The organism is Ruegeria spongiae, assembly GCF_023502395.1.
In the GTDB taxonomy this organism is placed as follows: Bacteria; Pseudomonadota; Alphaproteobacteria; order Rhodobacterales; family Rhodobacteraceae; genus Ruegeria_C; species Ruegeria_C spongiae.
Genome location: NZ_JAMFMB010000027.1, coordinates 1 through 55,382, shown reverse-complemented (window position 1 = coordinate 55,382; position 55,382 = coordinate 1). Strand labels below are relative to the sequence as shown.

At 62.5% G+C, this 55,382-nt stretch carries 54 protein-coding genes and 2 tRNA genes (1 of these 56 running past the window's edge); 21 read left to right on the top strand and 35 right to left on the bottom strand.

Annotation, left to right across the window (positions count from 1 at the left end):
- The 4 genes from M3P21_RS17890 to cobS all read left to right on the top strand — a co-directional run.
- Positions 1 to 527: the 3' portion of a DnaJ domain-containing protein gene (locus tag M3P21_RS17890; RefSeq protein WP_249712159.1), read on the top strand. It extends 97 nt beyond the left edge of the window; only the last 527 of its 624 coding nucleotides appear in the window; its start codon lies beyond the left edge, outside the window; the stop codon is at positions 525 to 527.
- 212 nt (positions 528 to 739) lie between these two features.
- A complete protein-coding gene (locus M3P21_RS17885; RefSeq protein WP_249712157.1) occupies positions 740 to 937 on the top strand; it encodes a hypothetical protein in 198 nt (65 codons plus the stop codon).
- A gap of 12 nt (positions 938 to 949) precedes the next feature.
- Positions 950 to 2,446, top strand: a complete 1,497-nt coding sequence (locus M3P21_RS17880) for a hypothetical protein (RefSeq protein WP_249712155.1) — start codon at positions 950 to 952, stop codon at positions 2,444 to 2,446.
- Positions 2,447 to 2,597: 151 nt separating this feature from the next.
- Entirely contained in the window at positions 2,598 to 3,584 is a 987-nt protein-coding gene (cobS, locus tag M3P21_RS17875) for a cobaltochelatase subunit CobS (RefSeq protein ID WP_249712153.1), read from the top strand.
- A gap of 395 nt (positions 3,585 to 3,979) precedes the next feature.
- On the opposite strand, the gene M3P21_RS17870 is transcribed toward cobS, so the two are convergent.
- Entirely contained in the window at positions 3,980 to 4,753 is a 774-nt protein-coding gene (locus M3P21_RS17870; RefSeq protein WP_249712150.1) for a DUF2272 domain-containing protein, read from the bottom strand.
- A gap of 147 nt (positions 4,754 to 4,900) precedes the next feature.
- Here M3P21_RS17870 and cobT point away from each other — a divergent pair, with 147 nt between their 5' ends.
- On the top strand, positions 4,901 to 6,778 hold the full coding sequence (gene cobT / locus M3P21_RS17865; RefSeq protein ID WP_249712148.1) for a cobaltochelatase subunit CobT: 1,878 nt from the start codon (positions 4,901 to 4,903) through the stop codon (positions 6,776 to 6,778).
- Positions 6,779 to 6,814: 36 nt separating this feature from the next.
- On the opposite strand, the gene M3P21_RS17860 is transcribed toward cobT, so the two are convergent.
- Positions 6,815 to 7,177 carry a hypothetical protein gene (locus tag M3P21_RS17860; RefSeq protein ID WP_249712147.1) on the bottom strand — a complete coding sequence of 121 codons (363 nt, stop codon included), beginning with the start codon at positions 7,175 to 7,177 and terminating at the stop codon, positions 6,815 to 6,817.
- 123 nt (positions 7,178 to 7,300) lie between these two features.
- Here M3P21_RS17860 and M3P21_RS17855 point away from each other — a divergent pair, with 123 nt between their 5' ends.
- Positions 7,301 to 9,091, top strand: a complete 1,791-nt coding sequence (locus M3P21_RS17855; RefSeq protein ID WP_249712144.1) for an aminopeptidase P family protein — start codon at positions 7,301 to 7,303, stop codon at positions 9,089 to 9,091.
- Between the two features lie 59 nt (positions 9,092 to 9,150).
- A complete protein-coding gene (locus M3P21_RS17850; protein WP_249712143.1) occupies positions 9,151 to 9,495 on the top strand; it encodes a DUF427 domain-containing protein in 345 nt (114 codons plus the stop codon).
- A gap of 12 nt (positions 9,496 to 9,507) precedes the next feature.
- On the opposite strand, the gene M3P21_RS17845 is transcribed toward M3P21_RS17850, so the two are convergent.
- The 15 genes from M3P21_RS17845 to ftsW all read right to left on the bottom strand — a co-directional run bounded on the left by M3P21_RS17845 (position 9,508) and on the right by ftsW (position 26,058).
- Positions 9,508 to 11,193, bottom strand: coding sequence for a chloride channel protein (locus tag M3P21_RS17845; protein WP_249712142.1), 1,686 nt, complete (start codon positions 11,191 to 11,193; stop codon positions 9,508 to 9,510).
- A 101-nt stretch (positions 11,194 to 11,294) separates the two neighbouring features.
- Positions 11,295 to 12,944, bottom strand: coding sequence for a DNA repair protein RecN (recN, locus tag M3P21_RS17840; protein WP_249712139.1), 1,650 nt, complete (start codon positions 12,942 to 12,944; stop codon positions 11,295 to 11,297).
- A 25-nt stretch (positions 12,945 to 12,969) separates the two neighbouring features.
- Complete coding sequence (locus M3P21_RS17835) at positions 12,970 to 13,815, bottom strand: outer membrane protein assembly factor BamD (RefSeq protein ID WP_249712137.1); 846 nt, start codon at positions 13,813 to 13,815, stop codon at positions 12,970 to 12,972.
- Positions 13,816 to 13,945: 130 nt separating this feature from the next.
- Complete coding sequence (gene lpxC / locus M3P21_RS17830; RefSeq protein ID WP_249712135.1) at positions 13,946 to 14,866, bottom strand: UDP-3-O-acyl-N-acetylglucosamine deacetylase; 921 nt, start codon at positions 14,864 to 14,866, stop codon at positions 13,946 to 13,948.
- Between the two features lie 212 nt (positions 14,867 to 15,078).
- A complete protein-coding gene (gene ftsZ / locus M3P21_RS17825) occupies positions 15,079 to 16,743 on the bottom strand; it encodes a cell division protein FtsZ (protein ID WP_249712133.1) in 1,665 nt (554 codons plus the stop codon).
- A gap of 358 nt (positions 16,744 to 17,101) precedes the next feature.
- The gene (locus M3P21_RS17820) at positions 17,102 to 17,509 is read right to left on the bottom strand and encodes a hypothetical protein (RefSeq protein ID WP_249712131.1); all 408 of its coding nucleotides are present in this window, start codon (positions 17,507 to 17,509) and stop codon (positions 17,102 to 17,104) included.
- A gap of 4 nt (positions 17,510 to 17,513) precedes the next feature.
- The gene (gene ftsA, locus M3P21_RS17815; protein ID WP_249712130.1) at positions 17,514 to 18,848 is read right to left on the bottom strand and encodes a cell division protein FtsA; all 1,335 of its coding nucleotides are present in this window, start codon (positions 18,846 to 18,848) and stop codon (positions 17,514 to 17,516) included.
- A gap of 4 nt (positions 18,849 to 18,852) precedes the next feature.
- The gene (locus M3P21_RS17810) at positions 18,853 to 19,866 is read right to left on the bottom strand and encodes a cell division protein FtsQ/DivIB (protein WP_373320072.1); all 1,014 of its coding nucleotides are present in this window, start codon (positions 19,864 to 19,866) and stop codon (positions 18,853 to 18,855) included.
- Positions 19,854 to 20,774: a D-alanine--D-alanine ligase gene (locus tag M3P21_RS17805; RefSeq protein WP_249712172.1), complete on the bottom strand. Its 921-nt coding sequence runs from the start codon at positions 20,772 to 20,774 to the stop codon at positions 19,854 to 19,856. The genes M3P21_RS17810 and M3P21_RS17805 overlap by 13 nt, the downstream gene beginning before the upstream one ends.
- A 102-nt stretch (positions 20,775 to 20,876) precedes the next feature.
- On the bottom strand, positions 20,877 to 21,803 hold the full coding sequence (gene murB, locus M3P21_RS17800; RefSeq protein ID WP_249712128.1) for a UDP-N-acetylmuramate dehydrogenase: 927 nt from the start codon (positions 21,801 to 21,803) through the stop codon (positions 20,877 to 20,879).
- Positions 21,804 to 21,806: 3 nt separating this feature from the next.
- A complete protein-coding gene (locus tag M3P21_RS17795) occupies positions 21,807 to 22,046 on the bottom strand; it encodes a DUF2484 family protein (protein ID WP_249712126.1) in 240 nt (79 codons plus the stop codon).
- Entirely contained in the window at positions 22,043 to 22,300 is a 258-nt protein-coding gene (locus M3P21_RS17790; protein ID WP_249712124.1) for a DUF2484 family protein, read from the bottom strand. The genes M3P21_RS17795 and M3P21_RS17790 overlap by 4 nt, the downstream gene beginning before the upstream one ends.
- 94 nt (positions 22,301 to 22,394) lie before the next feature.
- Positions 22,395 to 23,801, bottom strand: a complete 1,407-nt coding sequence (murC, locus tag M3P21_RS17785) for a UDP-N-acetylmuramate--L-alanine ligase (RefSeq protein WP_249712122.1) — start codon at positions 23,799 to 23,801, stop codon at positions 22,395 to 22,397.
- Positions 23,798 to 24,895, bottom strand: coding sequence for a UDP-N-acetylglucosamine--N-acetylmuramyl-(pentapeptide) pyrophosphoryl-undecaprenol N-acetylglucosamine transferase (locus M3P21_RS17780; protein WP_249712120.1), 1,098 nt, complete (start codon positions 24,893 to 24,895; stop codon positions 23,798 to 23,800). Before M3P21_RS17780 ends, murC begins: the two co-directional genes overlap by 4 nt.
- Complete coding sequence (gene ftsW / locus M3P21_RS17775) at positions 24,895 to 26,058, bottom strand: putative lipid II flippase FtsW (RefSeq protein ID WP_249712119.1); 1,164 nt, start codon at positions 26,056 to 26,058, stop codon at positions 24,895 to 24,897. Before ftsW ends, M3P21_RS17780 begins: the two co-directional genes overlap by 1 nt.
- A gap of 129 nt (positions 26,059 to 26,187) precedes the next feature.
- Here ftsW and M3P21_RS17770 point away from each other — a divergent pair, with 129 nt between their 5' ends.
- A complete protein-coding gene (locus M3P21_RS17770; protein WP_249712117.1) occupies positions 26,188 to 27,372 on the top strand; it encodes a BaiN/RdsA family NAD(P)/FAD-dependent oxidoreductase in 1,185 nt (394 codons plus the stop codon).
- Between the two features lie 130 nt (positions 27,373 to 27,502).
- Here M3P21_RS17770 and murD read toward each other — a convergent pair whose 3' ends face one another.
- Genes murD through mraZ form a run of 9 tightly spaced genes read right to left on the bottom strand, consistent with a single transcriptional unit; the run spans position 27,503 to position 37,067 of the window.
- Positions 27,503 to 28,897: a UDP-N-acetylmuramoyl-L-alanine--D-glutamate ligase gene (gene murD, locus M3P21_RS17765; protein ID WP_249712115.1), complete on the bottom strand. Its 1,395-nt coding sequence runs from the start codon at positions 28,895 to 28,897 to the stop codon at positions 27,503 to 27,505.
- Positions 28,894 to 29,439 carry an AAA family ATPase gene (locus tag M3P21_RS17760; RefSeq protein WP_249712113.1) on the bottom strand — a complete coding sequence of 182 codons (546 nt, stop codon included), beginning with the start codon at positions 29,437 to 29,439 and terminating at the stop codon, positions 28,894 to 28,896. The genes murD and M3P21_RS17760 overlap by 4 nt, the downstream gene beginning before the upstream one ends.
- Positions 29,436 to 30,518: a phospho-N-acetylmuramoyl-pentapeptide-transferase gene (mraY, locus tag M3P21_RS17755; protein WP_249712111.1), complete on the bottom strand. Its 1,083-nt coding sequence runs from the start codon at positions 30,516 to 30,518 to the stop codon at positions 29,436 to 29,438. Before mraY ends, M3P21_RS17760 begins: the two co-directional genes overlap by 4 nt.
- Before the next feature lie 29 nt (positions 30,519 to 30,547).
- Positions 30,548 to 31,933, bottom strand: a complete 1,386-nt coding sequence (locus tag M3P21_RS17750) for a UDP-N-acetylmuramoyl-tripeptide--D-alanyl-D-alanine ligase (protein ID WP_249712109.1) — start codon at positions 31,931 to 31,933, stop codon at positions 30,548 to 30,550.
- Entirely contained in the window at positions 31,930 to 33,411 is a 1,482-nt protein-coding gene (locus M3P21_RS17745) for a UDP-N-acetylmuramoyl-L-alanyl-D-glutamate--2,6-diaminopimelate ligase (protein WP_249712107.1), read from the bottom strand. The genes M3P21_RS17750 and M3P21_RS17745 overlap by 4 nt, the downstream gene beginning before the upstream one ends.
- Positions 33,412 to 33,435: 24 nt before the next feature.
- Positions 33,436 to 35,223 carry a peptidoglycan D,D-transpeptidase FtsI family protein gene (locus M3P21_RS17740; RefSeq protein ID WP_249712105.1) on the bottom strand — a complete coding sequence of 596 codons (1,788 nt, stop codon included), beginning with the start codon at positions 35,221 to 35,223 and terminating at the stop codon, positions 33,436 to 33,438.
- Positions 35,220 to 35,576 carry a cell division protein FtsL gene (gene ftsL / locus M3P21_RS17735; RefSeq protein ID WP_249712102.1) on the bottom strand — a complete coding sequence of 119 codons (357 nt, stop codon included), beginning with the start codon at positions 35,574 to 35,576 and terminating at the stop codon, positions 35,220 to 35,222. Before ftsL ends, M3P21_RS17740 begins: the two co-directional genes overlap by 4 nt.
- Positions 35,573 to 36,583, bottom strand: a complete 1,011-nt coding sequence (gene rsmH / locus M3P21_RS17730) for a 16S rRNA (cytosine(1402)-N(4))-methyltransferase RsmH (protein WP_373320071.1) — start codon at positions 36,581 to 36,583, stop codon at positions 35,573 to 35,575. The genes ftsL and rsmH overlap by 4 nt, the downstream gene beginning before the upstream one ends.
- Positions 36,564 to 37,067 (bottom strand): division/cell wall cluster transcriptional repressor MraZ, encoded by a 504-nt coding sequence (gene mraZ, locus M3P21_RS17725; RefSeq protein WP_249712101.1) that lies wholly within the window; start codon positions 37,065 to 37,067, stop codon positions 36,564 to 36,566. The genes rsmH and mraZ overlap by 20 nt, the downstream gene beginning before the upstream one ends.
- Positions 37,068 to 38,029: 962 nt before the next feature.
- Between mraZ and M3P21_RS17720 the strand changes: the two genes are divergently transcribed.
- The gene (locus M3P21_RS17720; protein ID WP_249712099.1) at positions 38,030 to 38,254 is read left to right on the top strand and encodes a DUF1127 domain-containing protein; all 225 of its coding nucleotides are present in this window, start codon (positions 38,030 to 38,032) and stop codon (positions 38,252 to 38,254) included.
- A gap of 341 nt (positions 38,255 to 38,595) precedes the next feature.
- Here M3P21_RS17720 and M3P21_RS17715 read toward each other — a convergent pair whose 3' ends face one another.
- On the bottom strand, positions 38,596 to 40,935 hold the full coding sequence (locus M3P21_RS17715; protein ID WP_249712097.1) for an ATP-dependent helicase: 2,340 nt from the start codon (positions 40,933 to 40,935) through the stop codon (positions 38,596 to 38,598).
- Positions 40,936 to 41,066: 131 nt separating this feature from the next.
- Between M3P21_RS17715 and M3P21_RS17710 the strand changes: the two genes are divergently transcribed.
- From M3P21_RS17710 to M3P21_RS17690, 5 genes are all read left to right on the top strand, one after another.
- Positions 41,067 to 42,227, top strand: a complete 1,161-nt coding sequence (locus tag M3P21_RS17710; protein WP_249712096.1) for an alpha-hydroxy acid oxidase — start codon at positions 41,067 to 41,069, stop codon at positions 42,225 to 42,227.
- Positions 42,228 to 42,355: 128 nt separating this feature from the next.
- Positions 42,356 to 45,793, top strand: coding sequence for a pyruvate carboxylase (locus M3P21_RS17705; protein WP_249712094.1), 3,438 nt, complete (start codon positions 42,356 to 42,358; stop codon positions 45,791 to 45,793).
- Positions 45,794 to 45,862: 69 nt separating this feature from the next.
- On the top strand, positions 45,863 to 46,246 hold the full coding sequence (locus M3P21_RS17700; RefSeq protein WP_249712092.1) for an MAPEG family protein: 384 nt from the start codon (positions 45,863 to 45,865) through the stop codon (positions 46,244 to 46,246).
- A gap of 100 nt (positions 46,247 to 46,346) precedes the next feature.
- Positions 46,347 to 46,421, top strand: a tRNA-Gly gene (locus M3P21_RS17695).
- 32 nt (positions 46,422 to 46,453) lie between these two features.
- Positions 46,454 to 46,528: transfer RNA gene (locus M3P21_RS17690), tRNA-Gly, on the top strand.
- A gap of 49 nt (positions 46,529 to 46,577) precedes the next feature.
- Here M3P21_RS17690 and M3P21_RS17685 read toward each other — a convergent pair.
- Positions 46,578 to 46,817, bottom strand: a complete 240-nt coding sequence (locus tag M3P21_RS17685) for an Lrp/AsnC family transcriptional regulator (RefSeq protein WP_249712090.1) — start codon at positions 46,815 to 46,817, stop codon at positions 46,578 to 46,580.
- A 172-nt stretch (positions 46,818 to 46,989) separates the two neighbouring features.
- On the opposite strand from M3P21_RS17685, the gene hisB reads away from it, so the two are divergent.
- The 3 genes from hisB to hisH all read left to right on the top strand — a co-directional run bounded on the left by hisB (position 46,990) and on the right by hisH (position 48,821).
- Positions 46,990 to 47,577: an imidazoleglycerol-phosphate dehydratase HisB gene (gene hisB / locus M3P21_RS17680; protein ID WP_249712089.1), complete on the top strand. Its 588-nt coding sequence runs from the start codon at positions 46,990 to 46,992 to the stop codon at positions 47,575 to 47,577.
- Positions 47,578 to 47,630: 53 nt separating this feature from the next.
- Entirely contained in the window at positions 47,631 to 48,113 is a 483-nt protein-coding gene (locus M3P21_RS17675; RefSeq protein ID WP_249712088.1) for a GFA family protein, read from the top strand.
- Positions 48,114 to 48,182: 69 nt separating this feature from the next.
- On the top strand, positions 48,183 to 48,821 hold the full coding sequence (gene hisH, locus M3P21_RS17670; RefSeq protein WP_249712086.1) for an imidazole glycerol phosphate synthase subunit HisH: 639 nt from the start codon (positions 48,183 to 48,185) through the stop codon (positions 48,819 to 48,821).
- 16 nt (positions 48,822 to 48,837) lie between these two features.
- On the opposite strand, the gene M3P21_RS17665 is transcribed toward hisH, so the two are convergent.
- Positions 48,838 to 49,236: a DUF2147 domain-containing protein gene (locus tag M3P21_RS17665; protein WP_249712084.1), complete on the bottom strand. Its 399-nt coding sequence runs from the start codon at positions 49,234 to 49,236 to the stop codon at positions 48,838 to 48,840.
- Between the two features lie 135 nt (positions 49,237 to 49,371).
- On the opposite strand from M3P21_RS17665, the gene hisA reads away from it, so the two are divergent.
- Positions 49,372 to 50,094 (top strand): 1-(5-phosphoribosyl)-5-[(5-phosphoribosylamino)methylideneamino]imidazole-4-carboxamide isomerase, encoded by a 723-nt coding sequence (gene hisA / locus M3P21_RS17660; RefSeq protein ID WP_249712082.1) that lies wholly within the window; start codon positions 49,372 to 49,374, stop codon positions 50,092 to 50,094.
- Between the two features lie 13 nt (positions 50,095 to 50,107).
- Here the strand turns inward: hisA and M3P21_RS17655 are convergent, their stop codons facing one another.
- From M3P21_RS17655 to M3P21_RS17645, 3 genes are all read right to left on the bottom strand, one after another.
- Positions 50,108 to 50,479, bottom strand: a complete 372-nt coding sequence (locus M3P21_RS17655) for a hypothetical protein (RefSeq protein ID WP_249712079.1) — start codon at positions 50,477 to 50,479, stop codon at positions 50,108 to 50,110.
- Between the two features lie 144 nt (positions 50,480 to 50,623).
- Complete coding sequence (locus tag M3P21_RS17650; protein ID WP_249712077.1) at positions 50,624 to 51,013, bottom strand: hypothetical protein; 390 nt, start codon at positions 51,011 to 51,013, stop codon at positions 50,624 to 50,626.
- A gap of 93 nt (positions 51,014 to 51,106) precedes the next feature.
- Entirely contained in the window at positions 51,107 to 51,499 is a 393-nt protein-coding gene (locus M3P21_RS17645) for a DUF302 domain-containing protein (RefSeq protein ID WP_249712075.1), read from the bottom strand.
- A gap of 171 nt (positions 51,500 to 51,670) precedes the next feature.
- Between M3P21_RS17645 and hisF the strand changes: the two genes are divergently transcribed.
- The 3 genes from hisF to M3P21_RS17630 all read left to right on the top strand — a co-directional run bounded on the left by hisF (position 51,671) and on the right by M3P21_RS17630 (position 53,382).
- A complete protein-coding gene (gene hisF / locus M3P21_RS17640; protein WP_249712073.1) occupies positions 51,671 to 52,432 on the top strand; it encodes an imidazole glycerol phosphate synthase subunit HisF in 762 nt (253 codons plus the stop codon).
- Entirely contained in the window at positions 52,429 to 52,746 is a 318-nt protein-coding gene (locus tag M3P21_RS17635; protein ID WP_249712071.1) for a phosphoribosyl-ATP diphosphatase, read from the top strand. Before hisF ends, M3P21_RS17635 begins: the two co-directional genes overlap by 4 nt.
- A gap of 63 nt (positions 52,747 to 52,809) precedes the next feature.
- Positions 52,810 to 53,382 carry a hypothetical protein gene (locus M3P21_RS17630; RefSeq protein WP_249712069.1) on the top strand — a complete coding sequence of 191 codons (573 nt, stop codon included), beginning with the start codon at positions 52,810 to 52,812 and terminating at the stop codon, positions 53,380 to 53,382.
- 165 nt (positions 53,383 to 53,547) lie between these two features.
- Here M3P21_RS17630 and M3P21_RS17625 read toward each other — a convergent pair whose 3' ends face one another.
- The 3 genes from M3P21_RS17625 to M3P21_RS17615 form a co-directional block, all read right to left on the bottom strand.
- Positions 53,548 to 53,910: a hypothetical protein gene (locus M3P21_RS17625; protein WP_249712066.1), complete on the bottom strand. Its 363-nt coding sequence runs from the start codon at positions 53,908 to 53,910 to the stop codon at positions 53,548 to 53,550.
- Between the two features lie 251 nt (positions 53,911 to 54,161).
- The gene (locus tag M3P21_RS17620) at positions 54,162 to 54,632 is read right to left on the bottom strand and encodes a CoA-binding protein (RefSeq protein ID WP_249712064.1); all 471 of its coding nucleotides are present in this window, start codon (positions 54,630 to 54,632) and stop codon (positions 54,162 to 54,164) included.
- A gap of 200 nt (positions 54,633 to 54,832) precedes the next feature.
- The gene (locus tag M3P21_RS17615) at positions 54,833 to 55,279 is read right to left on the bottom strand and encodes a YHS domain-containing (seleno)protein (protein WP_249712062.1); all 447 of its coding nucleotides are present in this window, start codon (positions 55,277 to 55,279) and stop codon (positions 54,833 to 54,835) included.
- Positions 55,280 to 55,382 lie beyond the last annotated feature (103 nt).

Sequence of the window (55,382 nt, the reverse complement as noted above, 5' to 3'; positions counted from 1 at the left end):
CATCAATGCGCCTGTGCGATCATGAGGGATGTCAGGAGGCCGGAAAGTTCCGCGCGCCCAAGGCGCCGGATGTGCTGGATGACTTTTTCTGGTTCTGCCAGCAGCATGTGCGCGAATATAACCAGAAATGGAACTTCTTTGACGGCACCACCGAGGCCGAGCTGAACGCCCAGATGTCCAAGGACAAGGTCTGGGAACGCAAGACGCGTCCCATCGGCGACCCCGAGGCCAAGGCCTGGGCGCGGCTGGGCATCGAGGACCCGCATCAGGTGCTGGGGGCCAATGCCACACAGAATCCCGGCCGCGGATCGACCGGCACCAAGCGCCTGCCCCCCACCGAGCGCCGTGCGGTGGAGATCCTGGAAGCGCAGGATCACTGGAGCAAGGCTGATGTGCGTAAAGCCTACAAGAAACTCATCAAGGTGCTGCACCCGGACATGAACGGCGGCGATCGTTCTCAGGAAGAACAGTTGCAAGAGGTGGTCTGGGCCTGGGACCAGATCAAGGACAGCCGGAACTTCAAGTAAGCGCCGTTCAGGGGGCGAACAAGCGGGGCGTTGAATGCGCGGCTCCGGCTGTTTTTGCCAGTTTCAGGACATTTTGCGGGCACTTCTTGCCCTCCCGGAGGCCTGGGCGTCAGGTGTAAACCGGGTTCGCATTTAGGTGGAAACTTGCAAAAATGCGCAACTTTTGGTAATTTGCCCTGTATTTACAAGGTCTCTTACCCAGAGGTCTCCTGATGAAAACTGTTTTGTGTCTTGCCATGTTTATTGGCTTTTTGATTTCTACCGGCGCGCTGCTCAATGCCCAATCCTATCCGATCGGGGCCTGTATTCTGCCGAGCGGCCAATGGTGCATTCCCCCGTCAACGGGTTATCCCGGCTCGATCTGTTCGTGTCTGACCGAAGACGGCTGGATGGAGGGGATCCAGAACTGACCGGAGGGTCGCATGAAATTGACGGAAAAACCCGAGGTCCGTGACCTTCTGACAGCGGCGCGCGCGACGCGCACCTACTGCATGCTGACCGGTCGGGGCGGCGACAAGTCCGACACGCTCATCGACGCGCTGGCCCCCTTCGACGGCAGCCCCAGCCAGATCAAGGCGCAGCATCTGGTGGAATTGCGCAAGGCGATGCGCGACACCTGCCGCGACATCGATGACTATACCCTGACCCGCATTCTGGACGGCGACTCGCCGGTACGCATCAGCAACCCCTCGGCGCGGTATCGCAAGCCCAGCACCGAAGAAGAGCAGGAGTTCAATTGGGCCACCTGGTTTCCCCGCATCCTCAACAGGGCCAGGCAGAGCTGGCCTTGGCTCTGGCAGCGCTGGGTGCTGCCGGGCATCGCGATCGTGCTGCTGTTGCTGGCGATGCATTACACCCACTGGTCGTTCAGCGCCAACCTGCTGCTGTCCCGGCTTGACGAGCATATCGCGACCGACATTCACGAAGAGGTGCGCGATCTGATCGTGGTGGCGCGGGCCATCGAATCCAACGGTCAGGACGGGGCCAATCCTGCCTCCAGCGCACCGGCGCAGAAACTGTTCAACGAAACGATGAGCCGGCTCAAGGCCTATCACTATCAGGAGGAAGCCCTGCGCGCCGAAAGCGCCAGCGCCGCGCAGCGGTTCGATGTTCTGATCGCCACACGGGAATCCGCCAATGGCATTTCCGCCAAACTGTTTCCACCCCAGCGCCGCCAACTGCCCCCCGTGCCGGTGGTCAATGCCGAAGCGGCAGCGGCGCAGCAAGGCGCGCTTGGGTTGCTTGGCCCGGTGCTCGGGCGCGAGCAGACCCTGTCCGCGGCCAGCGACGTGATGAACACCGTCACCCAGATCGAGCGTGAAACCACGCGACAGATGGCCCGCGCAGCCAATGCCACCACCGCCGCGCCTTCGGGCGAGGCCGGTGGTCTGCCCACCAATACCACCGAGGTGGCGGAGCAATCCTCGCTGGTGCAGATCGCGCTGGCGGGCCATGACGGGTTTCTTGAGATCGTGCGGGAAATCTCGAAGAAGACCGGGCGCAATTCGCGCTCCAACCCGGCTGATCACATCGTAACCCGCCTACAGCTCCTGCAATCCGCCGAAGAACTGAAAGCCAAGATCTCGCTGGCCAACCGGTTCGCGCTGCCGATGGTCTATGGCTCGCTCGGCGCGGCGCTGTTCTGTCTGGTCCGGGTGCTGACGCCTGCCCTGTCCGATCTGGGCCCGGCGCGCGCCTTTCTGCGAATCCTGTTCGGGGCTTTTGCGGCAATGACCCTGTCGATGCTGTTCATCCCGGCAAACGTGTTCTCGATCAACGAGCAGAGCAATCCGACCCTGATCTTTCTGGCCTGTTTCCTGTTTGGGTATTCCTTCGATGCTGTGCTGGCCGCCCTGCACAGGATGGAGGCCTTCCTGCAAGGCCGCCTGCAACCACAGGAGACACCGCGCGCACCGTGATCCACGCAAAGGCAGGGTTTCCGCCGATCGCACCAGTTGAAAGCGGTGGTGGTGGAAATTGACCGCCGCTGCCCCTTGCCCTTGCCCGCATTATGTTGCACGACAGGCGCGTTCGGACCCCGGAACGGGGCAGAGGATAAGGACCACGGGCATGGCTGACGGCGTAATCGACATCAACGCAAGACCGACCGAAGAAATCTCGGTCCGTGAGGTGTTCGGCATCGACACGCCGATGGTTGTGAAAGGCTTCGCCGAACGCGGCGACCGGGTGCCGGTGATCGACCCCACCTACAAGTTCGACCCCGACACCACGCTGGCGATCCTTGCTGGCTTTGCCCATAACCGCCGGGTGATGATCCAGGGCTATCACGGCACCGGCAAATCGACCCATATCGAACAGGTCGCCGCCCGTTTGAACTGGCCTGCGGTGCGGGTCAACCTCGACAGCCATATCAGCCGGATCGACCTGATCGGCAAAGACGCCATCAAGCTGCGCGACGGCAAACAGGTGACCGAGTTCCACGAGGGCATCCTGCCCTGGGCGCTGCGCAACCCGGTCGCCATCGTCTTCGACGAATACGACGCGGGTCGCGCGGATGTGATGTTCGTGATCCAGCGGGTGCTGGAGCATGACGGCAAGCTGACCCTGCTGGACCAGAACGAGATCATCACCCCACACCCCAATTTCCGCCTGTTTGCCACCGCAAACACCGTGGGTCTGGGCGACACCACCGGGCTCTATCACGGCACCCAGCAGATCAACCAGGCGCAGATGGACCGCTGGTCATTGGTGGCGACGCTGAACTATCTCAGCCATGACGCCGAAACCATGATCGTCCTGTCCAAGGCACCGCATTACAACACCGAGAAGGGCCGCAAGATCGTCAGCCAGATGGTGACCGTCGCCGACCTGACCCGGACCGCCTTCATGAATGGCGATCTGTCCACGGTGATGAGCCCCCGGACGGTGATCAACTGGGCGCAGAACGCCGAGATCTTCCGCGACGTGGGCTATGCGTTCCGGCTGTCCTTCCTGAACAAATGCGACGAGTTGGAGCGCCAGACCGTGGCCGAGTTCTACCAGCGCTGCTTTGACGAGGAACTGCCGGAGAGCGCGGCGAGCGCGAGTTTGGTGTAACAGCCACCCGGTTCATTCCCGCCCAGGCTATCCTGCGGCGAACGTAACCTCGGTTTGTCGCACCCAACCTGCCGGGCAGTGCCGGGGCAGCGCACCGGATTGCGAACTGCGATCCTTGCAAACCGCATCGCCCATCGGTGCGACCACACCGTACCAACCCGATTTCTGGTCGCACAGATACAAGACTTCCCCAAGCTGCAAAATGGCAACCCGGCGCGAAAGCCCCGTGGGCCGGGAACGCAGCGCAACCCCCTGATGCCCCACGATCAGAACACCGGGGCACGGCTCCTCACCGGGCTCAGCCTTGCGTGTCACCTCGCGAGGTACAACATAAGAAAGCGCGGCCAAGGCCAGGGTTAGAACCGCAAATGCGGCCAGCCCTCCGGTGCGGAAATTCACAAATTATTCCTCATAACCGCATACAATCTTTGCTCCGGTCGCAAGAAACCGCTCGAATTGGTCCGGAATGTCTTGCGTTTGACCGTGTGACCGACATTACCGCCCAGGGTCGAGACATGATCGGAGCGTATCGCAATCACGATATCACAATGGCTGGAAAAACGGTCATTGTCCTTTGCATGATCGTATGTCGCGCTGAAGCTGCCTCGGGCCATACAGACCATATCTCCTATTTGTGGTTTATGCTCATTCAAGCGAAAGCCCCAAAAAGACCCATTTTCGTTGTCTTCGCGTCGTCGGATTGCCTGATGCACATAACGCGAATGAGCGGCTGCCTGCTTGAAGTCGCCATATGCCCCCGCCTGTTCTATGCACCACGAAATGTAGGCAGCTGACCAGGGCCACCCCCGGTCCAAACCGTCAAGATCAAGATTGATGTTTTGCCAATACTCGCCGACAAATCGAAAGTATGGCGTCTGGAATTCTTTGCCGGTGCCCCGGTCAAAGCGCAACCATTCTGCCACGGCGGTGCGCGCCAGCCTTTCGCGCGCATCAGACACAGCGTCCCGCAAGACGTTTTTTGAAACGAAGCCATCACGTGCCGCCCCGCCCAGATCGGCCCTACAGGGAATCCAGCGGTCTCCTTGCTGCGGACCAGTCTTCGTTACAGCGGTTGCTTCTGGCAAAAAACCGACAACGTTGTCTCCAAACCCCGCCGAACTTCGAATATTTGCACCATATGCGAGCGACGACACAGCAAAATCAGCCATCTAAACCTCCAATGAATAAATCTATAAAAAAATGAGAGACTGTAATTTATCACAGTTTGAGCCTCACGCCAATTCTGACAACGAAGCGGGCGGCGTTTCAGGCTAATCCTGCTTGCAAATCTGAAGACGAATGTGATTTATCAAGGCATGAGCAAACCCTCAGACAACCCCGCCGATCCGTTCAAGAAGGCGCTGGCCGAGGCCACCAAGGTCATGGCCGATGATCCCGAGCTGAGCGTCAGCTATTCGGTCGATCCCTCGGGCGTCACCGGTGATTCCATGCGCCTGCCGCAGGTCAGCCGCCGGATGACGCGGGACGAGGTTCTGCTGGCGCGCGGCACAGCGGATGCGCTGGCGCTGCAGCGCAAATACCATGACGAGGCGACCCATAACCGCTATGCGCCCCCGGGCGACATGGCGCGCGACCTCTATGAGGCGATGGAAACCGCCCGCTGCGAGGCAATGGGCGCGCGCGACATGCCCGGCACCGCCAGCAATATCGACGTCAAGATCACCCATGAGGCGATCCGGCGCGGCTATGATCAGTGCAAACAGCCCTCCGAAGCACCCCTGCCGGTGGCGGCAGGCTATCTGATCCGGCATCTGGCCACCGGGCGCGACCTGCCGCAAGCCGCCGAGAATGTCATGAACCTGTGGCGCGGATTCATCGAGGAACAGGCTGGCGGGACGCTGGAAAACCTGCAGGAGATGCTGTCCGATCAGACCGAATTCGCACGGTTCGCCCGAAAGGTGATCGAGGATCTGGGTTATGGCGACCAGTTGGGCGACGACCCCGACGAGATGGACGAGGATCAGGAGGATCAGGCCGAAGACGACGCCGAGGAACAGCCCGATCCCGACAGCACCGGTCAGGATGATCAGGACGAACAGGACGCCGACGCCAACCCTGAACAGACCCAGGAAGAACAGCAGGACCAATCCCAGGCGCAGGTCTCGATGGATGAGATGGCCGAGGACGAGATGGGCGACGAGACCGAGATGCCCGATGGCGAGGCCCCGCTGGAGCCACCCGCCCCGCCCCCGGCCTCGGAGGCAGACCCCGATTACAAGGTCTACCTGTCCGACAATGACGAAGAGATCGCCGCCGAGGATCTGGCCGAACCGGTCGAGTTGGAACGGCTGCGCGCTTACCTGGACCAGCAGCTTGAGCCACTTAAGGGTGCGGTCTCGCGGCTTGCCAACAAGCTGCAACGCCGCTTGCAGGCGCAACAGAACCGCAGTTGGGAATTCGACCGTGAAGAGGGCATTCTGGACGCAGGCCGTCTGGCGCGCGTTGTGGCCAACCCGACCACACCGCTGAGCTTCAAGGTCGAGAAAGACACCGAGTTCCGCGATACCGTGGTGACGCTGCTGCTGGACAATTCCGGCTCGATGCGTGGCCGTCCGATTTCCATCGCGGCGATCTGCGCGGATGTTCTGGCCCGCACGCTGGAGCGCTGCAACGTGAAGGTCGAGATTCTGGGCTTCACCACGCGGGCATGGAAAGGCGGACAGGCGCGCGAGGCGTGGCTGAACGATGGCCGCCCCCAGCAGCCCGGACGGCTGAACGACCTGCGCCATATCATCTACAAGTCGGCGGATGCGCCGTGGCGGCGGACCCGGCCCAATCTGGGGCTGATGATGAAAGAGGGGCTGCTGAAGGAAAACATCGACGGCGAGGCGCTGGAATGGGCGCATCGGCGGATGGTGGCCCGCCATGAGGTGCGCAAGATTCTGATGGTGATCTCGGACGGCGCGCCGGTGGATGATTCCACCCTCAGCGTGAACCCGGCGAATTATCTGGAAAAACACCTGCGCGACGTGATCGCGATGGTCGAGAAGCGCAAACAGGTGGAATTGCTGGCCATCGGCATCGGTCATGACGTAACGCGCTACTATGACCGCGCGGTGACGATCACCGATGTCGAACAGCTGGCCGGTGCGATGACCGAGCAACTGGCCGCGCTTTTCGACAGCGACCCCCGCGCCCGCGCGCGGGTGATGGGGATCAAGCGGGCAAGCTGACAAGGCGTATCGAAACACCGTGTGGCGTGGGGCGTGTTACTTGGCACCCTCTATCAGTTGTTCGAATGGCTTGTAGTCGACCCCGTAACATGGAGAGTTCAGGCCGGTGACGTCGCGGGTGCTGACGACCTCTTGCCCGTCTTCGTCCAGCGTGACCTCCCAATAGTCACGCCCGATATAGGTCCCCGACGAGTTATAGGCATCGGTGGTGGCGCACATCTTGTATCCGCCCTTGACCGGGTATAGCGGTGAGATTTCGGCCTCGCCCGGGCGATTGGGGTCCTGCATATCCTTCAGAACAGCCTCGGCCGACAGGACCTGCGCGCGCTGGTCCAGCGGCAGTTCACCGGGTTCTTCCTGTGCAAAAAGCGGTGTCGCCAACAGGGGAACCGCAAGCAAATGACATATCCTCATGGCGCCATGATACCGGACCGGCAGAGCTTGCCAAGACGCCCCGCGCGGGCTGGACATTTTTAGCCGCGACGCTCACCTTCGGGCCACAGTCACAAGAGCGAGGCGCAGATGTTCCAGAATTTCGAAGTCACCGCCCGACCGGAGCAAGGCCCGCCGCGTCTCGCGGACCTGCGCGGCGAATTGGACAGCGCTGATCTGGACGGATTCCTGATCCCGCGCGCAGATGCCCATCAGGGCGAATATGTCGCCCCCCGCGACGAAAGGCTGGCCTGGCTGACCGGCTTCACCGGCTCGGCGGGGTTCTGCGTGGTGCTCAAGGGTCTTGCCGGGGTCTTTGTCGACGGGCGCTATCGCACGCAGGTCAAGGCGCAGGTGGCCGCAGAGTTCACGCCGGTGCCCTGGCCTGAAATTGGACTGACCGATTGGCTGAAAGAACACCTGCCCGAGGGCGGCAGGATCGGGTACGATCCCTGGCTGCATGCGGCGGGGCAAATCGGCAAAGCGCAGAAAGGCCTCAAGGGCTCAGGCATCGAACTGGTGCGCTGCGACAATCTGGTGGACCGGGTCTGGCCCGACCAGCCAGCACCGCCGATGCAGCCGGTCAAGGCGCACCCGCTGGAATTCGCCGGTGAAAGCGCTGACAGCAAATGCGCACGGCTGGCTGAGGGTCTTCGCGACAAGGGGCACAAAGCGGCGGTCATCACCCTGCCCGACTCGATCATGTGGATCGCGAACCTGCGGGGCGCGGACATTGCGCGCAACCCGGTGGCGCATGGCTTTGCGATCCTGCATGACGATGCGCGGGTCGACCTGTTCATGGCCACCGCCAAGCTGGACGAGGTGCGCGAGCATCTGGGCGACGGCGTCACGCAGCATGAACCGGGGACATTTCTGGATGCGGTGGCGGCGCTTGACGGACCCGTCAGCGTTGACCTGAACACCGTGCCCCAGATCGTGGCCGATGCCCTGGGTGACACGCTGCGCGACGGCGGCGACCCCTGTGCCCTGCCCAAGGCGCGCAAGAACGCCGCGGAAATCAAAGGCAGCGCCGCGGCGCATCTGCGGGATGCGGCGGCGGTCGTGGAGTTGTTGGCATGGCTGGACGATCAGACCCCCGGAACCGTGACCGAAACGCAGGTGGTGACACGGCTGGAGTCCGAGCGGCGCAAGGACAACGCGCTGCGCGATATCAGCTTTGATACCATCGCAGGCACCGGGCCCAATGGCGCGATCATGCATTACCGGGTGACCGAAGAAAGCGACAGCCTGCTGCAAGACGGCCATATGCTGGTGCTGGACAGCGGCGGGCAGTATCTGGACGGCACCACCGATATCACCCGCACCATCGCCATTGGCGACGTCGGAGATGAGGAGAAAGCCTGTTTCACCCGCGTGCTGCGCGGCATGATCGCGATGTCGATGCTGCGCTGGCCGGCGGGTCTGGCCGGGCGCGACATCGAATGTGTGGCGCGCCAGCCGCTCTGGGCGGCGGGACAGGATTTCAATCACGGTGTCGGCCATGGCGTCGGCGCCTATCTGAGCGTGCATGAAGGGCCGCAGCGGCTGGCCCGGACCAGCCATGTGCCGTTCGAACCGGGCATGATCCTGTCCAACGAACCGGGCTATTACCGCGAGGGTGCCTTCGGCATCCGTGTCGAGAATCTGGTGGTCGTGGAAGAGGCGCCGTCCCTGCCCGGCGGCGATGCGGAGCGCGCGATGCTAAACTGGCGCACGTTGACATTCGTACCTATCGACCGCCGTCTGATCCTGCCCGAGATGATGGCAGCCGAAGAAATCGCCTGGCTCAACGCCTATCACCGCGACGTCGCGACAAAGATCGGCCCCTGGCTAGGCAGCGCTGCCCGCATGTGGTTGGATGCCGCGACCCGCGCGTTGTGACATCCGCGTTTCACAAACCTGTGTCATCTGCGCACGCAAAGAAGCCGAAGGGAAAGACCATGACTGGACCGATCACAATCCGCAAAGCACCCGGCAGGTGGACAGTGCGCTCGGGCGGGGCAATTTTGGGCGAGTCGGTCAACGCACTGGAACTGAGCGAGGGTGATCTGGCTCCGGTGATCTATTTCCCGCGCGAGGATATCGCGATGGCTTTCCTTGACGCCTCGGACAAGAAGACCCGCTGCGCCAGCAAGGGCGAAGCCAGCTATTTCTCGATCGTCAACCGTTCCTCGGTGACCGAAAACGCGGTCTGGACCTACGAGAACCCGCTCGAAGCGCTCACCCCGATCCGGGGCCATCTTGCCTTTGTGCTGAGCGAGTCTGTCAAGGTCGAACAGATCTGAGGCGGCGCCTCTTCAGGAATGCTCCTCGGCGGCGGTGGCGGCCAAGGCGCGGTTATAGGCCTTGAGCGCATCAATATGGTAGAGCACACCGACCGGGGTTTCGACGCCCTCGTCATCAAGGGTGACGACCGGTAACCAGGCCATATCCTCGCGATCAAAGATCGGCATCGCGGCCTCGAGCGTGGCGCGCGCATTAATGCACAGACCCCTGTCCAATAGTGGCTGGATCTCTTCGGGCGACGCGCCGTTTGGATCGCCCAGCGGGCGCATCACCGCGCCTGCGCGCATCATCGCCAGCAAATAGGCCTGCGGCCCGGCGGCCAGGTGGATGTCGCGCCGTTCCAACTGCGTCAGAAAGAAGGACCGGTCGACCAGCCGCGAGGCCAACGCGGTCGAGATCGAGACCGAGGCCATCACCGCCAAGCCGATCTGCCAATCTCCGGTCAGTTCGAACACGATGAGCGTGGTCGAGATCGGCGCGCCCAGCACCGCCGCAGCCACCGCGCCCATTCCCGCAAAGGCGTAAAGCGTATGGGTACCCGACACGGATGGCAACAGCCCGGTTGCGATCAGGCCAAAGGCCAGCCCGGTCAGCGCCCCGATCATCAGCGAGGGCGAGAATACCCCGCCACCCATGCGCCCGCCCATTGTGATGGCCAACGCCACGGTCTTAACGATGGCAAAGATCACCGCCGTGTGCAGGACCAGATCGCCGCTCAGCGCCCGCAGCGTGGTCTCGTATCCGACGCCGATGATATGTGGAAACCAGATCGCGATGCCGCCCAGCATCGCCCCCGACACCGCCGGGCGCAGCCATGACGGCAGATGCAGACGGGACTGCAGGTGACTGCCCACATCCTCGGCCAGGAAAATCCCGCGCATGACCAGCAGCGACACCAGGCCGCAGACCAGCCCGAGGATCAGGAAGGCGGGCAGTTCGACATAGAATTGCAGCGAGCCGGGGGTCTGCAGCAGGAACTCGGTCACGTCGCCATAGGCCAGCCGGTTGATCACCGTGCCCGCGATCGACGCGATCACGATGGGGGCAAAGGCATGCACCGCGAAATGCCGCAGCACCACTTCCAGCGCGAACAGCGCTCCCGCGATGGGCGCGTTGAAACTGGCCGAGACGGCGGCGGCCACCGCACAGCCCAGCAGGTCACGCCCGGTGATGCCATCGGCATCCAACCGGTTGCTGACCCAGGTCGAGATCACCCCGGCCATATGCACCACCGGTCCCTCACGCCCGCTGGAGCCGCCGGAACTGAGCGTGATGAGCGAGGCGAACATCGACGCGATCCCCGCCCGCGTCTCGACCCGTCCATCCTGCAGTGCCGCGCCCTCGATCACATCGGCGACCGAACGGACGCGGCCATCATCGGTGAACCAGTAAAAGATCAGCCCCACAACCAGCCCGCCGATCGTCGGGATGATCAGCAGCACATACCAAGGCAGCGTGGCGGCGAAACTGTGCAGATGCAGCCGGTCGTCAGCCTCATAGATAACGGCCTGAAGCTCGGTGATCGCCATGCGGAAGGCCAGCGCGGCAAAGCCCGCCGCGATCCCGACTAGCAGCGCGATGAACCAGAACTGAATCTGGCTGGGTCCGCGTTGCCGCAGCACGCCCCAGCCCTCGGCAAGTGCCGTCCGGGCCGATTTGAGCTGCTCGAGGATCAGGGTGCGGGTGGATTGGGCCATCAGGGATCAGAATTGTCAATTGCGCTACCGTAGGCAACGTGGATCAATCAGAAAAGCGTGATTGCGGGTCGGGCTAGTTTTATTGCCCCAGTGTTGCGCGATCAGGCACCCAGCAAAGCGCGCGCGGCGGCGCGGGCCGCTTCGGTGATGGTGTCGCCCGCAACCATGCGCGCGATTTCGTCCACCCGCTCATCGGGCCCAAGCGGGATCACCGTCGACAGCGTCGCGCCGCCCTCAACCTGTTTCTGCACCCGCCAGTGATGGGCGCCTTGTGCGGCCACCTGCGGCGAATGGGTCACCACCAGCACCTGCCCTTCGCCCGCCAATGCGGCCAGCCTGCGCCCGACCGCATCCGCGGTCGCACCACCGACGCCGCGGTCGATCTCGTCAAAGATCATGGTGCGGTCACCGCCGTCACCGCTCAGACAAACCTTGAGCGCCAGCAGGAAGCGGCTGAGTTCCCCACCCGAGGCGATCTTGTTGAGCGGCCCGGCCGGCGCGCCGGGATTGGTGGCGACACTAAAGGCAACCGCGTCGCGCCCCTCGGGGCCGGGGTCGCCCTCGCTGATCTGCGTGGCAAAGACCGCGCGTTCCATCTTGAGCGGGGCAAGTTCCGCCATGACCGCCGCATCCAATCGCGCCGAGGCCGCCTTGCGCGCCTCGCTCAGAGCATTGGCGGCGGCGTCATAGGCGGCTTGGGCTGCCTTCAGCGCCGCTTCGCGGGCGTGCAGGTCAGCATCGCCTGCATCCAGCGCCTTGAGCTTGCTGCGAAGACCCTCGGCGAAGCTGCCCAACTCGTCGCTGGCAACGCCGTGTTTTCGGGCCAGAGCACGGATGGCGAACAGGCGCTCTTCGATATGTTCCAGGTCGGTCGGGTTGAAATCGAGCACGTTCAGGCAGGCATCGACCCCCGACTGGGCCTCGCCCAACTCGATCAGGGCACGACCAAGAGCGGCGATGGGCTGTTCCAGCTGCCCCTCGGCCTTGTCGGACACGCTTTCCAGCCAGCGCAGCGCATCCCCCAGCGCGGTTTCGGCCCCGTTTGCCCCGATCAACGCCTGCGCGCGCGCCACGTCGTCGCGGATCTTCTCGGCCCCCTGCATCATGCGACGGCTTGCATCCAGATCAGCGTCCTCTCCGGGCTGCGGATCAAGCTCGTCGAGTTCTCCAACGGCGTGGCGCAGAAATTCCTCCTCGGTCCGCATCGCATCCAGCGCGGCGCGGGTTTCGGCCAGCGCGCGCTGCGCCTCGGACAAGGTCCGCCAGGCGGTGCGGCAGGATGCCATCGCCGTATCGAGCCCGGCAAAGGTATCGAGCATGGCCCGGTGGCCGCGCGGGTTGAGCAAGCCACGGTCGTCATGCTGGCCGTGCAGTTCGATCAGCGTGTCCGACAGCGCCCGCAGCACCTCACCCGAGCAGCGGCGGTCATTGACCCAAGCGGTCTTGCGGCCCTCGGCGGTGTTGATGCGGCGCAGGATCAGTTCCGCACCGCCGGGCAACCCGGCCTCGGCCAGAACCGCGTGGGCGGCGTGGCCTTCGGGCAGATCGAATTCGGCAACGACCTCGCCCTGCGCGGCGCCCTGCCGGACCAGTTCGGCCCGGCCCCGCCAGCCCAGAACGAATCCCAGACTATCCAGCAGGATCGACTTGCCCGCCCCGGTTTCACCGGTCAGCACGTTAAGGCCCGGCTGGAACTGCAAGTCCAGCCGGTCAATGATCAGCATGTCCCGGATATCAAGCGCGCGCAGCATCGGTCATTCCGTCACGCCTTCATGATCAGAGCCATTGCCCCTTGATCGACTGGCGATAAATCTGGCTGAGCCAGTTGTTGCCGCGGGACTTGGCTTCCAACCCGCGCGAAGTCAGCAGCTTATAGGCATCCTGATACCAGTCGGTCGAGCGGTAGTTATAGCCCAGGATCGCGCCTGCGGTCTGTGCCTCGTTGACCAGCCCCAGTGACAGATAGGCCTCGATCAGACGATAAAGCGCCTCGGCGGTGTGGGTGGTGGTCTGAAAATCCTCGACCACAACGCGGAAGCGATTGATGGCGGCGGCGTAGTGCTGCTTGCGCAGGTAATAGCGACCGATCTCCATTTCCTTGCCCGCCAGATGGTCAAAGGCCAGATCGAATTTCAGGATCGCCGAGGTGGCGTATTGGCTGTCGGGATAGACCTCGATCACGGTACGCAGCGCTTGCAGCGCCTGAAAAGTCAGGCCCTGGTCGCGGCCCACCTCGTCGATCTGGTCATAGTAGCTGAGCGCCAGAAGATATTGCGCATAAGCGGCATCCTCGTCGGTCGGGTAGAAGTCGATATAGCGCTGCGCGGCGGCGCGGCTTTCGACATAATCGCGACCGGAATGAAAGGCGAAGGCCTGCATGATCAGCGCACGCTTGGCCCAGTCGGAATAGGGATAGAGCCGCTCGATCTCGGAGAAATAATACGCCGCGTCTTCGGCGCGTTTCTGCGACAGTTCGAATTCACCGCGCTCGAAAATCTGCTCGGGTGTGAAACCGTCCAGATTCTGCGTGCGGTCCGCACCGCTGCGATTGCCACAGGCCGTCAAACAAACTGCCACAAGAAGTGCGCCAACCAGTTTGGCCCCTGCCCTGCTGCCAACCATTCCCACTATTCCTTGTCGTCCTGTAATGGGGCGCGCGGCCCGTTTGGGCCTTGGTCTAGCACACAAACTTCGGGTGCAAAACGTCTTAAAGCGCACAGGAGGTCACAAGTTTGGCGACGCGGCAAGGGCGTCAGGCCACCAGCGGGATTTCGGTCCAGACCAGACCCTGACCGGGCAGACGGGCGGTGGTTTCCGCGTCACAGAGTACCGGGCGCACCGCGCCGGGTGTTTCGAACAGCGCGCGCAGCAGCGTGTTGGTCATCGAATGACCCGCCTTCTCGCCGACATAACGGCCCAGAATCGGGCCACCGGCCATATAGAGATCGCCAAGCGCGTCCAGCATCTTGTGGCGCACCGCCTCGTCATCGTGGCGCAGGCCACCGGGGGTCATCACCACGTCGCCATCGACCACAACCGCATTGTCGAGCGTGCCGCCAAGCGCCAGCCCGTTCTCGCGCATCATGTCCACATCCGCCTTGCGGCAGAAGGTCCGGCTGTCGCACAGCTCGCGGGCGAAAGTGCCGTTGCACATGTCGAGTGTTTTGGTTTGCTGCCCGATGGCGGCGTCGTCGAAGTCTATGCTGAAGTCGATCTCCAGCCGGTCAGCGGGCAGCAATGTGGCCCTGGCTCCGTCTTTTTCTACTGTGACAGGTTTCACAACCTCGTAAGCCAAAACCGGCGCGGCTTGCTGGCGTACCCCTTTTGCCATGATGCCACGCACGAATGCGACCGACGAGCCGTCCATGATCGGTACTTCGGGCCCGTCAACCTCGATCAGCGCATTGTGGACTCCACAGCCCGCCAATGCCGCCATAATATGTTCGACTGTCGAAACCGACACGCCGCTGTCATTCACAAGTTTGGTGCAGAGCGGCGTCCGCTCGACCCGGTCATAGATCGCCGGGATCATCGCGTCGCCCAATTCGATATCCGTCCGCTTGAACCAGATGCCGTGACCGGCAACCGCCGGGCGCAGGGTCATGATCACGCGTGCGCCGCCATGCAGGCCCACACCCTTGAACGTAACCGGAGTTTTCAGCGTATGTTGCAAGAGAGACCTCTTGGGACGGTTTCCAGCCTCAGTGAGCTGTGTTGCAGATCAACTAATGGAGGGGTCCCAAAGGCTCAACTCAATCTTTGCAACCAAATGAAACATGTTTGTAACAGAGTGGCAGAAGCTCGCCTGCGAGGCGTCAACCATTTGTTTTTAAATAGAAAAAGGCCACCCGAAGATGGCCCGTTTCATCAATTTTGTGACTGCTTTCAGTTTGCCTGACGGCGCAGGAAGGCGGGAATTTCGATCCGTTCCTGTTCCGGGTCCGGATCAACCGGCGCATGTGCCGTAGCGTCAGTCTGGCGCAGAACCGGCTGCTGGCGCACCGGCGGCGCGGCGCGCTCGTCCGGAGTGTCTGCCGCGTGGCCGGTCATGCGGTCGATCAGCCGGTTGAACCCGAAACGTGGCTTGTCGGCCTGAGCTTGCTGCACTGCGGCAGCGAGGCGCTCGGGCTGGCTGGCAGGTTGCCTGAGCTGCGAGGGCACGTGCTGGGCCGCGGCCTGCAAACGCTGCAGCGCTTCGGGCGATGGTGTGCCCGGCTCTGGCGCCTTGGGGGCGACGAAGCTGTCGACCGGGGCGTCATGCGCTTCGGTGCGCGGCTCAAAAGCGGGAACCTTCGGCTGGTAGACCGGCTGCGGCAGACCGTCATCTTTCTGAACCGGGTGGCTGCTTTCAACTTCGACTACCTCATCGGCCACCGCATGCGCGGCGGCGGGCTGGGCAGGAACGCCATCGAACAGGCCCGGCTCCTGGGCGGGAGTTCCTGCCACCCGCTCCGGCTGCGGTGCCGCGGTCTGCGCGGCGACTGGCTGCAGTGCCGGCTCGGGCTGCACGGCTTCTGCGTCAACCTTCTGCTTGAGCGGCGCCGACATCGGACGACGCGCAACCGGCGTTTCGGCGGCGTCTTCGCTTGCGTCAATACCGGTGGCCACGACCGAAACCCGCATCATGCCTTCCATCGCCGTATCCAGCGTCGACCCGACAATGATATTGGCATCCGGATCCACTTCCTCGCGGATGCGGTTGGCGGCTTCGTCCAGTTCGAACAGGGTCAGGTCATGGGCGCCGGTGATGTTGATCAGCACGCCTTTGGCCCCGCGCAGGCTGATCTCGTCCAGCAGCGGGTTGGCGATGGCTTTCTCGGCGGCCTGGATGGCGCGATCTTCGCCATCGGCCTCGCCGGTGCCCATCATCGCCTTGCCCATCTCGTCCATCACGGCGCGGACATCGGCAAAGTCGAGGTTGATGAGACCCGGACGAACCATCAGGTCGGTCACGCCCTTGACGCCCTGATAGAGCACGTCGTCCGCCATCGAGAACGCCTCGGTAAACGTGGTTTTCTCATTGGCCAGACGGAACAGGTTCTGGTTGGGAATGATGATCAGCGTATCGACCATCTTCTGCAGGCTCTCGACCCCGTCTTCAGCCTGACGCATCCGCTTGGCGCCTTCGAACTGGAAGGGCTTGGTGACAACGCCAACGGTCAGCACGCCCAGTTCCCGCGCCGCCTGCGCGATGATCGGGGCCGCGCCGGTGCCGGTGCCGCCGCCCATGCCGGCGGTGATGAAGCACATATGCGCACCGGCCAGATGGTCGACAATCTGCTCGATGCTTTCTTCGGCGGCTGCGGCGCCAACCGTCGGGCGCGCGCCTGCGCCCAAACCTTCGGTCACTTTCACGCCCAGTTGTACGCGCGATTCAGAGCGGCTTTGCTGCAGCGCCTGCGCGTCGGTGTTGGCGACGACAAACTCGACGCCTTCCAACTGCTTTTCAATCATGTTGTTGACGGCATTGCCGCCTGCCCCGCCGACCCCGAATACAGTGATCCGGGGCTTCAAATCGTCCTGACCGGGCATCGAAAGGTTCAGTGTCATACTCTGTCCGCCTGTACTAAATGCCCGCATTCGCGGGCGTTATTTTACCTATCCACACCCAATCCTACCGTGATGCAGACGGATCGTCACCAAAAAAACGCAAAATCACCGCAAAATATGGGCGATTTTTCGCTGCATTCCGCATTATTTCGTCAGCCTAGCAAAATCTTGCGGCGCTAAGCCAGCAAGCCACTAGCACAAGCGATCCCGGCCGCAGCAAAGGCCACGGTTGCGCCGAATGCGCGGGGATGTTCGGTTCTGGGGGCGACTGCTCTGCCTGCCGCCGAAATTTCTGTGGGCCTCTAACGGGCCTTGTGGATATTTTGCGGGATAACTCTGCCGTCCGCAACCGGTTTCTTCAGCTTGTGGGGGCGTTCGGGCAGGCAATACCTTCATTGGTGATGCTGCGGACCTCCTGGATTTCCGCGTTCAGGAAGACGTCCAGCCGCACCATAAACCGGTCACCCCGCGCAAAGGGCCACCAGCAGACCGGAGGGCGCTCGGGCCGGTTGTCATATTCAAAGCAGATCCGCCCCTCGGGCGTGGTGATCTTGCCGTAAACGCAGGGCTGTCCGGGTTCCTTCCAGACCGAGAGCGAGCGGTTGAGGAACTGCTCGACCCCGACAAGCTCACCGGTTTCGATCTCATAGAAGCTGAGCGTCTTGCCGGTCGCGGCATCCAGAAACGCCTCCGGCGTGATCCGGGTCTGGGCCGAAGCCGGGCTCATCATCACGATCGCCCCCAGCGCAGCACAGGCCCGGCGCATCATCCTACCAGTTGTCGCGGAACCACTTGACCGCCCGCTTGAAGGACCGCGCCGGATAGCGGTCGACCGGGATTTCGAAATCCCACCATTCATCCTGTGGATGCGCGGCAAACAGGCTGAGCCCCACCGCGCTGGAAAAACCCGAACCGGTGGCCGATTGCGGCAGGCCATGCACCCGCAGCGGGCGGCCCAGCCGCACGCGCTGGCCCAGAATACGGCTGGCCAGCCCATCCAGCCCCATCACCTGGCTTGCGCCGCCGGTCAGCACGATCTGCTGACTGGGCAGGTGGTCGAACCCGGCCACGTCGAGTCGGGCGCGCACCTCTTCCAGAATCTCTTCGACCCGTGGCCGCATGATGCCGATCAGCTCGGCCCGGCTGACGCTGCGCCGGTCATGTTCCCAGTCACCCGTTTCACCGCCGATATCGATCATGTCGCGATCATCGGCCCCTGTGGCATGCACCCCGCCCGAAAAGGTCTTGATCCGTTCCGCATTGGCCGCAGGAACCCCCAGCGCCATCGAGATATCACCGGTGACGTGATCGCCGCCCATGCGCACGCAATCGGCGTAGATCATGTGTTTCTTCATGAAAATCGACACACTTGTGGTGCCGCCGCCCATGTCGATACAGGCCGCGCCAAGTTCCTGCTCGTCTTCGACCAGAGCCGAGATGCCCGAGACATAGGCCGAGTTGGCGATCCCGGCCAGTTCCAGATCGCAGCGCTTGATGCAGCGCACAAGGTTCTGGATGGCGGTGCCATCGACGGTCAGCATGTGCATGTCCACCGACAGCGACTGGCCCAATTGCCCACGCGGGTCGATCAGGCCCGAGCGGTGATCAAGCGCGAAATTCACCGGCTGGGCGTGCAGCACCTCGCGACCCGCGCCATATTCCGGCACTTCGCAGGCGTTCAACACGCGGCCGATCTCGGATTCGGTCACCTCTTGCGTGTCCAGTTCGACCTCGGCATCCAGCCCGTAAGAGCGCGGGTTGGCCCCCGAGAAACAGGCGATCACATGATCGACGCGGATCTCGGCCATCTTCTGGGCCGCCTGCAGCGCGGTGCGGATGGCACGCTCGGTTTCCTGCATGGCGGTGATCTCGCCGAACTCCACGCCGCGCGACCGCGTGGTCGCAGCCCCGATCACCCGAAACCCGGTCTGGCCCGCCATGGAGCCGATCGAGCCATCATCGGCCAGCTTGCCAGTGCCATCGAACCGCAACACCAGGCAGGCGATCTTGGAACTGCCGACATCCAGAATGGCCACCACACCGCGCTGCATCGCCTGCTGGCGCATCTGACGCATCGCCCGTTGCGACTGATAGAGATCCGTCATCATCTTAGTCTTGCCCGTCCCCGTCTGGATTTCTGATGCGCCACCATTCTTCGGTGGCGGCCTGTGTCATTCTCAATGTCGGTCGCTCGCCGATGCGCATGTCGACCGAGGCCACATCCCGCTCCAGCATGTCCTGCACCTCGTTCACCGCCAGCACCCGCCGCAGCGCCTGCACCGGGCGTGTCGTCGGCAGCATGACGCGCTGGCCGCGATCCAGAACCAGGTCCCAGCGCCGCTGACCGACGCGGACCAGACCGCGCATGCGATCGCCCAGCGGCTTGGCGGCGGCAAAAAGCGCCAGCGCTTCATCCACATGCCCGTCCGCCCCCTTGCCCGCAATCAGCGGCAGGTCGGTGCGCATCTTGCGGCTGGTCAGAATGTCGATATGCGCGCCGGTTTCGTCCAGCATCTCGATACCCTGACGGGTGCGCCAGACCACGACGGGCCGCCGCTCGGCCACATCCACCTGCAGGATACCGCCCGGGCGCACCCGGACCGAAGCCGATTTGACCGGGTCCAGCCCGGTGATCACATCGCGGATCTGCGCCACGTCCAGATCAAAGGAGGAAACCGGGAAATCCAGCGGCACCACCTCGCGGATGTCCTGCGCCAGATTGGTGCCCGCCCCGTCGATGACCATCAGCTTGACCATGAATTCCGGGCGTTCCTGGATCGAGGCGCGGATCTCGGCGATAAAACCGGTCAGCGCATCACGCCGGGCCTCATCCGCCCAGAACGCGGTGCCGGCGGCAAAGGCCAGGCAGAGGGGCACTCCGATGCGCAGGCCAAGCCGGATGCCGGGCGTCAGCATCCAGCGTTGGATGCGGTAGTTCAGACGCGAGGGCGCAGGATCAATGCGCCGTGGCGCATCACGACCCATGCGACCATGCCCGTCCAGCGTAACGGCGGGTTTGGCGACATAGCCCGAAGTTTCCGCTGACGAGAACCGCGCGTCCTTGCGCACCAGCGGTTTCTCTCGGTGGCGCACCGGCAGGAAGACACGCATCAGCGATCGCATGAGGCATCCTCCACCATCCAGGCGCAGAGCTGGCCGAAAGTCATTCCGAACAGCGCCGCCTGTTCCGGCACCAGCGAGGTCGGCGTCATGCCCGGCTGGGTGTTGGTTTCCAGCAGGAACAACCCGTCTGCCCCGCGCGCCTCGTCCCAGCGGTAATCGGTGCGGGTCACGCCCCGGCAACCCAGCGCGTCATGGGCACGCAGCGCGTAGTCCATGCAGCGGTCAAAGATCTCTTTCGGAATGTCGGCGGGCAGTTCGTGGCGTGAGCCTCCGACGGCGTATTTCGCCTCGTAATCGTACCAGCCTTCGGTGATGATATCGGTCACCGTCAGGGCGCGGTCGCCGATTACGGTGGTGGTCAATTCGCGGCCCGCCACATATTCCTCGACCATGACGAAGCTCGACATGCTCTCTTCCAGAACCGGCGGGCGGTTGGCGCCGTCCTGCACGATGTAGATACCGACAGAGGAGCCCTCATTGTTGGGCTTGACGACATAAGGCGGCTTAAGCAGATGCGCCTTCATAACCTCGTCCTTGTGCGAGATCACGCTTTCCACGATGGGCAGGCCAACGGCGGCATAGACCTCTTTCGAGCGTTGCTTGTCCATCGCCAGCGCCGACGCCAGCACGCCCGAATGGGTATAGGGGATGCGCAGCCATTCCAGCAAGCCCTGCACGCAGCCATCCTCGCCCCAGCGGCCATGCAGCGCATTGAAGGCCACATCGGGTTTGATCTCGGCCAGACGGTCGCAGAGGTCCGGGCCAGCGTCCAGCTCGACCACCTCAAATCCTTCGCCCCTTAGTGCGGCTGCGCATTCGCGCCCGCTGCTGAGTGACACCTCGCGTTCCGCCGAGGGGCCGCCCATCAATACCGCCACTTTGGGGGTTGTCCTGCTCGACTGACCCACAATGCGCCTCAATATAACCGGATCTTGTTTTTTGCGATCCGTTTGCTTTTTGTCCTGTTGAACCGCCCCGAAATGCCTGTGAAGGGGTTCGGTCCCAGGGTCTTATTCTGTCAGCGGCTCACCGACCCGCATGATTTCCCATTCTAGCGTGATCCCGCTGGAATCGTAAACCTTTTTTCTCACCTCCTCACCCAATCCCTCCAGATCGGCGGCGGTTGCGGTGCCGGTGTTGATGAGGAAATTCGAATGTTTCGGGCTCATCTGTGCGCCGCCCCGGCGCGCACCGCGCATGCCCGCCTGGTCGATCACCTTCCAGGCCTTCAGGTCATGGACATCATCCTCCCGCCCGGTCGAGGAAAACCCGGCCGGGTTGCGAAAGGTCGATCCGGCACTGCGATCCCGGGTGGGCTGGGTGTCGTCGCGCTTTTTCAGTTGCGCTTCCATGCGGGCGTGAAGCTCTGCCGGGTCGCCCTCAGGGCCTTGCAGAACCGCGTCGATCAACACCGCGCCTTCAGGCAGGTCGGTCTGGCGGTAGCGAAAGTTGAGGTCATCGGCGCTGAGCGTGATCACCTCGCCCTGCCGTGTGACCGCTCGGGCCGAGACAAACACATCCGCCGTATAGCTGCCATAGCAGCCCGCATTCATCCGCAAAGCCCCCCCGATCGCGCCGGGAATGGTGCGCAGAAAGGTCAGGTCGATGCCCGCATCCGCCGCCCTGCGCGCCACATGGGCATCCAGCGCTGCAGCACCAGCGGTGACGCGATGGCCCTCTACCTCGATCCCGTTGAAGCCCCGCCCCAGCCGGATCACCACGGCGCGCAGGCCTCCGTCGCGGATGATAAGGTTGGAGCCCACGCCCATCGGAAAAACAGGAATCTCAGGGGGCAACGCGCGCAGGAAGTCCCGCAGGTCTTCGATATCGGCTGGCTGGAACAGTGCATCCGCCGGGCCGCCCACGCGCAGCCAGGTCAGGTCATTCAACGCGCGATCCGGGGTCAGACGACCCCGCACGCCGGGCAAATTTTTCATGGCTTACTGCCTGCGAATCCAACGGGACAGGTATATCACAGGCCAGCGCAGAACCGACATCCCCGCAATCAGCACGATCAACCCGACCAACGGGCCATTCTGATAGGTGACATAGCCCAGCAGAGGAATGCCCAGAGCGATCAGCAGATAGGCCCGGGACCAGTGATTGTCCCGGCTCGGCACCATCGCCATCAGATTGGCCGAGACAGCCCAGACGCAGACAAGGGTCAGGGACAAGGTCATTCTGCCACCCCCCCTGTCTCAAGCCCGCGCAATTTGCGCCAGACAAGGCGCAGTGGATTGCGGAACATCGACACAAACGCCGCCAGCGCCAGAAGCGCCAGAAGCACCCCGTGTTGATACCCTATCAGCACAATCAGAGCGGGTGCCGCAAGCATCAGCGCCCCGCCCAACGGATACTGCCACCGCATCGGCAGCAGCGCGACGAAGGTTGCCGCGCAAACCCATGCCACCGCAAGTAGTATTGAAAGGCCCATCCCACTCGCCCTGTTTCGGTCGTCTTTTGTGATTCTGACCGTTTGCTCGCCTTATAATTGAACAAACAAGTCAGGTTTTCCATAGTTTTTTTGGTCAGCACGCAATCTTGTGAAGCCGCTCGGGCAGCCCATTGGCCCAGGTCGAGATGGTGCCCGCGCCAAGACAGACCACCATATCGCCGGGCCGCGCCTGTTCGCGCACCAACCGTTCCAGATCGTCCTCGTTCAGGATCGCGCGGGCGTGGCGGTGACCGTGACGGATCAGGCCCGCGACCAGATCGTCGCGGCCTGCGCCCTCGATCGGGTCTTCACCGGCGGCGAAGACCTCGGCGATGGCGACCACGTCCGCCTCGTTGAAGCAGGTGCAGAAATCATCGAAAAGGCTGGACAGGCGCGAGTAGCGGTGCGGCTGATGTACAGCGATCACCCGACCCTCGCTAGCCTGGCGCGCGGCCTTCAGCACGGCGGCGATTTCGACCGGATGATGGCCGTAATCATCGATGATGGTCACGCCGTTCACTTCGCCCACGCGGGTAAAGCGGCGGTTGACGCCACCAAAGCTGGCCAGTGCGTCGCGGATTTCAGCGGTTTTCATGCCCAGATGGCGCGCCACGGTGATCGCGGCCAGCGCGTTCGAGACATTGTGATCGCCCGGCATCGGCAGGGTGCAGCCCTCGATGGTGATGTCTTCTTCCTGCAGGACAACGTCGAAATGGGCCACGCCTTTCACATAGGTCAGGTTGATCGCGCGCACATCGGCCTGCGCATTGAAGCCATAGGTGCGCACCCGGCGGTCATGGATGCGGCCGACCAGCGTCTGGACCTCGGCATGATCGGTGCAGCAAACCGCAAGCCCGTAGAACGGCAGGTTCGACACGAACTCGTAGAACCCGTCGCGCAATTTGTCGAAATCGCCCCAGTGCTCCATATGCTCGGGGTCGATATTGGTGACGATGGCGATGGTCGCGGGCAGGCGGTTGAACGAGCCGTCGCTCTCGTCGGCTTCGACCACCATCCATTCGCCCTGCCCCATCCGCGCGTTCGAACCATAGGCGTGGATGATGCCGCCATTGATGACAGTCGGGTCGAAATCGCCCGCCACCATGAGTTCCGCCATCATGGTGGTGGTGGTGGTCTTGCCGTGGGTGCCGGCAATGGCGATGTTGGATTTCAGTCGCATCAGTTCGGCCAGCATGTCGGCGCGGCGCACCACCGGCAAGCCCAGCGAGCGGGCTCCGTCCAGTTCCGGGTTGCCCGGTTTGATCGCGGTCGAGACCACAACAACCCGCGCGCCGTCCAGGTTCTCGGCCCGTTGCCCGATAAAGATCGTCGCCCCCAGCTCGGCCAGCCGGTCGGTGATCTTGGACGCTTTCAGGTCCGAGCCCTGCACCTGGTAGCCGAGGTTCAGCAGCACTTCGGCGATGCCTGACATGCCGATACCGCCGATGCCCACAAAATGGATCGAGCCCACATCCTGCGGGAGTTTCGTTGCGGGGGTCATGGCGCTTCCTTTCGTGCGAGGTCCTCGACCAACCCCACCAGACGCCCGGTCGCATCCGGCGCACCGACCGTCAGGGCGGCGCTGGCCATCTGCTGGGCGGCGCGGGGATTCGTGAGAACCGAGGTGATTTGCTCTGCCAGTGCTGAAACGTCAAGGGCAGACTCGGGGATCATGATGGCAGCGTTTGCCTGCACCAGGCCTCGCGCATTGGCGGTTTGATGATCGCCTGCCGCTGCGGCATAGGGGATCAGGATCGAGGGCCGACCGATGATCGAGATGTCCGCCACGCTGGAGGCGCCCGAGCGACTGATAACCAACTGCGCCTCGGACATACGGCGCGGGACGTCCTGAAAGAACGGCTTTACCTCGGCGCTGATTCCATGTTCGGCATAAAAGGCCGTAACCCGCGCGCCATCTTCGTCACGGGCCTGATGGGCCACCCGCACGTAGCGTCTAAGCCCTTCGGGCAGCGCAGCAATTGCGCCCGGCACCATATCGCTGAGGATACGCGCGCCCTGGCTGCCACCCATGACCAGGATCGACATCGGGTAGTCACCGGGCATGATATAGGCCGCGCCCGCCCGGTCCAGCACCGCGCCGCGCACCGGGTTGCCCACATGGATGCCACGGGCACCCTCGGGCAGGTCGGCGGGCCAGACGCCGCAGGCCACATTGTCGACCCGTTTGGCAAAGACCTGATTGACCTTTCCCAGCACGCCGTTCTGTTCGTGGATCATCCGCGGCAGCCGCAGTAACGTCGCGGCACCCAACGCCGGGATCGAGGGGTAGCCGCCAAATCCCACCACCACATCCGGCCTGTCGCGCAGCATCTGCAATGCCATGCCCGCCACGCCCGCCAAGATCTTGGGTCCGACCAGCGCCTTGGCCAGCAGCCCGCCGCGCGCGAAGGTGGCCGAGGAGGCCTCGACAATCTCGGTCGAATGGGGAAAGCCGCCGGTATAGCGCGCACCGCGTGCATCCGTTGACAGCCGCACACGCCAGCCACGGGCCAGCATCATCTCGGCCAGCGCCTGCGCCGGGAACATGTGCCCCCCGGTGCCGCCCGCCGCGATCAGCAGATAGTTTTGCCGCATCATCCCCGCCCGCGCAAAATCTCGCCCAGCCCGCCCTGAGGCCGCGTCCGGGTAAAGGCCAGCAACATGCCCACGGCAATCCCGCCCGCAATCAGCGACGAGCCGCCATAGCTCACGAAGGGCAGCGTCATGCCCTTGGCGGGCAAAAGGCGCACCGCCACACCCATATTGATCATCGCCTGAACCCCGAACATACAGGCCAGCCCGGTGCCCGCCAGCCGGATGAAGGGGTCGCGTTCACGCATCAGCCGCAAGAGCGAGCGCACCACGATCATGGCATAAAGCGCGATGATCATCATCACCAGGATCAGCCCGTATTCCTCGGCGGCAACGGCGATGATGAAATCCGTATGGGCATCGGGCAGCGACCATTTCACCTGACCCTCGCCGACGCCAACACCGAACAGACCACCTTCCATGATGGCGTTGGTGGCATAGCCCAGTTGGGTGGTCGGATCGACCTCGGGGCTGAGGAAGCCGTCGATGCGGCGCGCAAAATGCTCGGAACTGGAATAGGCCAGCATACCGCCCAGCACGACCACCCCGGCCATGATGACCAGCAGCAGCATCGGCGCACCGGCCACGAAATACATCACGCCCCAGCCAAACAGCACAAGACAGGCCTGTCCGAAATCGGGTTGCATCACCAACATGCCAACGATCGCCATACAAAGCGCGAATGACCACAGCCGCCCCGGCGGGCCGTTGATCTCCTGACTGGCGGCAAACATCCAGGCGACGACCACCACAAAGCCGGGTTTGAGGAATTCCGAGGGCTGCAGCGAGGCGAAGCCCAGCGAATACCAGCGCACCGCGCCCTTGCCGAAATCAGTCCCCAGAAACGGCAGCAACGCCAGTGCCACGAACGAGACCAGAAACCCCAACACCGCCAGACGGCGCACCAGCGTAGGCGACATCATCGAGGTCAGCAGCATGGCCAATATCGCCACGCCGCCGAAAAACGCCTGCCGTTCGACATAATGGAAGGGGTCGAACCCGTTGCGCGAGGCCAGCGGCGGCGAGGCAGCCAGCCCCAGCAGTAGGCCGATCACAAACAGGATCAGCACGCAGGACATCGACCATTTGTCCAGCGTCCGCCACCACTTGGGTAGAATCGGTTCGCCACCCCGATCAGGGGCCGCGCCATAAACCATCTCAGTCATGAGATACCGCCGTTTTCTGCCTCACATGCGCCCCGTTTTCGGGATCTGTGCTTGAGGCTACAGGAAAATCGCGTCTCAGGCCAGTCTCTTCCTCTTGCCAAAACCCGGATTCCGCGCCAAGGGCGGGGCATGGAATATCAGACGATCATCCTTGGCGCGGGCGCGGCCGGCATGATGTGCGCCGCCCAGTGCGGCGGCAACGCGCTGGTGCTGGATCATGCGCGCGCACCGGGCGAAAAGATCAGAATCTCGGGTGGCGGGCGCTGTAATTTCACCAATCTCTTTGCCGGACCTGAGAATTTTCTGTCGCGAAACCCGCATTTCTGCAAATCCGCACTGGCGCGCTATACCCAATGGGACTTCATTGATCTGGTGAACCGCCACGGCATCGCCTGGCATGAAAAGACGCTGGGGCAGCTCTTTTGTGACGGGTCCTCGAAGCAAATCGTCGCTCTGTTGGTGCAAGAACTGCAGCAGGCCGGGGCAGAGCTGTGGCTGTCCACTTCGGTGCGCGAGGTCGAGAAAACCACCGACGGCTTCCGCCTGCAGGTCGAGCGCGAGGGCACGACGCGCAGGCTCGCCTGCCGCAATCTGGTGCTGGCCAGCGGTGGCAAGTCGATCCCCAAGATGGGGGCCACCGGACTGGCCTATGACATCGCCCGTCAATTCGGGCTGGCAATGACCGAAACCCGCGCCGCGCTGGTCCCCTTCACCTTCCCCGAAGGCCGCTTCAAGCCGCTTGCGGGCGTCTCGCTGCCCGCGCGCCTCAGCACTGCGCGCGCCAGCTTTGACGAGGCGCTTCTGTTCACCCATCGCGGTCTGAGCGGCCCGGCGGTGTTGCAACTCTCCTCCTATTGGCGTGAGGGCGAGGCGGTGTCGGTGAACCTGATCCCCGATCTTGCGCTCTATGACCTGCTGCGTGCCCGACGTCAGGCGGGGGGGCGCAAGGCGCTGACCACCGAGCTTGCCCGCCACCTGCCCGGTCGCTTGGTCGAGGCGTTGACGCCAGAGCTCTCGCTGGACGGCAATCTCGCAGATCAATCGGATGCGCGGCTCGAAACCCTCTGCGCCGCCCTGCAAAACTGGCAACTGACCCCGTCCGGCACCGAAGGCTACCGCACCGCCGAGGTCACGCTGGGCGGGATCGACACCGATGGGCTGTCCTCGAAGACCATGCAGGCCAAGACCGTTCCCGGTCTCTATGCCATTGGCGAGGCGGTTGACGTCACCGGCTGGCTGGGCGGCTATAATTTCCAATGGGCCTGGTCCTCAGGCCACGCCGCTGGCACTGCAATCGCCGCCAGCCAAAACTGAAATCCCGCCCCTTCTTCTGTTCAAAAATACCTCGGGGGAGTCGACCGGAACGGGCGACGGGGGCAGCGCCCCCTAAATTGGAGCAGGCCCGGGGAGCGCAAAACCGGTCCCCACTTTTGCCCGACATGCCCTAGAGCCGGGCCAGAACCTCAGCCGTGAAATCCTCACCGCGCTGTTCGAAATTGTCATATTGATCGAAACTCGCCGCCGCCGGGGCCAGCAACACGGTGTCGCCCTCTTGCGCCTCGACCATGGCCCGTTCGACGGCAGCGGCCATGGTGGTGCAGACCTCGCTGTCCACATCAAGCTGCATGGCGAACCCGGCCGCCTCGCGCCCGATCACATAGGCCTTGCTGACCGCGCCCAAAGCGCCACTCAGCGCATCCAGCCCGCCCTCTTTCTCCAACCCGCCGCAGATCCAGCGAATGTTGCCAAAGGCCAACAGAGCCTTGGCGGCGCTGTCAACATTGGTGGCCTTGGAGTCGTTGACATAGGTGATGCCATCCGCCTCGGCGATGATCTGGCTGCGGTGGGGCAGGCCCGGAAAGCTCTGCATCGCACTCTCGATCTCGCGCGGCGCAAGCCCCAGCGCCCGGCAGGCGGCATAGGCGGAACATGCGTTCTGGTGGTTATGCACCCCCGGCAACCCGCGGATCCGGCGCAGATCGACTGACCCGGCCTGGCGCCCCTTGCGGTATTCCGAAAGGAAGCCTTTCTTTGCAAAGACCTGCCAACCCGGACCCGAAAGTTTGCGCGCCACCGAGACACGGATCACCCGGTCATCGCGCGGCCCCTCCGCCAGTTGCCCGGCCAGATAGGCCCCTTCGGGCTCGTCGATACCGATCACTGCGCGGTCGGGACCGCCCTCGGCAAACAGGCGACGTTTGGCCGCGAAATAGCCGCCCATCCCCCCATGGCGATCCAGATGGTCGGGGCTGAGGTTGGTGAAAACCGCCACATCCGGGGTCAGCGCGCGGGCCAGATCGGTCTGGTAGCTGCTGAGTTCCAGCACCACCACCGACCCGTCGCCGCCTGGCTCGATATCCAGCACGCCGCGCCCGATATTGCCCGCCAGTTGCGAGTCCCGTCCGCCCTCGGTCAGGATATGATGGATCAGCGCGGCGGTGGTCGATTTGCCGTTTGACCCGGTGACGGCGACCACGCGCGGCATGGTGTCGAACCGGTCCCAGTCCTGCGTCGCGAAGGACTGAAAAAACAGGCCGATATCATTGTCGACGGGCACGCCCGCCTCCTGCGCCGCCACGATCACAGGGTTGGGTTTGGGAAAAAGATGCGGAATGCCGGGCGAGACGATCAGCACGGCGACCTCTTCGAATGCGCCCTGCTTCAGTAGATCGCGGCAGGTAAAGCCCTCACTCTCCGCCGCCTCGCGCGCCGCCGGGTTGTCATCCCAGCAAATCGGCGTGGCACCCCCTTCGCGCAGCGCGCGCGCCGCCACCAGACCGGAACGGCCCAGACCCAGAACCGCCACCTGCTTGCCCACGTAGCTTTTGACCGGGATCATGCCGCCGCCCCCTCATTCAATTGCGCTTCGAACCAGTCGGCCCGCTCGGAAACAGGTCCTTTGGGGACCAGCACCGTCTTGAATCCATAATGCGGTAAGCGGTCGCATAACGCATCGAATTCCGCAAGGGCATCGCGCAGCCCGTGCCTGCGATCGCCGTCGTTCTCGTAAATCTCGGGCCAGGGCGGGGTCAGGTAGACATGGCAGTCATATCCGAGGGCCAGCACGCTTTCCCGCATCTTCTGAGTCAGCGGCGTTTGCGTGCGATCAAACCAGATCAGCGCATCCAGCGCGCACCGGTCAAAGAGCACCAGGTCGCCACGCGCCCGTTTCATGTCGTCCATGGCCATTTCCATGGCCCGCCGGCAGAAGGCGACAGGTTCGACCCAAGGCAGAACCTGCCCGCCAGAGAGCCGTTCCTGTGCGATGATGCGGCGGCCCGGCTCGGGCACTGTCACATAACCCCGCCGCGCCATTTCCTGCAACAGCGTGGATTTCCCCGCTCCGGAACAGCCCGACAGGACGATCCGGCGCGGTGTCACCGGACTTTCAGAGTGGCCAGACCGATCATCGCCAGGATCAGCGAGATGATCCAGAAGCGGATCACGATGGTGGATTCCGCCCAGCCCTTTTTCTCGTAATGATGATGGATCGGCGCCATCAGGAACACCCGCTTGCCGGTGCGCTTGTAATAGAGCACCTGAATGATCACGCTCAGCGCTTCGACCACAAAGAGCCCGCCGACAACCGCCAGCACCAGCTCGTGTTTGGTGGCGACCGCAATGGCACCCAGCGCGCCGCCCAAGGCGAGCGAGCCGGTGTCACCCATGAACACCGCCGCAGGCGGCGCGTTATACCACAGGAAGCCAAGCCCCGCGCCAAAGAGCGCCGAGGCAAAGATCAGGATTTCGCCGGTGCCCGGCACGTAATGCACATCGAGATATTCGGTGAAGTCGACCCGGCCCACCGCATAGGCGATGATGCCCAGCGTGGTGCCCGCAATCATCACCGGCATGATGGCCAGTCCGTCGAGCCCGTCTGTCAGGTTCACCGCATTGGCCGAGCCCACGATAACGATGATCGCAAAAGGCACGTAAAAGTAGCCCAGATTGATCAGCGTATCCTTGAAGATCGGCAATGCCAGTTGATGACGCAGCGTATCGGGATGATAGGCCGCCGCCCAAACCGCCGCGATCACTGCGATGATGATGCCCAGCGCCAGCCGCAGCCGCCCCGGCACGCCCTTGGTGTTCTGCTTGGAGACCTTGGCGTAATCATCGGCAAAACCGATCAGCGCATAAGCCAGCGTCACAAACAGCACCAGCCAGACAAACGGATTGTCGAGCCGCGCCCAGAGCAGTGTCGAGCTGAGCAACGCGCCCACGATCAGCAACCCGCCCATGGTCGGCGTGCCCGCCTTCGAGAAATGCCCCTCGGGGCCATCATCCCGGATCGGCTGACCCTTGCCTTGCTTGCGGCGCAGCACGTTGATCAGAGGCTGCCCGAACAGGAACCCAAAGATCAGCGCCGTCAGAAACGCCCCGCCTGCGCGGAAGGTGATATAGCGGAAGAGGTTGAAAAAATCCCCTCCATCCGACAAGGCGGTCAACCAATACAGCATGTCCGAACGGCCTCTCGTTCAATAAATATTCAGTCGTCCCCGTCGCCCATATGGCGGATGCCGTTAACGATCTGCGCCAATCCCATGCTCAGCGAGCCCTTGGCAAGCACAATATCGCCCGGATTGATCAGTTCGGGCAGCGATGGCACCATATCGCCACTGGTCTCGGCCCATTCGCCACGCTTGCCCTCGGGCAGCGCCGCGTGCAGCGCTTTCATCAGCGGGCCGATGCAATGGACCTTGTCGACATTGGCCATCGCGTCCAGATCGGCAAGCTCTGCATGGAAATCTTCGGCCCTTGGCCCCAGTTCTTTCATGTCGCCCAAAAAGGCCACTCGGCGGCGGCCTTCACTCGCGCCCAGCACTTCAAGCGCCGAGGCCATCGAGGCGGGGTTGGCGTTGTAGCTGTCATCGTGCAGCTGGATGGTGCCGCCGGTCGGCAGCTCCATCTTCCGGCGCGCGCCGCGACCGTGATAGGGCATCCAATCCTTGAGCGCAGTGATCGCCTGGATCAGATCGGCCCCGAGGGCAGCGCTGGCCAGGATCGCGCCCAGCCCGTTCATCGCGAAATGCGTCCCCGGCGAGCGGATCTTGTAGCCCAGCACCGAGCCATAGATATTGGCCTTGGCCAGCGTCGAAGTGCCGTCGGTATCCAGCTCGACCAGTTTGAAATCCGTGGCGTTTCTGCCGAACGTCAGCGCCCGCGCACCCACCTGTTCGGCCTTGTCGCGCAGGATGTCGGCCTGTTTGATATCGGCGTTGATGATGGCGATGCCGTTATGGGGCAGCCCCTCAAAGATCGCTGCCTTCTCGCGGGCGATGTCGTCGACGCTCTCGAACGCCTCCAGATGCGCCGGGGCAACTGTGGTGATCAGCGCCACATGCGGGCGGGTCTGGCGGGCCAGCGGAGCGATCTCTCCGGGGTGGTTCATGCCGATCTCGATCACCGCATATTCGGTCTCGCGCGGCATCCGCGCCAACGTCAGCGGTACGCCCCAATGGTTGTTGTAGCTGGCGACGCTGGCATGGGTTTCGCCCTGATCGCCCAACATCTGCGCCAGCATTTCCTTGGTCGAGGTCTTGCCGACGCTGCCCGTCACCGCAACCACATGGGCGCCGGTGCGGGCGCGGGCGGCACGGCCCAGATCCTCCAGCGCGTGTTGCACATCGTCGACGATCAGCAGCGGCGCATCCTCAGCCACGCCCTCGGGCACGCGGCTGACCAGAGCCGCCGCCGCGCCTTTTTCCAACGCCTGTGCCACGAAGTCATGGCCGTCGCGCGCGTCCTTAAGCGCCACGAACAGATCGCCGGGCTCGATCGTGCGGGTGTCGATGGAGACGCCGTTTGCCTCCCAGTCCTGTGTCGCCCGTCCAGCAGTGGCCTGCGCGGCCTCAAGACTTGTCCAGAGTGTCATACGCCTCTCCCGTCCAAGGCGGCCACGGCCACGCTTGCCTGTTCCACATCATCAAAAGGCAGCACGTCGTCGCCGACGATCTGCCCGGTTTCATGCCCCTTGCCCGCGATCAGCAGCGCGTCGCCGGGCTGCAGGCTGTCGATACCACGCAGGATCGCCTCGGCGCGGTCGCCCACCTCTGTCGCACAAGGGGCGCCGCCCAATACGGCAGCGCGGATCAGCGCCGGGTCCTCGCTGCGCGGATTGTCGTCGGTTACAAGCACGATATCGGCATTTTCTGCCGCCGCTTGCCCCATCAGCGGACGTTTGCCCACGTCGCGGTCACCGCCCGCGCCGACAATGGCGATCAGGCGGCCCATCACATGCGGGCGCAAGGCCGTGAGCGCGGTCGAGACCGCATCAGGCGTATGCGCATAATCGACAAACACCGCCGCGCCGTTATCACGGGTGGCAGCAAGCTGCATCCGGCCCCGGACGGTGATCAGATGCGGCAGGGTCTCGAACACCCGTTCGGCATCATCCCCCGCTGCGATCGCCAAGCCACAAGCCATCAGGACATTCTGGGCCTGAAACCCGCCAATCAGATTCAGCCGGGCCTGATAGACCTTGCCGTCATAGGAAAACCGCACATCTTGCCCGGTGGCGTCAAAGCGCTGGTTGAGCAGGCTCAGGTCTCCGACGCCCTGCCCGACCGCGAGGATAGTCTGCCCGCGCGCGGCGGCGACGGCGCGCATCTCGCCCCCCTTGGGGTCGTCGATATTGATCACCGCCGTACCTTCCGGCGGCAGCACCCGGCGGAAGAGGCCTTCCTTGGCGGCAAAATAGGCCTCGAACGTGTCGTGATAATCCAGATGATCCTGGGTGAAATTGGTGAACCCCGCCGCCCTGAGACGCACGCCATCAAGGCGGCGCTGTTCCAGACCATGGCTTGAGGCCTCCATCGCGGCATGGGTGATGCCCGCCTCAGCCGCCTGCGCCAGGCAGCGGTGCAAGGTGATCGGTTCCGGCGTGGTATGGGCCAGCGGGGCGGTCCAGGCGCCCTCGACCCCGGTGGTGCCGAGATTGACGGCTGCGTGGCCCAATTCCGACCAGATCTGGCGCAGGAAGGTCGCGACCGAGGTTTTGCCATTGGTGCCGGTCACCGCCACCATCACCTCGGGCTGGGCACCGAACCAGAGCGCGGCGGTATAGGCCAACGCCTGTCTGGGGTCTTCGGTAACGATCAGGGCGGCATCCGAGGCGGCCAATTCCTCTGCCGCGATCTCGGCGCCCTTTGCGTCTGTCAGGATCGCGGCGGCCCCCATGCGCAAGGCGTATTGGATGAATTCGCCACCATGCACGCGGGTACCCGGCAGCGCGGCAAAAAAGAACCCGTCCTTCACCTCGCGGCTGTCCACGGCCAATCCGGTGATCTGCGGGTTCGCGCCACCACGCGCGGTCAGGGCCAGTTGGCTGAGTGTCTTTGCCGGTCCGCCCATATCCGCGCCTGCCTTTGTTAGCGATCAGTTTGCGGTCAGCCTTATAGCAGCCGGATCGGGTTGCTCAACCTTTGGCCGCAACCCCAGCAACGGGGCCACGCGCCCGATCAGCTCTGCCGCCACCGGCACGGCGGTCCAACCAGCGGTGCGGCGCTTTTCGCCGTAAGCCAGGATCGAGGGTTCGTCCAATGTCACCACCAGCACGTATTTCGGGTCGCTCATGGGAAAGATCGAGGCGAAGGTGGCGATCACCTTCTTGTCGTAATAGCCACCGCGCGGCTTGGGCTTGTCGGCGGTGCCGGTCTTGCCGCCCACCTCATAGCCCGGCACCTCGCCAAAGCTGGCGGTGCCACTGGTCACCACCTTGCGCAGCATGGCGCGGGCCTGTTTGGCGGCGTTGTTCGACATCACGCGCGGGCCATATTGCGCGCCGGTTTTCTTCAGGATTGTCGGGCTGACATAATTGCCGCCATTGGCAATCGCCGCATAACCCGCCGCCAGATGCATCGGGCTGGTCGAGAGCCCATGGCCATAGGAAATGGTGACGGTGCTCAACTCGCCCCATTTCTTGGGCAGGAGCGGCTTGCCGCCCGCCGCCTCGACAATCTCGAAAGGGGTCGGGTCAAACATACCAAGCCCGTCAAGGAATTGCTGCTGCCGCTTGCCGCCGATCTGGATCGCCAGCCGTCCTGTGCCGCGGTTGGAACTTTTGACGATGATATCGGCCACGCTCAGCTTGCCATAATTCTTGCCCTGGAACTCGCCAATCGGGAACCGCCCGATCCGCATCGGGCCAGAGGTGTCGATGATGGTGTTGGAATTCACCAGCCCCAGGTCAACCGCCTGTGCGGCGGTGAAAATCTTGTAGACCGAACCCAGCTCATACACGCCCTGCACATAGCGGTTGAACAGTGGGCTGTCCGAGGGATCAAACCCCGAGGTGGGCGGACGCGGGCGGTCATTCGGATCGAATGAGGGCAATGAGGCGGCTGAAATTACCTCGCCGGTATGCACATCCATCAACACCGCAGACGCGCCCTTGGCGTTCATGATCTTCATACCGCCGAACAGCACCCGCTCGACGGCTGCCTGTACGGTCAGATCCAGCGACAATTGAAGCGGTTTGGCACCATTGGCCGGGTCGCGCAGGTAGGTATCGAACTTCTTCTCAACCCCGGCCACGCCGATCACTTCGGCGGCGCTGACACCTTCCTTGCCGAAACCCGCGCCGCCCAGAACATGCGCGGCCAACTGGCCATTGGGATAGAGGCGCATCTCGCGCGGGCCGAACAGCAGGCCGGGATCGCCCAGATCATGCACCGCCTGTTTCTGCTCGGGCGAAATGCGTTTCTTGATCCACAGGAACTTGCGCTTGCCGGTGAAATCCTTGACCAGCCGGTCCTTGTCAAGATCGGAGAAGATCTGCACCAGCCCGTCCGCAGCGGCCATCGGGTCGACCATCAGCGGCGGCTGGGCATAAAGTGAGTGGGTCTCGAAATTGGTTGCCAGAATGCGCCCCTGCCGGTCGACGATGTCGCCGCGCTGGGTGGCAATCGACGCCCCCGAAGCGCTGGCGATCGGTTCGCGCGGCTCGGCGGTGGCCATCACCCCCATGCGCGTGCCCACCACCGCGAAGGCGCAGAAGAAAAACGCCGCCAGAACCAGCAGGCGGCCCTCGGCACGTGCCCGCGTGCTGTCGCGCATCTCTTCGTGCCGTTTGTGGATGTTCTCGCGTTCTATGGCCGCCGGGTTCTGGCCCTTGGCACGAGCCTCAAGCACGCGGGCCAGCGGTCGCAGGGGCGTGCGGGTCATGGGAACTGCTCCTCAAGGATGGCACGGACATCGATGGCGTTATTGATGGTGACCTCGGGCTCGGGCGGGCGCGGATAGGCGACCTGATCGACCTTGCCGAACTGGTCGGGGCGCAAGGGCAACAGGCCCAACCGGTCGAAATTCAGATCCGCCAGTTCGCGCAGCCGGTCGGGGCGGTTCAGATAGGCCCATTCGGCGCGCAGCACGCTCAGCCGGACCTGCGCGGCGCCGATCTGACGCTGCAATGTTTGCGTCTCTTTCAACACCTGCTGTGTCTTGTAGTTTTCCTGATAGGCCCAGAGCGCAAGACCGAACACGGCCAAGGCGGTGAGCACGTAAATCACGCTTTTCATTTTGCCCCCCTCACTTGCGGCATACCGATGCTTTTGGCATCGATCCCCCCGGCAGGCGCATCCGTGCGCAATGCCACCCGCAGCTTTGCCGACCGCGACCGCGGGTTTTCCTCTAGCTCCTGCGGATCAGGCCCAATAGCCTTGCGGGTCTTGAGGTCGAATTGTGGTTGTTCGGCTGCGTGTTCCGGCGCATAGCGATTGGCCCGCCCGCTGCGCCCGGCACGGGCTTGCAGGAAGCGTTTGACCATCCGGTCCTCGACGGAATGGAAACTCACCACCGCCAAAGTCCCACCCGGTTTCAGCGCCCGCTCAGCCGCCATCAGCCCCTGAAACAACTCGTCATATTCGGCATTCACCGCAATGCGCAGCGCCTGAAAGCTGCGGGTTGCGGGATGCGATTGCCCTGGTTTCGGTCGCGGCAGGCAGCGTTCAATCACGCCGGTCAGTTGCAGCGTGGTCTCAAACGGGGTTTCGGCGCGGGTTCTGACAATCGCCTTGGCAATGCGGCGACTGGCGCGTTCCTCGCCATAATGGAACAGGATATCCGCCAGTTCTGCCTCGGTGGTGGTGTTGACCAGATCAGCGGCACTCTCGCCCTCCTGGCTCATGCGCATGTCGAGCGGGCCATCCTTCATGAAGGAAAACCCACGCTCGGCCAGATCCAACTGCATCGAGGACACGCCCAGATCCAGCACCACGCCATCCAGATCCTGCCCATAGTCATCCATGCGCGAGAAGACGCCCCGCTGCATCACCAGCCGGTCGCCATACTCTGTCGCCCAATCCGCTGCCATCTCGAAGGCCAGCGGGTCACGGTCGACGGCGATCACGCGATCGGCTCCGGCCTCCAGCAACCCGCGTGTGTAGCCCCCCGCGCCAAAGGTGCCGTCCAGCCAGACGCCCGTAACCGGCGAGACCGCCTGCAACAGCGGGCGGAGCAGGACGGGAATGTGGGGATCATCGGAAGATGCGCGCGCGGCCATGCCGTCACGCGCCCCCGGCGCCATCCAGGAACTGCATCGGGTCGAAATCGTCCGGCAGATCATCCATGAAGTCCTCGACCTTGCCCAGTTCCTCGACCTCATAGGTCTCGGGTTTCCAGATCTGGAAAGTGTCACCCGTGGCAAAGAAAAGCGCCTCATCCGCCAGATCGATCTTCTTGCGCAGCTTGGCGGGCAGCACCAGGCGCCCGGTTTCGTCCACATTGGTGGGAAAGGACTGCCCGTGGAACAGGCGCTGCAACAGCTTGCGTTCCATCGAACCGCGCGGCAGCGCATCGATCTTGTCGTCGACCTCGTCGATCGCCTCGATCGTATAACACTCAAGAAAGTTGCGGCGGTGATCGCCATAGACGATGACCAGTTCGGGATTGTTGCCGGATTGCCAGCTGGGATCGCCCGCTTCAAGCACACGGCGAAACGAGGCCGGGATTGACACCCTGCCCTTGCTGTCCACCTTGTGGTGGCTTTCACCTCTGAACCTGCGCGCCAAGCTGACTGTCCCTTTTGCTAGCGCCTCACCGAAACGTCCGCCCCGAAAATTAGAAACGGCGGGTTGATCTGCTGCCACTGATCAACCCGCCGCATTGGCCCGCTTTGCGGGAAGTCCGACTGCGCGCGCACCTGGGGGGGGGATGTCTGCTCGCCCGCGCGCCGGATCTCTTTGGTCTGATGAAAGCGAGATGCCTGTATGAAACCGTTTGTTTTTAAGCGGGGTCGTTTGGTGCCCCTTGTCGCCTCGTCCTCATCGGATGAACTAGGGATGACATGGGAATTCATGGAAATCAACAGGAATTTGTGAAATTTTTGGCGATCGGTTGTAATTTCGTCAGTGATTTTCTCCCTAAAAAACAAAGCCAGGGCGATTTAGTGGCTCCTGTAGTATCGGCCTCAACATAATCCACTATATATAGATATTTCTTTTCTGAGGGTTTTTCTCCCACGAAATCCCAATAAAATTCCACCTTAGCCTTGGAATATTAAAAGTTCACCTTTTGTTTTCACTCACGAGACTGAATCCCGTAATTTGCGGGCCCCAAATCCGCGAACCGGGACTACGATACCAAGGTACAGAGGCCAGTCCCACGAATTCCCAAGATTTCGGCTTGCCCGGCAGATTCGCACATTGGCAGGCGCAATGAACGTAGTTCGGGCCAAGCCCACATGACACTTTCAGACAGCATGCGCTCCAAAACCAGTCAAACAGTCAATTTCGCGATGAATTCTGCCGCGCTCAAAAATCTGCGAAATATCAGGTTTCCACCATCGCCATCGCTCAAATGCTTAAAAAATATAAGGTTTTGGCGAACCATCTGATTCCAAAACACAATCCATGCAATTTCTGCATAGCGGCATTGAGCGCGCAGCCATTGTGCGCCCGCAGCATACGGTTATGTTCTGCCTCAACAGCGCAGGACGATCCTGACGCACCGAAACAAGATCTGGACCAGTAAGATGGCTGCTACAAACGACTTCACCGCCGCAAACGGCCTCGAAATCTCCGGTTTCCATGCCGGTCTGGAAGCCCTGAAAGCGCGCTTTGCGAATTACCGGCTTTACCGCCAGACGGTCAGCGAACTGTCGGCCCTGTCGGACCGGGACCTGGCTGACCTTGGCATTCACCGCAGCATGATCCGCCGCATCGCCATGGAAGCGAGCTACGACAACCGTACCGCCTAAGGCGCAAGACATAGACTTTTCAGCGCCTTCTCCTCCTCCCTGAGGGCCTGAAAACAGCGGCGGCATCTCCTCCTCCCTGATGCCGTCGCGAAAATACCGGCCTTGATGCCGGATCGGAACACACCGGAGCTTCTCCTCCTCCCTAGCTTCGGTGTCGCAAGAGCGGCGGCGCCCCTCCTCCCTGGGCGTCGCCGTTGCACCAATACCGGGGTGACCCGGAACCTGACGCATCTGGCCTTCTCCTCCTCCCTGGGTCAGATGCTGCATGAGAACGGCGGCACCCTCTCCTCCCTGGTGTCGCCGTTTTCCTTTTTCTGGGGGAGTGAGGTGGCCCGGGTGCCTCAGAAGGGCACGTCGTCGCTGGCGTTCAGGAAGCGGGCGACAACTTTCTTCAACCCGGCCTTCTCGAACTCAACCTCGACCTTGTCGCCCTCGATACCGATCACCGCGCCATAGCCGAATTTCTGGTGGAACACGCGCTCGCCCAGGGTGAAGCTGGCCACCGCATCCATGTCGATCACCGTATTGCGGCTCTCTTTCGGTTGCGCCATGCCGTATTGACCCTGCCGTGCCTGCAGGCGTTTCCAACCCGGTGAGTTATAGACATTGGCCTCAGCCGCGCGGGTCTCGATCCCCTGCGCGCTGAACCCGCCGCCCGAGCCGCCATAAAGACCCGGAGGCGTCAGCACCTCGACATGATCCTCGGGCAATTCGTCGATGAACCGCGACGGCATCGAATTCTGCCACTGGCCGAAAACCCGGCGATTGGCGGCAAACGAGATCGTGCAGACCTCTTCGGCGCGGGTGATGCCCACATAGGCCAGCCGCCGTTCCTCCTCCAGCCCCTTGATCCCCGATTCGTCCATGCTGCGCTGGGAGGGGAACAGCCCGTCCTCCCATCCCGGCAGGAACACGGCAGGAAATTCCAAGCCCTTGGCGGCATGCAGCGTCATGATCGAGACCTTGGCCCCGCCATCGTTTTGCTCATTATCCATGATCAGGCTGACATGTTCGAGGAAGCCTTGCAGGTTCTCGAACCCTTCCAGCGCCTTGATCAGTTCCTTGAGGTTTTCCAGCCGACCCGGCGCCTCGGGCGTCTTTTCGTTCTGCCAGTGCGCGGTGTATCCGGATTCGTCCAGCACGATCTCGGCCAGTTCCATATGGGTCAGGTCCTTGTCGCCCGCCATCCGGCCCCAGCGCGCCAGCCCTTCGACCAGTTCGCGCAGCGCGCCGCCGCCCTTGCCCTTGATCGCGCCCTGCTCGACCGCAAGCCGCGCGCCTTCGACCAGCGACACGCCATTTGCACGTGCGGTCATCTGGATGGTCTGCTGCGCCTTGTCGCCAAGGCCGCGTTTGGGGGTGTTCACGATCCGCTCGAAGGCCAGATCATCCTCGGGGCTGACCACCAGCCGGAAATAGGCCATGGCATCGCGGATCTCCATCCGCTCGTAAAACCGTGGCCCGCCGATCACGCGGTAGGGCAAGCCAATGGTCAGGAACCGATCCTCGAAGGCGCGCATCTGGTGGGAGGCACGGACAAGGATGGCCATTTCATCCAGGTTCATCGGCCGCACGCCCCGGGTGCCACCCTGCATCGCGTCGATCTCCTCGCCGATCCAGCGCGCTTCTTCCTCGCCGTCCCAATGGCCGATCAGGCGGAGCTTTTCGCCCTCGGCGGCCTCGGTCCACAGTTCTTTGCCCAGCCGCCCCTGATTGCCGCGAATGACGTTCGAAGCAGCCGCCAGAATATGCGGGGTCGAGCGGTAGTTCTGCTCCAGCCGCACCACATGCGCGCCGGGAAAGTCCTTTTCAAACCGCAGGATGTTGCCAACCTCAGCCCCGCGCCAGCCATAGATCGACTGATCATCATCGCCCACGCAGCAGATGTTCTTATGTGCACCGGCCAGCAGACGCAGCCACATATATTGCGCGACATTGGTGTCCTGATATTCATCCACGAGGATATAGCGGAACCAGCGTTGGTATTGCTGCAGTACATCCTCATGGGTCTGGAAGATGGTGACCATATGCAAGAGCAGATCGCCGAAATCGACCGCATTCAGCTCGCGCAGGCGGGTCTGGTATTGCGCGTATAGCTCCACACCCTTGTGGTTATAGGCCCCGGCATCGGCGGCGGGCACCTTGTCGGGCGTGAGTGCGCGGTTCTTCCAGTCGTCGATGATGCCCGCCAGCATCCGCGCGGGCCAGCGTTTGTCGTCGATATTGGCGGCCCGCACCAACTGCTTGAGCAGGCGCAGCTGGTCATCAGTGTCGAGGATGGTGAAGTTCGATTTCAGGTTCACCAGTTCGCCATGGCGGCGCAGCAGCTTCACGCAGATGGCGTGGAAAGTGCCCAGCCAAGGCATCCCTTCGGCGGGTTGGCCCAGCATGCGCCCCACCCGCTGTTTCATTTCGCGGGCGGCCTTGTTGGTGAAGGTCACCGCCAGAATCTCGTTGGGACGGGCGGCTCCGGTATTCAGCAGATGCACGATCCGGGTGGTCAGCGCCTTGGTCTTGCCGGTGCCCGCGCCCGCCAGCATCAGCACCGGACCGTCCAGCAATTCGACCGCGTCACGCTGCGCCGGGTTCAAATCATCAAGATACGGCGTCGGGCGCGCACCCATGGCACGGGCCGATAGCGAGGCACCCTCGAAGGCGTCCATTTCGTCGAAACTGCTCATGCGCCGACCCTATCGCGATCCGGAAAAAAGTTAAAGAGACGTTCGCGCTATGTTCCCAGAAACCAACCGCTTTGCATAGCAGCTATCTCCTGACAGGATAAGTCTGGACTTTTCGCCGCGACGCAGCGTAAATGCCGCGCATGGATTTGCACAGCACCTATCCCGGCATTGCTGATCTGAAGAAAAAGGCGCAACGGCGCCTGCCGAAATTCGTCTGGGAGTATCTCGACAGCGGCACCGGGACTGAATGCGGCAAGGCCCGAGACCGTCAGGCGCTGGATCAGATCGGCTTTCTGCCGCATATTCTGAAAGGGCCGATGGATTTCGATCTGACCACCCGGTTTCTGGATCGCGACTATCCCCTGCCCTTCGGCATCGCCCCTGTCGGCATGTCCGGCCTGGTCTGGCAGGGGGCAGAACAGATGCTGGCAAAAAGTGCCGCGCAGGCGGGCCTGCCCTATGTGCTGTCCACCGTCGCCAGCCAAAGCCCCGAAGACATGGCCCCCCATATCGGGCCCGCGGCGTGGTTTCAGCTTTACCCTCCAAAAGATCCCGAGATCCGGCTGGATCTGTTGAACCGGGTCAGAGAGGCGGGGTTCCCGGCCCTGGTGCTGACAGTGGATGTGCCGGTGGCCTCGCGCCGCGAGAGGCAGACCCGATCCGGCCTGACCCACCCGCCCCGCCTGACGCCGCGGCTGCTGGCGCAGGTCGCGCAGCGACCAGCCTGGGCCATGGCCATGGCGCGCGGGGGCACGCCGCGTATGCGCACTTTGGACCGGTACATTTCAAGGCAGCAAAACCTGCCCCCGACCGCGCATATCGGATATCTGCTGCGGGCCTCGCCGGATATGGATTATGTACAATGGTTGCGCGACCATTGGGACGGACCATTCATCGTCAAGGGCGTGCTGCGGGCCGAGGACGCGGAACCGCTGGAGCGGGCGGGTGTTGATGCGCTTTGGGTGTCGACCCATGGCGGGCGACAGTTCGACGGCGCGCCGGGTGCGGTGGAGATTTTGCCGACGATCCGCGCCGCGACATCGCTGCCGCTCATCTTCGACAGCGGTGTCGAGGGCGGGCTGGACATCTTGCGCGCCCTTGCAAGCGGCGCGGATTTCGTGATGCTTGCCCGCGCCTTTCACTATGGCATCGCCGCCTTGGGTGCCAATGGCCCCGATCACGTGATCGACATTCTCAGGCGCGATATGGAAGCGAATTTGGGGCAATTGGGGGCCAGATCGCCAAGCGATTTGCCCGCGCCCCTGCCCTTGCGCCCGATCGCACCGCCGTGATTCAGCCTGATGGCGGAATTCAGGCCGCTTGCCGACGACAAAATGCCGTTTCTACCCAGAACTCCCAATATACTTGACGCTACGACACCTCTAAAAGACGGCCAACCGATACTGATGCGGGACCTCCAATGACTGACTTCAAGAAAATCCTCATTGCCAACCGGGGCGAAATTGCCATCCGCGTGATGCGCGCCGCCAACGAAATGGGCAAGAAAACCGTCGCCGTTTATGCCGAGGAGGACAAGCTGGGCCTGCACCGCTTCAAGGCGGATGAAGCCTATCGGATTGGCGAAGGCATGGGGCCGGTCGCGGCGTATCTCTCGATTGACGAGATCATTCGCGTGGCCAAGGAATGTGGCGCGGATGCGATCCATCCCGGTTATGGCCTTCTGTCCGAGAACCCCGATTTCGTGGACGCCTGCACCAAGAACGGCATCACCTTCATCGGGCCCAAGGCGGAAACCATGCGCGCGCTCGGCGACAAGGCCAGCGCCCGGCGCGTCGCCGTCGAGGCGGGTGTACCGGTGATCCCGGCGACCGAGGTGCTGGGCGATGACATGGACGCGATCCGCGCTGAGGCGGGTGAAGTCGGCTATCCCTTGATGCTGAAGGCCTCCTGGGGCGGTGGCGGGCGCGGGATGCGGCCGATTCTGGCCGAGGACGAGTTGGAAGAGAAGGTTCTGGAAGGCCGCCGCGAGGCCGAGGCCGCCTTTGGCAATGGCGAGGGCTATCTGGAAAAGATGATCACCCGCGCCCGCCATGTCGAGGTGCAGATCCTCGGTGACAAGCATGGCGGCATGTATCACCTGTTCGAGCGGGATTGCTCGGTCCAGCGCCGCAACCAGAAAGTGGTCGAACGCGCCCCTGCCCCCTATCTCAGTGAAGAACAGCGCGCCGAGATCTGCGAGTTGGGCTACAAGATCTGCAAGCATGTGAATTATGAATGCGCCGGCACGGTCGAATTCCTGATGGATATGAACGACGGCAAGTTCTACTTCATCGAGGTGAACCCCCGCGTGCAGGTGGAACATACCGTCACCGAAGAGGTGACCGGCATTGACATCGTGCAGTCGCAAATCCTGATCGCCGAGGGCAAGACCATCGCCGAGGCCACCGGCAAAGCCAGCCAGGGCGATGTGCACCTGACCGGCCACGCGCTGCAGACGCGGATCACCACCGAAGACCCGCTGAACAACTTCATCCCCGACTATGGCCGCATCACCGCCTACCGCTCGGCCACCGGTATGGGCATCCGTCTGGATGGCGGCACGGCCTATGCGGGCGGCGTGATCACGCGCTACTACGATTCGCTGCTGACCAAGATCACCGCCTCGGCCCAAACGCCGGAAAAGGCGATCGCGCGGATGGACCGCGCCTTGCGGGAATTCCGGATTCGGGGTGTCAGCACCAATATCGCCTTTGTCGAGAATCTGCTGAAACACCCCACGTTCCTCGGCAATGAATACACCACCAAATTCATCGACGAGACGCCCGAGCTGTTCAGCTTCAAACAACGCCGCGACCGGGGCACCAAGGTGCTGACCTATATCGCCGACATCACGGTGAACGGCCATCCCGAGACCAAGGACCGGCCCGAACCGCGCGCCGATCTGAAGCCCGCCGTGCCGCCCGCAAAAAAGGCCGAGCCGATGATGGGCACCCGCAACCTGCTGGAACAGAAGGGCCCGCAGGCGGTGGCCGACTGGATGAAGGCGCAGCGCCAGCTTTTGATCACCGACACCACCATGCGTGACGGGCATCAGTCGCTGCTGGCGACCCGGATGCGCTCGATCGACATGATCAAGGTGGCCCCGACCTATGCGGCCAACCTGCCGCAGCTCTTCTCGGTTGAATGCTGGGGTGGCGCGACCTTTGATGTGGCCTATCGCTTCTTGCAGGAATGCCCGTGGCAACGGTTGCGCGATCTGCGCGAGGCGATGCCAAACCTGATGACCCAGATGCTGCTGCGCGGAGCGAACGGTGTGGGTTACACCAACTATCCCGACAATGTGGTGCAGGAATTCGTGCGTGAAGCGGCCAAGAATATCGACGTCTTCCGCGTCTTCGACAGCCTAAACTGGGTCGAGAACATGCGCGTCGCCATGGATGCGGTGGTCGAGAATGGCAAGATTTGCGAAGGCACTGTTTGCTACACCGGCGATATCCTCGACCCGGATCGCGCCAAATACGATCTGAAATACTATGTTGCTATGGGTCAGGCGCTGCGCGACGCAGGCGCGCATGTTCTGGGTCTGAAAGACATGGCTGGCCTTCTGAAACCCGCCGCCGCACGGGTGCTGATCAAGGCGCTGAAAGAAGAGGTCGGCCTGCCAATCCACTTCCACACCCATGACACCGCAGGCATCGCCAGCGCGACCATTCTGGCCGCTTCGGAAGCGGGGGTGGACGCGGTGGATTGCGCCATGGATGCGTTTTCCGGCAACACCAGCCAGGCGACGCTGGGCACCGTGGTCGAGGCGCTGCGCCATACCGACCGCGACACCGGGCTGGACGTGAAGGCGATCCGCGAGATCAGCGACTATTTCGAAGCGGTGCGCGGGCAATATGCCGCCTTCGAGAGCGGGCTGCAGGCCCCGGCCTCCGAGGTTTATCTGCACGAGATGCCCGGTGGTCAGTTCACCAACCTCAAGGCGCAGGCGCGCTCGATGGGGCTGGAGGAACGCTGGCATCAGGTGGCGCAGATGTATTCCGACGTGAACCGCATGTTCGGCGATATCGTCAAGGTGACGCCCTCGTCCAAGGTCGTGGGTGACATGGCCCTGATGATGGTCAGCCAGGGGCTGAGCCGAACCGATGTCGAAGATCCCGATACCGAGGTGTCCTTCCCCGATTCGGTGATCGACATGATGCGCGGCAATCTGGGCCAGCCTCCGGGTGGGTTCCCTGACGCGATCCTGTCCAAGGTCCTGAAAGGCGAGCAACCCAATACCGAGCGCCCGGGCAAGGACGTGCCGCCGGTCGATCTGGAAGAAACGCGCACCAAAGTCAGCGCAGAGCTTGAGGGCAAGGCCGTCGATAACGAGGATCTGAACGGATATCTCATGTATCCCAAGGTCTTCATGGATTATATGGGCCGCCACCGCTCGTATGGCCCGGTCCGCTCTCTGCCCACACGCACCTTCTTTTACGGCATGGAACCGGGCGAAGAGATCAGTGCCGAGATCGATCCGGGCAAGACACTGGAAATCCGCTGTCAGGCGGTCAGCGAAACGGATGAGAAAGGCGAGGTCAAGGTGTTCTTCGAACTCAACGGCCAGCCGCGCGTGATCCGGGTGCCGAACCGTCTGGTCAAATCCACAACCGTACAACGGCCCAAGGCCGAACCCGGCAACGCCAACCATGTCGGTGCACCGATGCCCGGTGTGGTGGCCAGCGTTGCGGTGCAATCGGGCCAGAAGGTCAGCGAAGGCGACCTGCTGCTGACCATCGAGGCGATGAAGATGGAGACCGGCATCCACGCCGAGCGCGACGCGGTGGTCACCGCGCTGCATGTCCAGCCCGGCGGTCAGATCGACGCAAAAGACCTGCTGGTCGAACTGGAATAACATGCTATCTGCTTACGGACCCTGCGCCCAGTGGCGCCGGGTCCGATTGGACAAACCGGGGCAGAGCAGATGATTTCCGTCACACCGATTTACGCATCCCTTATCGCGCTTCTCTTTGTGGTGCTCAGCGCCCGGGTGATCATGCGGCGGCGAAGCAAGCTGGTCGCGATGGGTGATGGCGGCGACAAAGACCTGCTCAGGGCGATGCGCGCCCATGCCAATTGCGCCGAATACGCGCCGTTTGCCCTGTTGCTGCTGGTGATGGCCGAATGGCAGGGCGCGGCGCATTGGTACCTGCATCTGCTGGGGCTGACCCTGCTTGTTGGTCGTATTCTGCACGCCTACGGGTTCGGACGGGCCGATCCGATCCTGATCCTGCGCCAGACCGGCATGTTGATGACCTTTGCGGTGATCCTGCTGGCGGCGCTGTCGAACCTCGGGCTGGCCCTGTAAGCAAACGCCCACGCCGCGAAGCGGCAAAAAGTTTCCGCACCGACCATTTTCCCCTTGCAGGGACAGACGGGACTTTATATCTCCCTCCTCACTCAACCGGGCGGGCGTAGCTCAGGGGTAGAGCATAACCTTGCCAAGGTTAGGGTCGGGCGTTCGAATCGCCTCGCCCGCTCCAGTTGAGACCCCAGGCCGATAGGCCAAACGGATGCGGGCGTAGCTCAGGGGTAGAGCATAACCTTGCCAAGGTTAGGGTCGGGCGTTCGAATCGCCTCGCCCGCTCCAACTCAAACGCACATCGGAATTGCTTCGCCCTGATGGCGTCGCCAGTGTTTCAGAACGCGTTGAAGGTAATGGTGGTCAGAGACCGCTCGATCCCGTCGATATCAAGCAGGTGTTCGTTGATGAACTTGCCGACATCCTGGCCTTGGGGAATATAGAGTTTCATCATCAGGTCATATTCGCCGCTGGTCGAGAACAGTTCGGAATGGATTTCGCGCAGTGCGATCTCTTCGGCCACACTGTAGGTGGTGCCGGGTTTGCAGCGTATCTGGATGAACACACAAGTTGACATGCCGGAGCCTTCCGATTGATCCGGGTGCAGGCTGTCACGGGTGATGCCGCCGTGCAATCCCCTGTTTCGGCCCCTGTTTCGGCGCAACACTTCGCCGCGCAGGTGATGGCCGGGCTGGTAATCCCCGCGCGAGCGGTCCTATAAGCACCCCCGAAACAAAAGGGATTTCGCCATGCGCCGCGCCACGATCAGCCGCAAGACCGCGGAAACCGAGATTTCCGTCGAAATCGACCTCGACGGGACCGGTCGGTACGACATCGAGACCGGCGTGGGGTTCTTTGATCACATGCTGGATCAATTGTCGCGCCATTCACTGATCGACATGACGATCCGGGCCAAGGGCGACACCCATATCGATGACCACCACACGGTCGAGGATACTGGTATCGCGCTGGGTCAGGCGCTGGCCGCGGCCCTGGGCGACAAGACCGGCATCCGCCGCTATGGCGAATGCCACCTGCCGATGGATGATGCACAGGTGCGCTGCGCACTCGATCTGTCGGCCCGGCCTTTCCTTGTCTGGAATGTCGACCTGCCGACGGCAAAGATCGGCACGTTCGACAGTGAACTGGTGCGTGAGTTTTTTCAGGCCTTCAGCACCCAAGGCGGCATCACGCTGCATGTGGATCAGTTGCACGGGCTGAACAGCCACCACATCGCCGAGGCCGCGTTCAAGGCGGTGGCGCGCGCTCTGCGCTTGGCGGTCGAGACCGACCCGCGCAAGGCCGATGCGGTGCCGTCGACCAAAGGCACGCTGTAATTTCGAAACCGTGCTACCTTCGCGTCATCTGAATGTGATGACGCGAGGATCTCATGACCCATCAATCCGGCGGATGCCTGTGCGGCGATCTGCGCTTCTCGGTTTCCGCGCGGCCACTTTGGGTCACTGCCTGTTTCTGCCGGTTCTGCCAGCGCGCGACCGGGACACAAGGGATCGTTGAGCCGATTTTTGACCTCAAATCCTTTGCCATGTTCCAGGGAGAGCCTGCCCGCTACGATCATGTCTCGGAAGGCAGCGGCAAGGTAGTACATGTACATTTCTGCCAGACCTGTGCCACCAAAACCCATTTAACGTTCGAGCGCTGGCCAGATCGGCTGGGTGTCTATGCCGGGGCATTCGATGACCCGGGCTGGTTCGATTTCACCCCGGAAAACAGCAAGTTCATCTTTCTGGACTGCGCCACACGCGGCACGCTTGTACCTGCTGGCTTCAAAACCTATGCCGAACATGCCGCGACAGCCGATGGCACGCCGCTGGAGCCTCATGTCTTCGACGACGTGTTACATGTCAGGTGAACGGCTTGGCAGCGTGCGGGGCTTGCGATACTCAGCACCGAAAGCAAACTGACGATACGGAGCCAAGCCTTGCTGACAGCCATAATCGACTACGAGTCGGGCAATCTGCATTCCGCCGAAAAGGCGTTTCAACGCATGGCGCGCGAGCTGGATGCGGGCGAGGTCGTGGTGACCTCGGATGCGGATATTGTTGCGCGGGCAGACCGTCTGGTGCTGCCCGGAGACGGCGCCTTTCCGGCCTGTGCGGCTGAGCTGCGCGGGCACAAGGGTATCCACGACGCGATGGTCGAGGCGGTCGAACAGCGCGGACGGCCCTTTCTGGGCATCTGCGTCGGCATGCAGCTGATGGCCGCCACCGGCCACGAATATCAAGAAACCGCAGGCCTTGGCTGGGTGTCAGGGGATGTGGTGAAAATCGAGCCCGAAGATCGCGCGCTGAAAGTGCCGCATATGGGCTGGAACGATCTGGTGATCGACAATGATCACCCGGTCTTTGCCGGCATCGACACCGGCGATCACACCTATTTCGTGCATTCCTACCAGGTCCGCGTCAAAAATTCGGCAGAGCGGCTGGCCCATGTCGACTATGGTGGCGAGGTGACCGCCGTGATCGGGCGCGACACGATGATCGGCATGCAGTTCCATCCGGAAAAGAGCCAGTCCACCGGTCTGCGACTGATCGGGAACTTCCTGAACTGGCGCCCCTGACGGGGCGCCGAAAAGATCACTGAACGCGGGTCCAGTCCTGACCTTTGCAGACCAGCCCGCCTGCAACACAGCCCTTGACGGTCAGCGTGTTGCCCTTGAGGCTCATCTTGGACTTGTAGGTCTTGTCTGCCTCCGGGTCCCAGATCTTGCCGCCGCTATAGTTGCCGCTGCCTTCGGGCACCATGTCCCAGATCATCTGCTTGCCGTCATGCGCATAGTTCGGCTCTTCATTTCCAGAAGCTTGGAACGCATTGTCGATGGTGCCGCAGATGGCACTGCCGCAGGGTGCGATGGACACATGCAGGTAACCGCCGTCATCACCGGTTCCGGTCTTCCAGATGCCATCCACCGGGTCGGCATGGGCCGTTGCCGCGAAACCCACCAGCGCCAGGGCGGTCAGAATTTTCGTTTTCATGTTGTTCTCCTCCTGTTGGATGCGGCCACTGTGAGCAATTGGGCGATTCAGGCAAGCAGGACGTAGGGTCGCGTTGCATCCCCCGCGCCTCCTGTGCCATATCCCCGGCGAAATCAGCAGAAGGCCGCTCATCCCATGATCCTCTATCCCGCCATCGACCTCAAGGACGGCCAGGCCGTGCGGCTTTTGCGCGGCGAGATGGAGGCCGCGACCGTGTTCAACGACGACCCCGCGGCCCAGGCGCGCGCCTTTGTCGAGGCTGGATGCCAGTGGCTGCATCTGGTCGACCTGAACGGGGCCTTTGCCGGTGAACCGGTCAACGCCGCACCGGTCGAGGCGATCCTGAAGGACTGCGACGTGCCCGCGCAATTGGGTGGCGGCATCCGCGACATGGCCACGATCGAGCGCTGGCTGGACAAGGGGTTGGCCCGCGTCATCCTGGGCACGGTTGCGGTGGAAGATCCCGATCTGGTGCGCGAGGCCGCGCGTGCCTTTCCCGGCAAGGTGGCCGTGGGCATCGACGCCCGCAACGGCATGGTGGCCACCAAGGGCTGGGCCGAGGAAACCGATGTCGATGTCACCGATCTGGCGCGGCAATTCGAGGACGCGGGCGTAGCCGCGATCATCTACACCGACATAAACCGCGATGGTGCCATGCAAGGCCCCAATGTCGAGGCCACCGCCGCGCTGGCCCGGGCGATATCGATCCCGGTGATCGCCTCGGGCGGGGTGTCGTCCATCGCCGACCTCATCGCCTTGCGCGATTGTGGCGCAGATCTGAATGGTGCCATCTCGGGCCGCGCGCTGTACGATGGTGCGATTGACCTGCAAGAGGCTTTGATCGCCCTGAAAGACTGAGCCGAATCCCGGCCTATTTTAGTTTCCAGATGTGTTTTTGTTTTTGCCCATTCTTGTATGGTTGCAGCTCTTTTTCGCTGATCCGGACAAACTGAAAACAACCGCTACCACTACCCCAGTCTTCGCACCATTGATTCCCGTCTACAAACCACTTGGCTTCGTAAGCATCACCGCCAAAATTGCCCGCGATCTTGCCTTTTTTCCGACCTTTTCCATAGGCCTGAGCCCATTGGGTCTTGCCATCCGAATTGGCAATGCCATAGGCCGTCGAACCCGGAATGGTCGCAAGAATTTCTTTCTGCGTCATGAACGCCTGCGCTTGCGCGGCACTTGCTGCGGCCACAATCATAGCGCTGGCAAGCAGCACTGGTTTAAATGCAAACATCGTATAACTTTCCCTCAAAAAGTACATTAAGCTTCGGAATATAGCGCAAAATCGGATTTTGGACAAAGGGCGGTGCCAGACGCGCTGACCTCGGCGAAATATCAACTCGCGAGGAATTGCGGCATTCGTGCTTGTGCAGCGCACCTAACCATTGGCAGGCTGGGTGTCCGAGTGCCGCTGTATGGTCCAGACATTCTGCAGCTTCCGATCACCGTGATAGGGTTGGATCGTGTTCTCATCGACCCGTTCCAGACGCCAGCAGCCTGACCCGCTTCCCCAATCCTCGCACCACAAATCGCGGCGAACCGCCCAGCTCGAACTGTAGTCCCGCGCGCCAAACACGCCTTTGGCCTGGCCGTCCCGACCATAGGTCTGGACCCAAGGTGTTGCGCCGTCCTCGTTGGATATCCCGGTAAGTACCGCGCCGGGGATGGTGGCCAGCAAGTCCTCGGCACTCATGATCTCATCTGCGCCCGCTGGTGCGGCCAGACAAAGCGCAAAAGCTGCAGGCAAGGCATATTGGCGGCTAAACATGAAGCGAGCCTCCGTGTGACGGCCCATCATAGCGCAGAAGGGCGGGACGACCAAACGCCCCGCCCCTGCCCGCTTGCGCCAGATGTCCGACGGTTACTGCGCCGCGGCTTCGGTCAGCTTCTTGAGCGCGCCCTGCATCTTGCCGATCACCGGCGACTTTTCGACTTCGTCAAGTTCGTCCATGGTCTCTTTCGGGTCTTCATAGGTCAGCCAGACCTGCCCTTCCGCGTCCTCATAGGCCTGCACCTTGAGCGGCAGGAACAGACCGGCCAGCGGGTCGATCTGCATCGCGGGCGTGCCCAGCTTCGGATTACCGAAGATCAGCACCTGATTGGCCGGGATCGGCGTGCCGACTTTTTCAGCCCCTGCGGCATGGTCGATGCGGGCAAACACCGTCGCGCCCGCATTGCCCACCGCCGCCTCGAGCGCATCCAGCGCCTCTGCCACCGACTTGTCGGTCTTCACCTTGATAATGTCGTCAGCCATTGCCGTTACCGTGCTTCCCATAGTGAATAATGCTGCCAAAAACAGACCACGCATGATGTCTTTCCCTCCATGACTTCCCGTTCAATTTCCACTGCTTAGACCGGTGTTACAATCACAAGTCTGGCATCGGCGGAGCTTTGCCGCTAGGAGTGCCGCAGCAAAAGGTGTCTCATGCTGAAAACACGTATCATTCCCTGTCTGGACGTCGCCGATGGCCGTGTGGTCAAGGGCGTCAACTTCGTCGGGCTGCGCGATGCGGGCGATCCGGTGGAATCGGCCAAGGCCTATGACGCGGCGGGCGCGGACGAGATCTGTTTCCTCGACATCCACGCCACGCACGAAAACCGGGGCACCATGTTCGATGTGGTCCGGCGCACCGCAGAACAGTGCTTTGTGCCGCTGACCGTGGGCGGCGGTGTGCGCACCCGCGAGGACGTGCGCGCGCTGCTGCTGGCCGGGGCCGACAAGGTCAGTTTCAACTCGGCTGCCGTGGCCAATCCGGACGTGATCGCCGAGGCCGCCGACCAGTTCGGCAGCCAATGCATCGTCTGCGCCATCGACGCCAAGACCGTCTCGCCCGGCAAATGGGAGATCTTTACCCATGGCGGGCGCAAGCCCACCGGCATCGACGCGGTGGACTTTGCCCGTGCTGTTGTCGGGAAAGGCGCGGGCGAAATCCTGCTGACCTCGATGGATCGCGACGGCACCAAATCGGGCTTCAACCTGCCGCTGACCCGCGCGATAAGCGATGCGGTCGACGTGCCGGTGATCGCCTCGGGCGGTGTGGGCAATCTGGACCATCTGGTCGAAGGTGTGACCGAGGGCCGGGCCAGCGCTGTTCTGGCGGCGTCGATCTTCCATTTCGGCGAATACACCATCCGCGAGGCCAAGGACCATATGGCTGCTGCGGGCATCCCGATGAGGCTGACATGAGTATCCTGCACGATCTGGCCGCCACAATCGAGGCCCGCAAAACCGCCGATCCCGACGGTAGCTGGACCGCCAAGCTGCTGGCCAAAGGGCCCGAGAAATGCGCCGAGAAATTTGGCGAAGAGGCGGTTGAGGCCATCATCGAAGCGGTCAAGGGCGACCGCGACGGGTTGACCTCGGAAGCGGCGGATGTGCTTTATCACCTGCTGGTCATGCTGGCTGCGCGGGATGTACCGCTGCAGGCCGTGCTGGAGGAGTTGGCGCGTCGTCAGCATATGAGCGGTCTTGCCGAAAAAGCCGCCCGACCCGGTGATTGAATTGCGCTCGGGGGCGGAACGCGGCAGGAAGCGGACAAAAGCTGATTCTCTTGGGATGCCTTCATGACTCGACTGCTCAAATCCGTTCTGGCCCTGTTTGCCCTCGCCCTGATCAGCGCTTGTGCGCATCAGCCGATTGTCGTCGATCGCGGTGATGTCGCCAAGCTGGCGCAGGAAATCCAGTCGCTGGGACCCGAGGTCGATCCCGAAGAGGCGCAGCGCGCCGCCAGCATCGCCTATGACTATTCCGCGAAGCTGGCGCAGGAATATGACATCACCGACCCGCCGCTGGTCCACAATGCCAAGGTCAATTCCGGCATCAAGGAACGCGGCCTGTGCTATCAATGGGCCGAGGATATCGAGGCGCGGCTCAAGCAGGAGAACTTCCGGACGCTGACCATGCACCGCGCGATCGCCGAGCCGCGCAATGCTTTCGTGGTCGATCACAGCACCGCCATCATCAGCAAGAGCGGCGATGCCCTGCAGGACGGCATCGTCCTCGATCCCTGGCGCGAGGCTGGCGACCTGCACTGGGCGCTGACCCGCGAGGATACCCGCTATGACTGGCAGCCACGCCTGCAAGTGCTGGAAGAACGCCGCCGCCGTCGCGACGCCAAACGCGCGCCCGGCAGTTAAGGTTTCCGATTTCTGGGCTGAATGAAGGGCCGGACTGGCGATCATGCACCGGTGTCCTCGCCATGTGGTTTGACCCGGCAGCGCGGGTCAGACCATGTGTTTTTTGGTCCTCACGGTTTGGCGTGACCGATCAGATCGGCTGCAACCGTGCTGGCGGTCTCGCGATCAGGCCGCCTGTTCCTTGCGCAGACAGGACCGGGTCCAAAGAGCTGCGCAGATATCGATCGCTGCAAAAAGCAGAATACCCGCACCCAGCATGCCAGCAACGAACAGCACGATCATGAAGGCACCGGCATAAAGGCGCATCCAGACGCTCCAGCCATATAGCTGCTTCGCGTCCGCCCGTGCTGCCAGCAGATAGTAACCGCCGATGATCGAGGCCAGCATGCCTACCATGCGGATCCACACGCCATCGCCCGCCGATAGACCAAAGAGCCCAAGCAGAAAGAAAGGCATAAGCATCAGGCCAAGACCTGCAACAACAACCATATAGATGCCGAAAACTTGCATGGTGAATTTTGAGTTCATGGATCACTCCTAAGATTACCAGGGCACAGAGCGCCTTGTGTTCCGTGTGCCAGTCGCGTCATGTTCGGCATGACCAGAACGGGCCGAGGCCGATTTTGTCAACGCAGACTTACGTTCCCACCGTTGATACGCGGCGTCAAAATTGTTGGAATTGCGCCCATAACCCGAACCAGAGGGAACCGGACTGCAGCCATCCACGCATGGCATCAATGCCGATCATTCGAAAACAGCCTGCAGAGCGCGTCACCAGATCAGAGCCTCGACGAGATGATCCCGGTGGCAAATCCACCCATGCGAAGCTCGCCGAACAGGCGCTGATATTCGATCTTGGGGCAGCGGTTCTGGATCACGTCGATGCCCCGCGCCTGGGCGCGGGCGGCGGTGTCGGCATTCTGGACACCGATCTGCATCCAGATGGTGCGCAAATTGGGAAAAACCTCGATCGCCTCGTCAACGATCGGCGGCACTGTTTCGGACCGGCGGAAGATGTCGACCATGTCGACCGGCTCGGAAATCTCGGACAGCCCGGCGCGGACGGTCTCACCAAACAGCTCCTTGCCCGCATGTCCGGGGTTGACGGGGATCACGCGATACCCTTTCAGCCCCAGATACCGCGCCACATAATAGCTGGGCCGCACAGGGTTCATCGACACGCCCACCACTGCGATCACCTGTGTGCGCTGCAGGATGGCCCTGAGATATGAGTCGTCATAGCTGGTCATTTGCGCACTCTAACCGCTTGTTCCAAAGAAAAAAGCGCCCAGGAGATCCTGGGCGCAAGGTATGGAACGAGGGACAGTGAAATGACACGCGGAAGTTCCTGTCCGCGGTCACTGAAAGAAGTATGCGCTGCGCGCCCAAATAAAAGAGGTCGATGCCATTTTCGTGAAGCTGCGCGACAGTTCCAGCGGAATTCCGCCGATCAGCCGTAAAGAACCTCGGGCCAGTTTGCTTCGGCCCGTTCGATATAGGCCTGCGGGTCGCGCATCCAGGCCTGATCCACGCTCTGCGAATGGATCAGGTAGAGCTTGTCCTTGACGATATGCCAGACGTTCGGATCGGTCGTGCTCAGCCCCCCCTGCGCGACGGCATAGGCGCAATAGCCACCGAATTGCGGCGCGTAGGCGCGGGGATTGGCCTCAAACGCCTCGCGATTGGCATCGCTGGCAAAACGCCAGACCGCACCTTTCCACATCAGCGCGTTATCGGCGCGCCCCGCAAGCGGGCCGCCATCGGCGAAATAGGACACCGTGTCGAAGCCCGAGATCGCCGCGCCCCCTTGCGAGAAGATCATCGGTGATGCGGCGCGTGCGGCAGGAGCAAGTGCAATGGCCCCCAATCCGGCAAGGATGTTTCGTCTGGTCGGCATTCTGGCGTGTTTCATGGTTGCGATAGGCCCAAAATGCCCGCTGCGCCGCAATTTTGAAAGCCCGGTGACGGGGTTGTGATGGGGATGTGTTCAGCCCTGCGTT

Coding starts and splice junctions, on each gene's coding strand:
- recN (WP_249712139.1), bottom strand. CDS start 12,944: ATGCTGCGCGCGCTTGATATCCGGGACATGCTGATCATTGACCGGCTG.
- ftsL (WP_249712102.1), bottom strand. CDS start 35,576: ATGAAAAGCGTGATTTACGTGCTCACCGCCTTGGCCGTGTTCGGTCTT.
- hisA (WP_249712082.1), top strand. CDS start 49,372: ATGATCCTCTATCCCGCCATCGACCTCAAGGACGGCCAGGCCGTGCGG.
- M3P21_RS17740 (WP_249712105.1), bottom strand. CDS start 35,223: ATGACCCGCACGCCCCTGCGACCGCTGGCCCGCGTGCTTGAGGCTCGT.
- M3P21_RS17655 (WP_249712079.1), bottom strand. CDS start 50,479: ATGTTTGCATTTAAACCAGTGCTGCTTGCCAGCGCTATGATTGTGGCC.
- cobT (WP_249712148.1), top strand. CDS start 4,901: ATGAGCAAACCCTCAGACAACCCCGCCGATCCGTTCAAGAAGGCGCTG.
- ftsA (WP_249712130.1), bottom strand. CDS start 18,848: ATGACGGATCTCTATCAGTCGCAACGGGCGATGCGTCAGATGCGCCAG.
- M3P21_RS17615 (WP_249712062.1), bottom strand. CDS start 55,279: ATGCCGACCAGACGAAACATCCTTGCCGGATTGGGGGCCATTGCACTT.
- hisF (WP_249712073.1), top strand. CDS start 51,671: ATGCTGAAAACACGTATCATTCCCTGTCTGGACGTCGCCGATGGCCGT.
- M3P21_RS17885 (WP_249712157.1), top strand. CDS start 740: ATGAAAACTGTTTTGTGTCTTGCCATGTTTATTGGCTTTTTGATTTCT.
- M3P21_RS17780 (WP_249712120.1), bottom strand. CDS start 24,895: ATGCGGCAAAACTATCTGCTGATCGCGGCGGGCGGCACCGGGGGGCAC.
- M3P21_RS17880 (WP_249712155.1), top strand. CDS start 950: ATGAAATTGACGGAAAAACCCGAGGTCCGTGACCTTCTGACAGCGGCG.
- M3P21_RS17750 (WP_249712109.1), bottom strand. CDS start 31,933: ATGACACTCTGGACAAGTCTTGAGGCCGCGCAGGCCACTGCTGGACGG.
- murC (WP_249712122.1), bottom strand. CDS start 23,801: ATGACCCCCGCAACGAAACTCCCGCAGGATGTGGGCTCGATCCATTTT.
- M3P21_RS17715 (WP_249712097.1), bottom strand. CDS start 40,935: ATGAGCAGTTTCGACGAAATGGACGCCTTCGAGGGTGCCTCGCTATCG.
- M3P21_RS17855 (WP_249712144.1), top strand. CDS start 7,301: ATGTTCCAGAATTTCGAAGTCACCGCCCGACCGGAGCAAGGCCCGCCG.
- mraY (WP_249712111.1), bottom strand. CDS start 30,518: ATGCTGTATTGGTTGACCGCCTTGTCGGATGGAGGGGATTTTTTCAAC.
- M3P21_RS17835 (WP_249712137.1), bottom strand. CDS start 13,815: ATGGTTGGCAGCAGGGCAGGGGCCAAACTGGTTGGCGCACTTCTTGTG.
- ftsZ (WP_249712133.1), bottom strand. CDS start 16,743: ATGACACTGAACCTTTCGATGCCCGGTCAGGACGATTTGAAGCCCCGG.
- M3P21_RS17790 (WP_249712124.1), bottom strand. CDS start 22,300: ATGGGCCTTTCAATACTACTTGCGGTGGCATGGGTTTGCGCGGCAACC.
- M3P21_RS17870 (WP_249712150.1), bottom strand. CDS start 4,753: ATGGCTGATTTTGCTGTGTCGTCGCTCGCATATGGTGCAAATATTCGA.
- M3P21_RS17795 (WP_249712126.1), bottom strand. CDS start 22,046: ATGACCTTGTCCCTGACCCTTGTCTGCGTCTGGGCTGTCTCGGCCAAT.
- murB (WP_249712128.1), bottom strand. CDS start 21,803: ATGAAAAATTTGCCCGGCGTGCGGGGTCGTCTGACCCCGGATCGCGCG.
- M3P21_RS17710 (WP_249712096.1), top strand. CDS start 41,067: ATGCCGCGCATGGATTTGCACAGCACCTATCCCGGCATTGCTGATCTG.
- M3P21_RS17845 (WP_249712142.1), bottom strand. CDS start 11,193: ATGGCCCAATCCACCCGCACCCTGATCCTCGAGCAGCTCAAATCGGCC.
- ftsW (WP_249712119.1), bottom strand. CDS start 26,058: ATGACTGAGATGGTTTATGGCGCGGCCCCTGATCGGGGTGGCGAACCG.
- cobS (WP_249712153.1), top strand. CDS start 2,598: ATGGCTGACGGCGTAATCGACATCAACGCAAGACCGACCGAAGAAATC.
- murD (WP_249712115.1), bottom strand. CDS start 28,897: ATGATCCCGGTCAAAAGCTACGTGGGCAAGCAGGTGGCGGTTCTGGGT.
- M3P21_RS17685 (WP_249712090.1), bottom strand. CDS start 46,817: ATGTCAACTTGTGTGTTCATCCAGATACGCTGCAAACCCGGCACCACC.
- M3P21_RS17675 (WP_249712088.1), top strand. CDS start 47,631: ATGACCCATCAATCCGGCGGATGCCTGTGCGGCGATCTGCGCTTCTCG.
- M3P21_RS17850 (WP_249712143.1), top strand. CDS start 9,151: ATGACTGGACCGATCACAATCCGCAAAGCACCCGGCAGGTGGACAGTG.
- M3P21_RS17630 (WP_249712069.1), top strand. CDS start 52,810: ATGACTCGACTGCTCAAATCCGTTCTGGCCCTGTTTGCCCTCGCCCTG.
- M3P21_RS17705 (WP_249712094.1), top strand. CDS start 42,356: ATGACTGACTTCAAGAAAATCCTCATTGCCAACCGGGGCGAAATTGCC.
- M3P21_RS17700 (WP_249712092.1), top strand. CDS start 45,863: ATGATTTCCGTCACACCGATTTACGCATCCCTTATCGCGCTTCTCTTT.
- hisB (WP_249712089.1), top strand. CDS start 46,990: ATGCGCCGCGCCACGATCAGCCGCAAGACCGCGGAAACCGAGATTTCC.
- rsmH (WP_373320071.1), bottom strand. CDS start 36,583: ATGGCGCCGGGGGCGCGTGACGGCATGGCCGCGCGCGCATCTTCCGAT.
- M3P21_RS17770 (WP_249712117.1), top strand. CDS start 26,188: ATGGAATATCAGACGATCATCCTTGGCGCGGGCGCGGCCGGCATGATG.
- M3P21_RS17620 (WP_249712064.1), bottom strand. CDS start 54,632: ATGACCAGCTATGACGACTCATATCTCAGGGCCATCCTGCAGCGCACA.
- M3P21_RS17720 (WP_249712099.1), top strand. CDS start 38,030: ATGGCTGCTACAAACGACTTCACCGCCGCAAACGGCCTCGAAATCTCC.
- M3P21_RS17625 (WP_249712066.1), bottom strand. CDS start 53,910: ATGAACTCAAAATTCACCATGCAAGTTTTCGGCATCTATATGGTTGTT.
- M3P21_RS17820 (WP_249712131.1), bottom strand. CDS start 17,509: ATGCGCCGGGCCTGTGCTGCGCTGGGGGCGATCGTGATGATGAGCCCG.
- M3P21_RS17650 (WP_249712077.1), bottom strand. CDS start 51,013: ATGTTTAGCCGCCAATATGCCTTGCCTGCAGCTTTTGCGCTTTGTCTG.
- M3P21_RS17645 (WP_249712075.1), bottom strand. CDS start 51,499: ATGGCTGACGACATTATCAAGGTGAAGACCGACAAGTCGGTGGCAGAG.
- M3P21_RS17665 (WP_249712084.1), bottom strand. CDS start 49,236: ATGAAAACGAAAATTCTGACCGCCCTGGCGCTGGTGGGTTTCGCGGCA.
- M3P21_RS17745 (WP_249712107.1), bottom strand. CDS start 33,411: ATGGGCGGACCGGCAAAGACACTCAGCCAACTGGCCCTGACCGCGCGT.
- M3P21_RS17635 (WP_249712071.1), top strand. CDS start 52,429: ATGAGTATCCTGCACGATCTGGCCGCCACAATCGAGGCCCGCAAAACC.
- M3P21_RS17810 (WP_373320072.1), bottom strand. CDS start 19,866: ATGCGATCGCTGATGCGTGTCTTCCTGCCGGTGCGCCACCGAGAGAAA.